This window comes from Catenulispora sp. GAS73 (assembly GCF_041262085.1).
Taxonomy (GTDB): domain Bacteria; phylum Actinomycetota; class Actinomycetes; order Streptomycetales; family Catenulisporaceae; genus Catenulispora.
In genome coordinates this window covers 1-56,207 of sequence record NZ_JBGCCM010000036.1, presented here as the reverse complement: position 1 = coordinate 56,207, position 56,207 = coordinate 1, and the positions used below count along the sequence as shown (strand labels likewise).

Annotated in this window: 51 protein-coding genes and 1 tRNA gene (1 of these 52 running past the window's edge); 23 read left to right on the top strand and 29 right to left on the bottom strand. The window is 70.2% G+C overall.

All coding sequences use genetic code 11. The features are described 5' to 3' along the window. The 4 genes from ABH935_RS39820 to ABH935_RS39805 all read right to left on the bottom strand — a co-directional run. Positions 1-862, bottom strand: partial view of a bifunctional FO biosynthesis protein CofGH gene (locus tag ABH935_RS39820; RefSeq protein ID WP_370383155.1) — the 5' portion only. The gene continues 1,712 nt to the left of window position 1, outside the view; only the first 862 of its 2,574 coding nucleotides appear in the window; it begins with the start codon at positions 860-862; its stop codon lies beyond the left edge, outside the window. A gap of 29 nt (positions 863-891) precedes the next feature. Next, positions 892-1,728, bottom strand: coding sequence for an LLM class F420-dependent oxidoreductase (locus ABH935_RS39815; RefSeq protein WP_370383154.1), 837 nt, complete (start codon positions 1,726-1,728; stop codon positions 892-894). A gap of 64 nt (positions 1,729-1,792) precedes the next feature. Continuing rightward, complete coding sequence (locus ABH935_RS39810; RefSeq protein ID WP_370383153.1) at positions 1,793-2,920, bottom strand: LLM class flavin-dependent oxidoreductase; 1,128 nt, start codon at positions 2,918-2,920, stop codon at positions 1,793-1,795. Between the two features lie 37 nt (positions 2,921-2,957). Then, a complete protein-coding gene (locus tag ABH935_RS39805) occupies positions 2,958-3,710 on the bottom strand; it encodes a glucose 1-dehydrogenase (protein WP_370383152.1) in 753 nt (250 codons plus the stop codon). A 93-nt stretch (positions 3,711-3,803) separates the two neighbouring features. On the opposite strand from ABH935_RS39805, the gene ABH935_RS39800 reads away from it, so the two are divergent. Next, positions 3,804-4,691, top strand: coding sequence for a TIGR03619 family F420-dependent LLM class oxidoreductase (locus tag ABH935_RS39800; protein ID WP_370383151.1), 888 nt, complete (start codon positions 3,804-3,806; stop codon positions 4,689-4,691). 149 nt (positions 4,692-4,840) lie between these two features. Here ABH935_RS39800 and ABH935_RS39795 read toward each other — a convergent pair whose 3' ends face one another. The 3 genes from ABH935_RS39795 to ABH935_RS39785 form a co-directional block, all read right to left on the bottom strand. Next, positions 4,841-6,991: an LCP family protein gene (locus ABH935_RS39795; RefSeq protein WP_370383150.1), complete on the bottom strand. Its 2,151-nt coding sequence runs from the start codon at positions 6,989-6,991 to the stop codon at positions 4,841-4,843. Next, positions 6,984-7,595, bottom strand: coding sequence for a hypothetical protein (locus ABH935_RS39790; RefSeq protein ID WP_370383149.1), 612 nt, complete (start codon positions 7,593-7,595; stop codon positions 6,984-6,986). The genes ABH935_RS39795 and ABH935_RS39790 overlap by 8 nt, the downstream gene beginning before the upstream one ends. Before the next feature lie 77 nt (positions 7,596-7,672). Continuing rightward, positions 7,673-8,455, bottom strand: a complete 783-nt coding sequence (locus tag ABH935_RS39785) for an SDR family oxidoreductase (RefSeq protein WP_370383148.1) — start codon at positions 8,453-8,455, stop codon at positions 7,673-7,675. Positions 8,456-8,634: 179 nt separating this feature from the next. Between ABH935_RS39785 and ABH935_RS39780 the strand changes: the two genes are divergently transcribed. Next, on the top strand, positions 8,635-9,021 hold the full coding sequence (locus ABH935_RS39780; RefSeq protein ID WP_370383147.1) for a GntR family transcriptional regulator: 387 nt from the start codon (positions 8,635-8,637) through the stop codon (positions 9,019-9,021). A 78-nt stretch (positions 9,022-9,099) separates the two neighbouring features. Beyond that, positions 9,100-10,242 (top strand): DUF1648 domain-containing protein, encoded by a 1,143-nt coding sequence (locus tag ABH935_RS39775; RefSeq protein WP_370383146.1) that lies wholly within the window; start codon positions 9,100-9,102, stop codon positions 10,240-10,242. A gap of 17 nt (positions 10,243-10,259) precedes the next feature. Here the strand turns inward: ABH935_RS39775 and ABH935_RS39770 are convergent, their stop codons facing one another. Both ABH935_RS39770 and ABH935_RS39765 read right to left on the bottom strand, forming a co-directional pair. Beyond that, a complete protein-coding gene (locus tag ABH935_RS39770) occupies positions 10,260-11,090 on the bottom strand; it encodes a sensor domain-containing protein (protein WP_370383145.1) in 831 nt (276 codons plus the stop codon). Positions 11,091-11,247: 157 nt separating this feature from the next. Next, positions 11,248-11,376, bottom strand: a complete 129-nt coding sequence (locus tag ABH935_RS39765; RefSeq protein WP_370383144.1) for a hypothetical protein — start codon at positions 11,374-11,376, stop codon at positions 11,248-11,250. A gap of 80 nt (positions 11,377-11,456) precedes the next feature. Between ABH935_RS39765 and ABH935_RS39760 the strand changes: the two genes are divergently transcribed. Continuing rightward, on the top strand, positions 11,457-11,978 hold the full coding sequence (locus tag ABH935_RS39760) for a SigE family RNA polymerase sigma factor (protein WP_370383143.1): 522 nt from the start codon (positions 11,457-11,459) through the stop codon (positions 11,976-11,978). 84 nt (positions 11,979-12,062) lie between these two features. Here the strand turns inward: ABH935_RS39760 and ABH935_RS39755 are convergent, their stop codons facing one another. Beyond that, positions 12,063-12,392 carry a hypothetical protein gene (locus ABH935_RS39755; protein ID WP_370383142.1) on the bottom strand — a complete coding sequence of 110 codons (330 nt, stop codon included), beginning with the start codon at positions 12,390-12,392 and terminating at the stop codon, positions 12,063-12,065. Between the two features lie 34 nt (positions 12,393-12,426). Between ABH935_RS39755 and ABH935_RS39750 the strand changes: the two genes are divergently transcribed. Both ABH935_RS39750 and ABH935_RS39745 read left to right on the top strand, forming a co-directional pair. Next, positions 12,427-12,843, top strand: a complete 417-nt coding sequence (locus tag ABH935_RS39750; RefSeq protein ID WP_370383141.1) for a DUF4232 domain-containing protein — start codon at positions 12,427-12,429, stop codon at positions 12,841-12,843. Between the two features lie 916 nt (positions 12,844-13,759). After that, positions 13,760-14,611, top strand: coding sequence for a hypothetical protein (locus tag ABH935_RS39745; RefSeq protein ID WP_370383140.1), 852 nt, complete (start codon positions 13,760-13,762; stop codon positions 14,609-14,611). A gap of 78 nt (positions 14,612-14,689) precedes the next feature. Here ABH935_RS39745 and ABH935_RS39740 read toward each other — a convergent pair whose 3' ends face one another. Together ABH935_RS39740 and ABH935_RS39735 are read right to left on the bottom strand one after the other, a co-directional pair. After that, positions 14,690-16,048: a hypothetical protein gene (locus ABH935_RS39740; RefSeq protein ID WP_370383139.1), complete on the bottom strand. Its 1,359-nt coding sequence runs from the start codon at positions 16,046-16,048 to the stop codon at positions 14,690-14,692. 71 nt (positions 16,049-16,119) lie between these two features. After that, positions 16,120-17,529: a transcriptional regulator gene (locus tag ABH935_RS39735; RefSeq protein WP_370383138.1), complete on the bottom strand. Its 1,410-nt coding sequence runs from the start codon at positions 17,527-17,529 to the stop codon at positions 16,120-16,122. A 191-nt stretch (positions 17,530-17,720) separates the two neighbouring features. Here ABH935_RS39735 and ABH935_RS39730 point away from each other — a divergent pair, with 191 nt between their 5' ends. Beyond that, complete coding sequence (locus ABH935_RS39730; protein WP_370383137.1) at positions 17,721-18,392, top strand: bifunctional DNA primase/polymerase; 672 nt, start codon at positions 17,721-17,723, stop codon at positions 18,390-18,392. A 123-nt stretch (positions 18,393-18,515) separates the two neighbouring features. Here ABH935_RS39730 and ABH935_RS39725 read toward each other — a convergent pair whose 3' ends face one another. From ABH935_RS39725 to ABH935_RS39715, 3 genes are all read right to left on the bottom strand, one after another. Then, complete coding sequence (locus ABH935_RS39725) at positions 18,516-19,568, bottom strand: hypothetical protein (protein ID WP_370383136.1); 1,053 nt, start codon at positions 19,566-19,568, stop codon at positions 18,516-18,518. 241 nt (positions 19,569-19,809) lie between these two features. Next, on the bottom strand, positions 19,810-20,496 hold the full coding sequence (locus ABH935_RS39720) for a metal-dependent transcriptional regulator (protein ID WP_370383210.1): 687 nt from the start codon (positions 20,494-20,496) through the stop codon (positions 19,810-19,812). 209 nt (positions 20,497-20,705) lie between these two features. Next, entirely contained in the window at positions 20,706-21,695 is a 990-nt protein-coding gene (locus ABH935_RS39715) for a DUF5937 family protein (protein WP_370383135.1), read from the bottom strand. An 83-nt stretch (positions 21,696-21,778) separates the two neighbouring features. Between ABH935_RS39715 and ABH935_RS39710 the strand changes: the two genes are divergently transcribed. Continuing rightward, on the top strand, positions 21,779-23,062 hold the full coding sequence (locus tag ABH935_RS39710) for an MFS transporter (protein WP_370383134.1): 1,284 nt from the start codon (positions 21,779-21,781) through the stop codon (positions 23,060-23,062). A gap of 86 nt (positions 23,063-23,148) precedes the next feature. Here the strand turns inward: ABH935_RS39710 and ABH935_RS39705 are convergent, their stop codons facing one another. Continuing rightward, entirely contained in the window at positions 23,149-24,354 is a 1,206-nt protein-coding gene (locus ABH935_RS39705) for a M48 family metalloprotease (RefSeq protein ID WP_370383133.1), read from the bottom strand. Positions 24,355-24,509: 155 nt separating this feature from the next. Between ABH935_RS39705 and ABH935_RS39700 the strand changes: the two genes are divergently transcribed. Both ABH935_RS39700 and ABH935_RS39695 read left to right on the top strand, forming a co-directional pair. Then, positions 24,510-25,178, top strand: a complete 669-nt coding sequence (locus ABH935_RS39700) for a UdgX family uracil-DNA binding protein (protein WP_194916067.1) — start codon at positions 24,510-24,512, stop codon at positions 25,176-25,178. Between the two features lie 23 nt (positions 25,179-25,201). After that, a complete protein-coding gene (locus tag ABH935_RS39695; protein WP_370383132.1) occupies positions 25,202-25,936 on the top strand; it encodes a hypothetical protein in 735 nt (244 codons plus the stop codon). 78 nt (positions 25,937-26,014) lie between these two features. On the opposite strand, the gene pdxH is transcribed toward ABH935_RS39695, so the two are convergent. Beyond that, positions 26,015-26,671 carry a pyridoxamine 5'-phosphate oxidase gene (gene pdxH, locus ABH935_RS39690; protein WP_370345486.1) on the bottom strand — a complete coding sequence of 219 codons (657 nt, stop codon included), beginning with the start codon at positions 26,669-26,671 and terminating at the stop codon, positions 26,015-26,017. 211 nt (positions 26,672-26,882) lie between these two features. Here pdxH and ABH935_RS39685 point away from each other — a divergent pair, with 211 nt between their 5' ends. Continuing rightward, positions 26,883-28,019 (top strand): citrate synthase 2, encoded by a 1,137-nt coding sequence (locus ABH935_RS39685; RefSeq protein ID WP_370345488.1) that lies wholly within the window; start codon positions 26,883-26,885, stop codon positions 28,017-28,019. 169 nt (positions 28,020-28,188) lie between these two features. On the opposite strand, the gene ABH935_RS39680 is transcribed toward ABH935_RS39685, so the two are convergent. Further along, the gene (locus ABH935_RS39680; protein WP_370383131.1) at positions 28,189-29,034 is read right to left on the bottom strand and encodes an NAD(P)-dependent oxidoreductase; all 846 of its coding nucleotides are present in this window, start codon (positions 29,032-29,034) and stop codon (positions 28,189-28,191) included. Between the two features lie 155 nt (positions 29,035-29,189). On the opposite strand from ABH935_RS39680, the gene ABH935_RS39675 reads away from it, so the two are divergent. The 3 genes from ABH935_RS39675 to serC all read left to right on the top strand — a co-directional run bounded on the left by ABH935_RS39675 (position 29,190) and on the right by serC (position 31,938). After that, complete coding sequence (locus tag ABH935_RS39675; RefSeq protein WP_370383130.1) at positions 29,190-29,744, top strand: SigE family RNA polymerase sigma factor; 555 nt, start codon at positions 29,190-29,192, stop codon at positions 29,742-29,744. Next, the gene (locus ABH935_RS39670; protein ID WP_370383129.1) at positions 29,741-30,631 is read left to right on the top strand and encodes a hypothetical protein; all 891 of its coding nucleotides are present in this window, start codon (positions 29,741-29,743) and stop codon (positions 30,629-30,631) included. The genes ABH935_RS39675 and ABH935_RS39670 overlap by 4 nt, the downstream gene beginning before the upstream one ends. Positions 30,632-30,816: 185 nt before the next feature. Then, on the top strand, positions 30,817-31,938 hold the full coding sequence (gene serC / locus ABH935_RS39665) for a phosphoserine transaminase (RefSeq protein ID WP_370383128.1): 1,122 nt from the start codon (positions 30,817-30,819) through the stop codon (positions 31,936-31,938). A 135-nt stretch (positions 31,939-32,073) separates the two neighbouring features. Here the strand turns inward: serC and thpR are convergent, their stop codons facing one another. From thpR to dcd, 4 genes are all read right to left on the bottom strand, one after another. Then, complete coding sequence (thpR, locus tag ABH935_RS39660) at positions 32,074-32,739, bottom strand: RNA 2',3'-cyclic phosphodiesterase (protein ID WP_370383127.1); 666 nt, start codon at positions 32,737-32,739, stop codon at positions 32,074-32,076. Between the two features lie 162 nt (positions 32,740-32,901). Beyond that, the gene (locus tag ABH935_RS39655) at positions 32,902-34,164 is read right to left on the bottom strand and encodes an MFS transporter (protein ID WP_370383126.1); all 1,263 of its coding nucleotides are present in this window, start codon (positions 34,162-34,164) and stop codon (positions 32,902-32,904) included. A 148-nt stretch (positions 34,165-34,312) separates the two neighbouring features. Continuing rightward, positions 34,313-35,350, bottom strand: a complete 1,038-nt coding sequence (locus ABH935_RS39650) for a hypothetical protein (protein ID WP_370383125.1) — start codon at positions 35,348-35,350, stop codon at positions 34,313-34,315. 94 nt (positions 35,351-35,444) lie between these two features. After that, positions 35,445-36,068 carry a dCTP deaminase gene (dcd, locus tag ABH935_RS39645; RefSeq protein ID WP_370383124.1) on the bottom strand — a complete coding sequence of 208 codons (624 nt, stop codon included), beginning with the start codon at positions 36,066-36,068 and terminating at the stop codon, positions 35,445-35,447. 155 nt (positions 36,069-36,223) lie between these two features. Here dcd and ABH935_RS39640 point away from each other — a divergent pair. From ABH935_RS39640 to ABH935_RS39625, 4 genes are all read left to right on the top strand, one after another. Continuing rightward, positions 36,224-36,294, top strand: a tRNA-Gly gene (locus tag ABH935_RS39640). Positions 36,295-36,413: 119 nt separating this feature from the next. After that, positions 36,414-36,989: a hypothetical protein gene (locus tag ABH935_RS39635; RefSeq protein WP_370383123.1), complete on the top strand. Its 576-nt coding sequence runs from the start codon at positions 36,414-36,416 to the stop codon at positions 36,987-36,989. A gap of 180 nt (positions 36,990-37,169) precedes the next feature. Next, positions 37,170-37,490 carry a hypothetical protein gene (locus ABH935_RS39630; protein ID WP_370383122.1) on the top strand — a complete coding sequence of 107 codons (321 nt, stop codon included), beginning with the start codon at positions 37,170-37,172 and terminating at the stop codon, positions 37,488-37,490. A gap of 199 nt (positions 37,491-37,689) precedes the next feature. Next, positions 37,690-39,789, top strand: coding sequence for a protease pro-enzyme activation domain-containing protein (locus ABH935_RS39625; RefSeq protein WP_370383121.1), 2,100 nt, complete (start codon positions 37,690-37,692; stop codon positions 39,787-39,789). A gap of 67 nt (positions 39,790-39,856) precedes the next feature. Here ABH935_RS39625 and ABH935_RS39620 read toward each other — a convergent pair whose 3' ends face one another. Next, entirely contained in the window at positions 39,857-41,248 is a 1,392-nt protein-coding gene (locus ABH935_RS39620; protein ID WP_370383120.1) for a PLP-dependent aminotransferase family protein, read from the bottom strand. On the opposite strand from ABH935_RS39620, the gene ABH935_RS39615 reads away from it, so the two are divergent. Both ABH935_RS39615 and ABH935_RS39610 read left to right on the top strand, forming a co-directional pair. After that, complete coding sequence (locus tag ABH935_RS39615) at positions 41,247-42,485, top strand: aminotransferase class V-fold PLP-dependent enzyme (protein ID WP_370383119.1); 1,239 nt, start codon at positions 41,247-41,249, stop codon at positions 42,483-42,485. The genes ABH935_RS39620 and ABH935_RS39615 overlap by 2 nt on opposite strands. After that, complete coding sequence (locus tag ABH935_RS39610) at positions 42,482-43,786, top strand: MFS transporter (protein WP_370383118.1); 1,305 nt, start codon at positions 42,482-42,484, stop codon at positions 43,784-43,786. The genes ABH935_RS39615 and ABH935_RS39610 overlap by 4 nt, the downstream gene beginning before the upstream one ends. Positions 43,787-43,799: 13 nt before the next feature. On the opposite strand, the gene ABH935_RS39605 is transcribed toward ABH935_RS39610, so the two are convergent. The 5 genes from ABH935_RS39605 to ABH935_RS39585 all read right to left on the bottom strand — a co-directional run bounded on the left by ABH935_RS39605 (position 43,800) and on the right by ABH935_RS39585 (position 49,046). Next, the gene (locus ABH935_RS39605; RefSeq protein ID WP_370383117.1) at positions 43,800-44,789 is read right to left on the bottom strand and encodes a Gfo/Idh/MocA family protein; all 990 of its coding nucleotides are present in this window, start codon (positions 44,787-44,789) and stop codon (positions 43,800-43,802) included. A gap of 12 nt (positions 44,790-44,801) precedes the next feature. Further along, positions 44,802-45,782 (bottom strand): Gfo/Idh/MocA family protein, encoded by a 981-nt coding sequence (locus ABH935_RS39600; RefSeq protein ID WP_370383116.1) that lies wholly within the window; start codon positions 45,780-45,782, stop codon positions 44,802-44,804. Positions 45,783-45,873: 91 nt separating this feature from the next. Next, positions 45,874-46,830, bottom strand: coding sequence for a carbohydrate ABC transporter permease (locus ABH935_RS39595; protein ID WP_370383115.1), 957 nt, complete (start codon positions 46,828-46,830; stop codon positions 45,874-45,876). Continuing rightward, positions 46,827-47,741, bottom strand: coding sequence for a carbohydrate ABC transporter permease (locus ABH935_RS39590; protein ID WP_370383114.1), 915 nt, complete (start codon positions 47,739-47,741; stop codon positions 46,827-46,829). The genes ABH935_RS39595 and ABH935_RS39590 overlap by 4 nt, the downstream gene beginning before the upstream one ends. A gap of 9 nt (positions 47,742-47,750) precedes the next feature. Continuing rightward, positions 47,751-49,046 carry an extracellular solute-binding protein gene (locus ABH935_RS39585; RefSeq protein ID WP_370383113.1) on the bottom strand — a complete coding sequence of 432 codons (1,296 nt, stop codon included), beginning with the start codon at positions 49,044-49,046 and terminating at the stop codon, positions 47,751-47,753. Between the two features lie 233 nt (positions 49,047-49,279). On the opposite strand from ABH935_RS39585, the gene ABH935_RS39580 reads away from it, so the two are divergent. After that, positions 49,280-50,464, top strand: coding sequence for an ROK family protein (locus tag ABH935_RS39580; protein WP_370383112.1), 1,185 nt, complete (start codon positions 49,280-49,282; stop codon positions 50,462-50,464). Between the two features lie 7 nt (positions 50,465-50,471). On the opposite strand, the gene ABH935_RS39575 is transcribed toward ABH935_RS39580, so the two are convergent. Then, positions 50,472-52,139 (bottom strand): hypothetical protein, encoded by a 1,668-nt coding sequence (locus ABH935_RS39575; RefSeq protein ID WP_370383111.1) that lies wholly within the window; start codon positions 52,137-52,139, stop codon positions 50,472-50,474. Positions 52,140-52,568: 429 nt separating this feature from the next. On the opposite strand from ABH935_RS39575, the gene ABH935_RS39570 reads away from it, so the two are divergent. Both ABH935_RS39570 and ABH935_RS39565 read left to right on the top strand, forming a co-directional pair. Continuing rightward, the gene (locus ABH935_RS39570) at positions 52,569-53,765 is read left to right on the top strand and encodes a Tat pathway signal protein (protein WP_370383110.1); all 1,197 of its coding nucleotides are present in this window, start codon (positions 52,569-52,571) and stop codon (positions 53,763-53,765) included. A gap of 18 nt (positions 53,766-53,783) precedes the next feature. Beyond that, positions 53,784-56,093, top strand: a complete 2,310-nt coding sequence (locus ABH935_RS39565) for a phospholipase (protein ID WP_370383109.1) — start codon at positions 53,784-53,786, stop codon at positions 56,091-56,093. The last annotated feature ends 114 nt before the right edge of the window (positions 56,094-56,207 follow it).

The following is a 56,207-nucleotide window of genomic DNA, read 5'->3' as shown; positions in this document are numbered from 1 at the left end:
CTTCCAGATCCGCGTCGGGGGTGTTCATCATCGCCGTGGCCGGCTTGGCCCGGAAGTTCTGGATGATGATCTCCTGGATCCCGCGATACGTCCGCGCCACCTTCCGCATCGCGAAGATCGAATCAGCGCGCTCCTCCAGCGTCTCGCCGATCCCGATGAGAATCCCGGTGGTGAAGGGAACCGAAGAGCGGCCCGCGTCCTCCAATACCCGGAGCCGCACCGCGGGTTCCTTGTCCGGGGACCCGTAGTGCGGCCCGCCAGGCTCCGACCACAGCCGCGTGGCCGTGGTCTCCAGCATCATCCCCATCGACGGCGCCACCGGCTTGAGCCGCTGGAAGTCGGACCAGGACAGCACGCCCGGGTTCAAGTGGGGGAGCAGGCCGGTCTCCTCCAGCACCCGGATCGACATGGCGCGCACATAGTCCAGCGTCGAGTCGTAGCCGTGCGCGTCCAGCCATTCCTTCGCCTGCGGCCACCGGTCCTCCGGCCGGTCCCCCAGCGTGAACAGCGCTTCCTTGCAGCCCAGCGCCGCACCCTTCGCGGCGATGTCGAGCACCTCGTCGGGCGAGAGGTACAGCGAGTCCAGGCGGCCGGGAACCGTGACAAAAGTGCAGTAATGGCATCGGTCCCGGCACAGCCGGGTCAGGGGGATGAACACCTTGCGCGAATAGGTGACCACGCCGGGCCTGCCGGCCGCTTCCAAGCCCTGATCTCGCAGGCGGGAGGCGACGGCGCACAGCGCGTCCAGGTCGGTGCCGCGAGCGGCGAGCAGGACCGCCGCCTCCTCGACGCTGAGCGCGACTCCCTCACCCGCCCGGTGCAGGGCACGGCGCATCGCATTGGCAGTCGGCTGCATCGTCATTCCAGTTCCTACGCGGCAATGAACCGGATCTATTCCCGTTCGACATAGCGAGCGTAGTCGTCGAGCACCGGCAAGATCCGGTCCGCGGGCGCCGATGGGACGTTGAACACAATCTCCTCGATGCCCAGGGCCTGGTAGTGCTCCATCTTGCCCGGGGTCGGCTCGGTCCCGAAAGGCACGACCCGCACCGTGTCCGGGTCCCGTCCGGCTTCCTCCGCCGCCGCCCGCAGCACCGGCATCGCCTGCGTCAGCCCGCGTCCGCCGATCGGCATCCAGCCGTCGGCGTAGTCGATCACCGCGCTGAACAGCTTCGGTCCGGCCGCCCCGCCGATCAGGACCGGGACGGACCCGGCCGCCGGCTTCGGCCAGGACCACGAGGGGTCGAAGCTGACGTGCTCACCGTGGTACGAAGCGACCTCCTTGCCCCAGAGCTCCTTCATCGCCAGCACGGTCTCCCGCACCTGCTCCCGCCGGGTCCCGAAGTCGACGCCGTGGTCGGCCATCTCCTCCTTGTTCCAGCCGAAGCCCACACCGAGGTCCAGGTTGCCGCCGGTGACCAGGTCCAGGGTCGCGACGGTCTTGGCCAGCAGCAGCGGATCGTGCTGGGCGGCCAGGCAGATGCCGGTGCCCACGCGCAGGCCGGGCGCGGCGGCCGCGACAGTGGCGAGCGCGACGAAGGGATCGAGCGTCCGCGAGTAGTAGTCCGGCAGCGGCTCCCCGAGCGGCGCCGGGGTGGCCCGGCTGACCGGGATGTGAGTGTGCTCGGGCGCGTAGTACGACTGGAAGCCGCGCTCGGCGAGCGCGCGCCCGAGCTCGGCCGGACCGATGGTCTGGTCGGTCAGGAAGACCGTGACGCCGATGCGCAAGACAGCTCCTTCTGCAGAGGTGGTTCTCGGGGGGTGGGTTTCGGGTCGGTGGCTGTTCACATGCTTACTTGCCCAACGCCGCGGCGGCACTGCGGAACCGTGTGGTCCGGTGCACCGGATCCTTGTCTATCTTGGGGATCACGTGCCGGCCGATCAGCTCGATCGTCTCCAGCGTGTCGGCGAGCGAGAGCTGGATCGGCAGGCCGAACACCAGCTGGTCGATCCCCGTGGCCTCGTAGCGCTTGATCTGCGCCAGCACCTCGTCGGGGTCGCCGCAGATCAGGTACCCGTTGTGCGAGCGCCAGACGACCTCCTCCAGCGTCGGCTCGGGCAGCACCGCCGGCCAGGCCGGGATCCAGTCGGGCCGCGGGAAGGTGTCGTGGTAGCGGAACACCAGCGACTGCAGGCGTCCCAGCCCCATCGTCGTGGCCGCGCGCCGGGCCCGGTCGCCGTCGGCCAGGCACACCGCCGAGGACGTCACCATGACGTTGTCGTTGACGTACGCGCCGATCGGCTCGGCCGACAGGACCGCCTTCTTGTACGCCGCGACCGCGCTCTCGGCGTCGGCCGCGGAGCCCACCGAGAAGCCCAGCACGCCGAGCCCCATCCGCGCGGCCATCTCGTACGACGGCGGGTTCCCGGCCGCGTACCACATCGCCGGATGCGGCTTCTTCCACGGCTTGGGCAGCACGTTCCGCTCCGGCATCGAGAACCACTTGCCGTCGTGCGAATACGAGTCCTGTATCCACATCTTCGGGATCTCGCGCACCACCTCGGCCCAGATCTCCTTGGTGACCGTGGTGTCCGGCAAGCCCAGGCCCAGGATCTCGCGCGAGCCGGCGCCGCGTCCGGTGCCGAACTCGAACCGGCCGCCGGACAGGTGGTCCAGCGTCGCCACCTTCTCCGCGACCTTCACCGGGTGGTTGGCTTGCGGCAACGGATTGAAGATGCCTGAGCCGAGGTGGATCCGCTCGGTCGCGGCGGCCAGGTAGCCCAGGAAGACGTCGTTGCTCGCCAGGTGTGAGTACTCGTCAAGGAAGTGGTGCTCGGAGGCCCACACGTACTTGAAGCCCGCCTTGTCCGCGGCTTTGGCGATCGCGATGTCGTTCATCAGCGAGGTGTGCTCGAAGTCGGGGTCGGCGGCCAGCTGCGCGAGCGGCACGTGGCCCTGGATGAAGATGCCGAACTCCATGGCGCCTCCTGGTCGGTCGTCTAGCCGAATCAGTCGTCTAGCCGAAATGGATGCCGGCCAGCGCTCCGCCGTCGAGGACGAAGTCGGCGCCGGTGCAGTAGGACGAGTCGTCGGAGGTGAGGAACAGCGCGGCCTTGGCGATCTCGTTCGCGGTCCCGACGCGCTTGAGCGGGATGCCGGAGTAGCCGGCGTTCGGGTCGGAGTCCTCCGGCATCAGCTCGGTGACCATCGGGGTGTGCACGCCGCCGGGGCAGATGCAGTTCACCCGGACCGTCGGCGCGGCCTCCAGGGCCGCCACGCGCGTCAGGCCCCTGACGGCGAACTTGGTCGAGACGTAGGAGCCCAGGTACGCCATGCCCGCCAGCCCGTCGATGCTCGCGGTGTTCACCACGGTGCCGCCGCCGGCCGCGCGGATCCGGGGCAGGCACACGTGCAGCCCCAGGAAGACGCCGACCTGGTTCACCGTCACGACCTGCATGTACTCCTCGACGCTGGTCTTCTCGATCTTGTTGAAGCGCAGGATGCCGGCGTTGTTGATCAGACCGTCGAGCTTGCCGAACTCGGCCTCGGCGTAGTCCGCGGCGGCGGTCCACTGCGCCTCGTCGGTGACGTCGAGCCGCACGAAGCGCGCCGCGTCGCCGATCTCCTTGGCCACCTGGTCGCCCAGGTCCTCCAGCACATCTGCGATCACCACCCGCGCACCCTCGGAGGCGAACAGCCGCGCCTCCTCGGCGCCCTGGCCCCGCGCCGCGCCGGTGATCAACACCACCCGCCCGTCCAATTTGCCCATCTGCCGACCGTCCCCTGTCCTCGGATCGCGCTTGACATCTGACTAGGTGTCAGATTGATTCCTTCCAGGCGAAAAGTGAAGGGGAGGCGGCCCATGAAGTTCTGGCTCTCACCGGCGTTCTGCGACACCGCGCACCTCACCGGCCTGGCACGGGCCGCCGAGGAGTACGGGTTCGAAGGGATCGCCATCCCGGACCACCTGTTCCATCCGGTCGAGTTGTCCTCCCCCTACCCGTATACGCCGGACGGATCCCGGTATTGGTCGAAGGACACTCATTGGCCTGAGCCGTGGGTGGCGATCGCGGCGATGGCCGCGGTGACGACGCGGCTGCGGTTCACGACCAACATCTACGTGGCCCCGGCCCGCGACCTGCTGACCGTCGCGAACCAACTGGCCACGGCCGCGTACCTCTCGCAGGGCTCCGCCGACGGCCACCACCGCGTCGCGCTGGGCGTCGGGCCGGGCTGGAGCAAGGACGAGTTCACCGCGACCGGCCAGGCCTTCGCCAGGCGCGGAGCCCGGCTGGACGAGATGCTCGTCGCGCTGCGCCGGCTGTGGACCGGCGACGTGGTCGAGGTGGCGGGGCCGAACTACACGCTCCCGCCGTGCTCGATCACCCCGACGCCGAACGACCCGATCCCGGTCTACATCGGCGGCGTCTCCGACATCGCGATCCGGCGCGCGGCGCGGAACGACGGCTGGATCGGGATCTACCACACGGTCGACGAGACGCGGGCGATCATGGACCGGATCCGGGCGGCCCGCGAGGAGGCCGGGACGCTCGACCGGCCGTTCCGCGCCATGCTCGCGGTCCTGGCCGAGCCCACGCCGGAGCTGTGCGAGCAGGTGGAGGAGTGGGGCGTCACGGACCTGCTGGGTGCTCCGTGGATGAAGAACATCAAGGCGATGACGGCGCCGGGGCCCTCGCTGGACGAGATGGTAGAGGCGGTGGCGGAGTTCGCCGGGCGCTATGTGAAGTAGCGCGTATAGGTCTTGCCGCGTATACGTCTGTGCCGCGTATAGGTCGGCAGTCGCGTATCTGTCTGTAGCCCCGGCAAACGCCGCGGGCGCCAGAAGCCTCAGCCTCTGGCGCCCGCGGCGTCCTCACGTGCTCGTCACGTGCCCGTCAATCAGTACACGCAGGGAATGCCGTTCTGCGAGGTGACCGCGCCACCGGAGCTCAGACCGGAGGAGTCCGCGGAGTTGTCGCTGGCCACGCTGGTCGGGGCGCCCGAGGGCTGGTTCGACGGCTGGCTCGACGGCGCCGAGGTCGTGGTCGCCGGCGGCGCCTTGTAGTCGTAGCCGACGGTGACCGTGATCGTGCCCTTGGCCAGGGAGTCGCTGGCGATCGGCGCGGTCTTGGTGCCGAGCTTGGTCTGGATCTGCTTGGCCAGGGCCTCCTCGCCGGCGCCGTAGCGGATGATCGTGTGCTGCACGCCGTTGCCGCCGTTGCCGGTCTTGCTGGTCGGGATGCCGGCGTCGAACAGCTGCCCGGAGACCTTCAGCGCCAGGCCGGTGGTCTGGGTGCCGTTCAGCACGGTGATGGTCGCCGGGGGCGTCGCCGTCGTGGAGGGCGCCGCCGGGGGCGGGGTCGAGCTGGAGGCCGTGGTCGGCGGCGGGGCCACCGCGGCGTCGTTGCCGAACGTCGCGGCCATGGTGCTCTTGATCGCGGCCGGGTCGACGGTCAGCGCGCTCTCGCCGGCGATCGTCACGGTGCCGGTGGTCGGCAGCGTGATGAACTCGGTGTTGCCGCCGGTCAGGTTCGAGGCCTGGGACGCGAAGTCCAGCACGCTCCAGCCGTTGTCGATGACGATGTCGTTCTTCACGACGTTGAACAGGCCCTGCATGGCCCCGACGTCGCCGAGCACGCCCTTCTTCTTCAACGCCTGCGTCACCGAGGACAGGAACGCCTGCTGGCGGTGCGTGCGGTCCAGGTCGCCGTTGGGCAGGTGGAAGCGCTGGCGCACGAACTGCAGGGCGGTGGCCGCGTTGATGGTGGACACGCCGGCCGGCAGGTTGAGGCCGGTGCCCGCGCCGTCCTGGATCGGGTCGTAGGCCGGAGCCTTCAGGCAGACCTGGATGGTGCCGATCGCGTTCACGATGTCGTAGAAGCCGACCAGGTTGACCTCGGCGAGGTGGTCGACGTGCTGGCCGGTGAGCTTCTGCACGGCCCGGATCGTGGCCTCGCGGCCCACCTCGCGGCTCTCGGCCTCCTCGGTGGCCTTGTCCACCTTCTTGCCGGAGGCGTTGATCTTCTGGTCGGCGAAGGCCTTGGCGTCGCCGTAGGCCTCCTTGATCTTGCCCATGCCCATGTCCGGCACCTGGACCGTGCCCACGCCGGGGATGTCCGCGCTGCCGCCGGGGCGCTCGACGTCGCTGTCGCGCGGGATCGAGTACGCGGTGACCTTGCCGCCGTTGGCCGGGATGTGCATGAGGATCAGCACGTTGGTGTTGTAGCCGCCGATCGAGGAGGAACCGGCGTGCAGCTCGTCCTCGACCAGGGAGGTCGGCAGGTTGTTGCCGTTCATGTCCTTGCGCGAGTCCAGGCCGATCAGCAGCAGGTTGACGTCGGCGCCGAGGTGCGGGGCGACGTAACCGTCCTGGCCGGGCTTGATCTGGTTGATCGAGTCCGAGGTGTGCAGGCCGTCGGTGAGCTGCTTGTTCTCGAACCAGACGAAGCCGGTCGCCAGCACGACCACCGCGCTCATCGTGGCGGCGGTGATCCGGCCGGCGAGCACGCCGCGCTTGCGGGGAGGCTTGGCGGGACCCGTCGCGCCGCGGCCGCCTCCGCGCCGGCCGCCGCCTCCGCCCCGGCCGGACTCGATGTAGTCCTCGTCGTAGTCGTCCGGACCGTGGAAATCGTCACGGCCCTGCTGGGCCATGACATTGGTCTGCTCCGCGGCGTACCAGTCGCCGGGGGCGCCGTGGTGCGTCGGGTCATCGGGGCGTGCGGGCGGCGGCTGCTGCGGCAACCAGGCCCGGTTGTCGCGCTGCGGCGGGGCTTCGGGGCGGCGCTGCGGCGGGGGCTCCGGGCGGCGCTGGGCCGCGCGCCAGGGTTGCTCGGGCTCTTCACGGCGACCGCCGCCCCGGCCGTAGTCGGGGTCGTTTCCGTAGCCGGGGTCGTTTCCGTAACCGGGGTTGCCGCCGCGGCCGTAGCCGCCATCGTTACCACGCCCGCCATAACCGTCACCGCCGCCGGCGCCACGTCGGCCGCCGCCGCCCCCGCGACGGTCACCGCCGCCGCGGTAGTCCCCGCCTTCGTCCGGATACCACTCAGACACGACGCGTGCCTCCCCCGCTCTGCCGTCCGCGCACCACCGCGGCGGCTATGACCAAACCCATGACGACGAGCGCGGCGAGGATCACCGGGAAGACGTTCGTCGTCGCGTGGACCAGACCGACCGCCTTCGCCTTGGTGTCCGGGTAGGGCGGGTTGTGCCAGGCCAGCTCGGCGACCGCGGCGACCAGCCAGGCCACCGGCGGCAGCGCGCAGACCACCCACCAGCGGCCGTTCACGGTGGCCGAGGCGACGGCCACACCGGCCGAGACGACGGTGAGCACCAAGAACACCGGGCCGTGGTAGCCGCCGATGAACTTGCCGAGTATCGCGGCCAGCATCGGCCCGCCGAGCACCGCCGCGGCCGGCAGCCAGTTCGGTGCCCCCGCCAGCAGCCTGTCGCCCGGGCCGGGCCCCGGCCGCGGGGCGGAACGGCGACCGGCGGCGGGACCACCGCGGCCGGACGGACCCGAGGCGCGACCGCGCACCGGAGCCGGCGGCGGCACGGGCCGCCCCGACCGAGGCGGCATCGAAGACCCGCGCTCCGGACGGCCACCGCCGCCGGGGCCCGGACGCCGCGCCGGCGACGTGCGAGCTGTTGAGGACATGTCGGCGATCCTCACTCAGCCGTTCAACCGACCCATCCCGCTTTCGTCACAACCCTGCTACAACGCGGGAAGGCCCGTCACCGCATGTAATCGCCGGCGTTGACGGCAAGCGATTGACCGGTCACCCCGCCGGCATATGGCGACACCATGTACACGGCCGCGTTCGCCACGTCGCCGTCACTGGCCATTTCCGGCAACGCCATGCGATCGGTCAGTGACGCGACGATCTGTTCCTCGGCGATTTTTTGTGACGCGGCGGTCCACGCGACGTACCCCTGGACCATCGGCCCCCACATCCACGACGGCACCACCGCGTTGACCCTGATGCGCCGCGGCCCGAGTTCCTTGGCCATGCCGTAGGTGGCGGACAGCAGAGCCCCCTTGGAAGCGGCATAAGCGGCCTGCATCACTTCGGTCGCCGGCACCCACATCGACTGCGACAGGATGTGGACGATGCCGGTGGTCCCGGTTTCGCGCGCCAGATGCGGGATCGCCGCCTTGCTGAGCTGCAGGGTGCCGACGACGTTCACCTCGTAGACGGCGCGCCAGTCGGCGAAGTCGGCGTCGCTGACGCCCCCGAAGACCTGGTCCATGGCCGCGACGTTGACCAGACCGTCGAGGGCGCCGAAGCGCTCGACGGCGAGATCGACCAGCCGCAGGCAGTCGCTCTCGGAGGTGATGTCGGTCGGCGCGAAGGCGACGCGCGCGGCGTCGAACTCGGCGGCCGCCTTGGCCAGCTTCGCCTCCGTCCGCGCCCCCAGCACCACGTTCGCGCCCTGGTCGTAGGCCGCCTGCGCGACCTCCCGGCCGAGTCCGTCGCCGACCCCTGACACGATCACCGTCTTGCCTCGGAGCAACATGGGGAGCCTTTCGTGGGTGGTGGCGAGAGATTCTGATGGTGCGTCAGATTAGGCGGGACGGGGTGAGATCGCCAGAGTCGTCACGCGGTCCCGCCACGACATGACAGCATCCTGCGACGATGCTTGACACCACGATTGTTCTAGCTGTTCTATAGCAATAGTTCGAAGGAGGCGGAAGCTTGCTCCTGACCGTGGAGCCCGACGGCGACGTGCCGATCTACCAGCAGCTGCGCGACCAGATCGTGGTGGCGGTGGCGGCCGGGGTGCTGGTGGCGGGGGATTCGCTGCCGACGACGCGGCAGCTGGCCGCCGATCTCGGGATCAACATGCACACCGTGAACAAGGCCTACGACCTGTTGCGGCGCGAGGGGTTGATCCGGCTGGGGCGGCGGACCGGCGCGGTGGTGGCGCGGGGGCCGGGGGACGGGCCCGCCTCGGCGGAGGAGGTCGGGGACTGGGAGCGGCGGACCCGGACGTTGCTCGCCGAGGGGTTCGCGAAGGGGATGGCGCCGGCGGAGGTGCTGGAGCGGTGCCGGGCGCTGTTGGACGAGTTCGCCGGGCCCTAAGCCGAAGAAGCCTGAAGCCCACTACGCACCACGCGCCACGCACCACCACGCATCACCGAGACGACACGGGAGGCTCCGATGCACACCTCTGCTCTGCCCGCAGTGGTACCGGTCCTACTGATCGGGTTCCTGTCCCTGCTCACCCCGGCGCTGACGCCGCGGACCGTGCAGTTCGGGGTCCGGGTGCCGGCGGAGCGTGCCGGGGATCCGGTGGTGGCGGCCGCGCGGCGGACGTACCGGGGCGGGATCGGTGCGGTGACCGTCGTCGCGGCGCTGGTCGGGTTGTTCGTGGGGTCGGTGGGCGCGGCGACGGCCGGGGCGTTGCTGGTCGAGCTCGTCGGGTCGGTGGCGGTGTATCTCGTCGCGCGGTCGCAGGTCGCCGCGGCCAAGCAGGACGGACGCTGGTTCGAGGGGCGCACGCAGATCACGGTCGCCGACACGGCGCTGCGCACCCGGCCCGAGCCGTTCCCGTGGCTGTGGGCGCTGCCGGCGGTGGCGGTCACCGTGGGCACGGCGGTCGTCGGCGCGATCCGTTATCCGCACCTGCCGGATCGGCTCGTCTCGCACTACGACGCCGGCGGGCATCCGACGTCGTACACCGCCAAGACTTTTGTGTCGGCGTTCGGGCTGGTCGGGGTGCAGATGGGGATCACCGTGCTGATCGTGACGCTGACCTGGGTCACCGCGCGCGGGAAGGCCGCCCTGGACGCGCAGGATCCGCACGCGGCCGAGCGGCACCGGCGGTTCGTCGCGGCGATGGCGCGCTGCCTGCTCGTGCTGGCCGCCGCGGCGGATCTTTCGATGTTCTTCGCCGCGTTGGCGATGTGGAACGTGACGGGGAGTACGGGCTTCTTTCCGGTGCTGCTCATCGCGCCGATCGCGGTGGCGACGGTGGTGCTGGTCGTGGTGGCGGTGCGGGTCGGGCAGGGCGGGTCGCGGTTGCGGATCGCGGGGGAGGCTGCGGGTGCGGGTGCGGGTGCGGGTGCGGGTGCCGGTGACGGCCGGGGCGACGGGAGCCGCGCCGGGGCCGTCAACCGTGACGACGACCGATACTGGAAGCTCGGCCTGCTCTACTACAACCACGAGGACCCGGCGGTGTTCGTTCCGAAGCGTTTCGGCATCGGCTGGACGATCAACTTCGCTCGCCCGAGCGGCGCCGGCTTGATCGTCGGACTCTTGCTGATCCCGATCGCGCTCCCGCTGATCCTCGGCTCACACTGAGGGCTCGCGGTGCGGGCTTACAATCCCTGCGCCGCCTTCAAGCGCCCGACCTGGATATCGGTCAGGTGCGCGAGCGTCGCCCCCATCTGCTCCAGCGACGTCTTGTCGTTCGTCACCGGCCCGACGAGAACCACCACCGAGACCGCCGACCCGACGTGCACCAGCAGCGCGGCCATGAGCACGGTCTTGCCGCCGACGGTGAGGTAGTTGATGTAGCCGGCCTGGCCCTGCTTCATCAGCTGCGGGACCGGGGCCGGCGCCATGGTCCCGGAACTGCCGGAGAAGGTCATGCTCAGGTTCTTGCACCCCTGCAGCCCCGCGGTCAGGTCGGTGATCAGCGCCTGCGCCTTGTCGGAGGACGGCAGCGCCAGCACCGAGTCCTGGATCACGTGGCCGGCCGAGGTCTTGTGGAGCTGGCGGTTCACCTCGGCGGTGGTGCCGTACTTCGTGGTCAGGCCGTCCTCGGCGTCCACGAACGTCTGGCAGGCCGCGCCCCCGGTCTTCACGACGTCCTGCGCGCTGGTGGTCGTGGCGTCGTCCTGCGAGGCGTCGTAGGTGTAGCCGGGGTCATCCTTGTCGGTGAGCAGGAGCTTGCTGATCTGAGCGGCACTCAGCGTGGTCCCCGAAGCCCCACCCGACGCCGCCGATGAAGTGGACGGCGCGATCGACGTGTTCGGCACACCCCCGCCGGACGCCGGCGCCTTCGACCCGACCGACGTACCTGCCACCCCCGGCGCACTCGTCCCTGCCGCCGAACCACCGATCTGCCCCGAACTACTGCAAGCGGCCGTCACCAGGACGGCCGCCGTGAGGACGGCTATGGAGCCACCCTTGAACCCGTTGCGCATCTTCTTCCCCGTTCCCCGTGTTGACACGAAGCACGGAGCTCAGGCATCCGGAGCGCCGTGCGTGGCTCGAAGATAGCAAGTCATGTCCGCAACAGGGACAGATCGTCCTTCCTGCGCATGAGCCGGGAGCGGCCCACGCTCGCCAGAACCGCATCCATCAGCCGTGCCCCAAGCCGAAGCCCTCGCGCATCCGGGGCAGGAGCACGTGCATGGTGTAGAGGACGGTGGGGACGACGGACACCAGCGAGACGTAGGCCCGTGAGGCGGCTGGCGAGATTGGTCGCAACCCACCCGTGTGGTCGAGCGTGACTAGTAACCGGAAGCAGATCGGCAGCGGTCTATCGACTAATCAGACCCGGGGGGCAGATGCAAGACTCACAGAACTTCGACAGCTTCTATCTGGGCAGCGTCCGACGTATCACGAGCTACGTCCACGCGATGACGGGGAACCTGGGCGAAGCCGAGGACATCGCTCAGGAAGCGTTCGCCAAAGCCTGGCAGCACTGGGGCAAGGTTTCCGGCTATGCGGACCCGGAGGCGTGGGTGCGGACTGTCGCGTTCCGAATCCAGGTCAGCGCATGGCGCAAGGCGAAGAACAGATTCAGGGCACAGCGCCAGCACGGTCAGCCGGCAGACCAGCCCGAGCTGAATCCGGACTACGTGGCGATCGTCAACGCCCTGCGAAAGATTCCCGAGACGCAGCGGCGAGCCATCACCTTGCACTACATCCTCGATCTCACCGTCGAGGAGATCGCCGAGGAGACCGGCGTCGCGATCGGGACGGTCAAAGCACGACTGCATCGGGGGCGAAAGACGCTCTCCAGCCATCTGACCGACAGCGGTCGAGCCGTTCGCGGTTTCGGAGAGGAGATGCACAACCATGGATGAGTTCACCAACACCGTGCGGACCGGCGCACGAGAGCTGGCCGAGCAGATCATGCCCACCTCCGCGGCGGTGGTGCGGGCCAGAGGTCAGCATCTGCGGAACAGGCGCACCGCGGGGTCGATCGCACTCGCGGCCGCCGGTGTCGCCATAGTCGGCACCACCGCTTTCATCACCCTGGGCGGCCCGAACAACCAAGCCGGCGAAAAGATCGTGCCAGGAGCCACAGGCACCTCGGCGCCCACCTTCTCGCCCTCATCGATCGCACCACCAACAAGCACGGGCACTTCGTCCACTTCGTCGGCCGGGGCGCCGAGCGGAGCACCGAACGTATCGCCGACCCGCATCCCGACAAAGCCCTCAAGCACTTCATCGTCGCAGTCGATACCGACCGCCTGCGATGGATCGAACATCGCCATCACCAGCAGCCCTTGGACAGGCCGAAGCGGGCACATGATCGGCATCTTCCTGTTCCACAACACCAGCCAGACAGCATGCCGCATCTCTGGGTACCCACAGGTGAGCGGACTGAATGAACAGGGCAAGACGACCACGGTCGCCGCCCACACGCTCACCGGCTGGGCCGGCAACCTCACCTCCGTGCCAACGGTCGACATCCCACCCGGCGGCTACGCGTCAGCCGGCGTCGAATGGCGGAACGGAACGGACAACGGAAGCCAGTGCGCCCTCGTGGCAACGTTCGATGTCACCCCGCCCTCCGGCGGCGTGCCGAAGCAGTTCCCGGCCGGTACGCCGAGCCTGACCGATGGTCCCGCGTGCGCCAATTTCGAGATCCACCCGATCACAGCAGGCTTCGATCCGAGCTACTTCTATCCCCCGTACAACCCGCCGGTCACAAGCAGCAACTAGAGGCGCTCCTGACCTATGTGTGGGTGCTGGTGGCGGGTGCGGTTTGTTGGTGAGTTGACGGTCAAGGGCGTTTTTTGACGGCTTCGCGCGGGTTTAAGAAGGATCCGCTGGGTGGCACCTCCGGCGGGGGCACTCCAGACTCTGAGGGATCCCCAACCCCCCGCGTCTCGTGCGCGCCACGTCACGACCGCACGTGTGCGCACGCGGGTGGACCGTGTCCACACCACAGGCCGGGGTTGTCCCGGGTTCCCCGTCGCGTCGGCGGGCGCAGCCAAGCTGACCGGGCCGGTGGTGTCAAGTCGCACGAAACCGCACCACAGCAGCGTGCGATCCGACTTGATACCACCGGACCGGTCTGCTTCCGTCAGGCGACGACGCGACGGGGAACCCGGGACAAGGCGACCACAAGCAACGACCGCCAGCACACAGCGCGACCCCCCCTCCCCGGAGCGAGCGCCGCTCGCCGCGCAGGCGCCGCCGGAGGCCCTGCCTTTGGCTTTTGACTTTCGGTGCCCACCACACCCGGCCGCCAGCCGCCCGCCTGACGTGTGCGCAGTGACTCGGACCTGTGCGCGGTCGTGCACACGGACACCGCCAGCCGCCAACCCAACCAGCGGGGCACCACCGAACTGCGCCACCCAGCGGATCCTTCTTAAACCAGCGCGAAGCCGTAAAAAGCTCCTAAAACCCACAAACAGACCGCACCCACCACACCCCAGCCACCCACACCCACACCCACACATCAACCAGGGGCGCCCAATTAGACCGCCGAGCATCCCCATCTAAAAGATCGCAGCCCGCCTGCCAGCATCGCCGCCTCCGTGTGCCCCGACCTGCGGTTTTTCGATGACTATGGCGTCACACATCAAATCTGACGTATCGTCAGATCTCGCGGAAGCCCACACCTGGAGGCGCCATGGCAGAGCAGCAGGAGCACCCGAAACGAGAGCCGAGTCCCTACACGAAACTGGCGTCGGAGGGCCCGTACGGACCGGGCATCGGGTCCGCGTTGATCACCATGGTGGAGCCCCACCCTGGCCACGAGCTTAGCTACCATAGATGGTACGAGGACGACCACTACATCTCCGGTGCGATGTCCATGCCCTGGATGTTCGCCGGGCGGCGGTGGGTCGCCACGCGTCCGTTGCAGCTGCTGCGGTATCCGGCGGACTCCGCTGTCGCGAGTCCTGTGACGGCCGGGGCCTACATCACCGTGTACTGGATCAACGAGGGCCGGTATCGGGATCATCTGGACTGGACCGTCGCGATCAACCGGCGGCTGCTGCCGGATGGCCGGGTCTTCCAGGAGCGGACGCATGTCTTCACGTCGTTCCAGAACTACCTCGGTGTCGTCTACCGTGATGGGGACTCCGGTCCGCGTGACATCCATGCCCTGAACTACCCCTACGCCGGGCTCGTCGTCGAGGTCTTCGACGCCGCGGCGGATCAGGATCCGGCGGCGCTGGCCGCGTGGCTCAGGGAGAAGCACCTGCCCGGGAAGTTGGAGGGGTCGCCGGTGGCGATGGCGACGGTCTTCGAGCCGATGCCGTTGCCTGGGACGACGCCGACCTATGTGAAGCCGGTCGAGGGGGTCGGCAAGCGCATCACAGTGCTCTACTTCACCGAGGCGGATCCCGCCGAGGATTGGGACCGGTTCGCCGGGGACGGGGCCGCTGTCGAAGCCTCGGGGTTGGGCCGGCTTGAGTTCGCCGGGCCATTCATCCCGACGGTGCCCGGGACCGACGAGTACGTCGACCAGCTTCGCTGACGACGGCGGCGCGCGCCCCCGCGAACGGCGACGGCCACCGGAGGACCGGTGGCCGTCGCTGTCGGCGTCAGCGCTCTGTCACAGGTCGCTGATCTTGATCGTCTGCTCGCCGAGCTTCGAGGCGAAAGCGTTCCACTCGGAGACCACCTCGCCCTTGACCGAGCCCGCCTTGTCGCCGGCGCTGTTGCCCTTGTTGAAGTTGTCGTTCGAGCCGGGCTTGCCGGTGCAGCTCAGGTTGTCGTTGGCCCACGCCGCGTAGTCGTTCTCCGACTCCGCGGACAGCTGCCAGGCGTTGACCAGGTTCGCCTGCAGCTGCGTGCCGCCGGGCAGCTTGTCGACCGCCAGCGGCTTCATGCCGTCGGCCTGCGCCTGCCGCTTGGCGGCCACGTCGGAGAAGTCCGCCTTGTACGACGCCACGTTCTTGCACTGCTGCACGCCGGAGATCGCCGCGTTGGCCTTCGTGCGCAGTTCGTGGCTCTGCGCGATGATCGCGAATATCGCGTCGGCCTGGCCCTTGGCGGCCGGGTCGACGCCGGGTGGCGCGGAGACGCTGGTGCTCGACGCCGGGGTGTCGGGGGTCGTGGACTTGCCGGCGTTGTTCGGCTTGGCCTTGCCGCCTCCGCCGGAGAAGGCCACGGCGGCGACCACGATCAGCACCGCGAACACGCCGAGCGCGACCAGCAGCGTGCGGTTGGACTGGCGGCGGTCCGGGCCGGCGGCCAGCAGCAGGTCCGGCTCGCCGGGGCCGCGGCCGCCGTGGTTCATGCCGCCGCCGTACATCTGCGGCTGCACCCGCGGTATGGCCTGGGTGTGCGACTCGGGGTCGACCGGGGCACCCTGCGCCTGCGCGGAGTAGCCGCCGGGGTCGTAGGCCCGGCTGGGCATCTGCTGGCCGTAGCCGACCTGGTCCTGCGTCGGGGGCTGGTACACCGGCGCCTGACGCCCGGTGGCGTCGGCCGGTGGCAGCGCCTGCGTCGGCTGCGGCCCCGTGCCGGGGCCCGAAGCGCCCGGCGCGCCTGGCCCGCCTGGCCCGCCCGGGCCGCTCGTCGCAGGGTTCTGTGGATACGACGGTCCCGAATACCCAGCGGCTCCCGGTACCGACACACCTATCGTGCCCTGGTTGGGCATCAGCGAGTGCCGGTTGTCGGCCGGCGCGTCGCGGAACAGGTGGTCGAACTCGTTCGGGATCCCGCCCTGTGCGTGCTGCACGGGAGCCGGCTGGCCCGGCAGGCGCCAGGAGAAGCCGGAGGATTCGGGGATCGGTCCGCCCGGGTAGCCGTCTTCTTCCGGCGGGGCGGGGGAGACTGCCTGGTAGGGCGTCTCGACAGGGGCGAATTGCGCGGTATGCGGCATTCCCGCCTGGGCGGTCGCGGCATCCTCCGACGGCGCACGCCCACCCTCGGCTGTCGGCTCGCTTTCTTGCAGCGTCTCGTCCATAGGCGGGACCGAGCCTACCCGATCGGACTTTCGATGCTTGACCACAACGGCGGACCCGACGGCACCGACGTTCAGGCGTTGATGGGCTCGCCGGGCCGCCGCAGGGCTATCAAGCTGCGGAACTCCCGGGTCGCCGCGACCGCGGCGTACGGATCGAGCCTGCGGTCGAAATCGTGCAAAGCCTCGACCGCGCGCGCCGACCGGGCCCGGCCGGACAGCTTCACGGCCTCCGTCGCCGCGGCGCACCCGGCCTCCACCTCGCCGCCCTGGACCCGGGCCGAGGCCAGGGTGAACAGGTTCAGCACCCGGCGCCGGGTCTTGTCCGGGCCGAAGCCGGCCAGCGCCGCCGCGGCTTGTTCGGCCGCCTGTCGCGGCTGTTCCAGGTCGCGGTGGCAGGAAGCGGCCGCGTCGGCTATGTAGTGGTGGTCGAAGTAGGAGGACCAGACCGGGGCGTCGCCGTCGCCGCGGTCCAGTTCGTCGCTGGCCCGGCCCAGCGCCTGCTCGGCCGCGCGCCGGTCGCGCATCGCGGCGTGGCCGCGGGCCTCGGCGCAGAAGTACTCGGCGCGCACGTGCGATGACGCGATCCCCCGCGCCCCCTCGTCGGCCGACCGCGCCAACTGCACCGTCTCGCGCGGCGCCCCGAGCGAGTTCGCCAGATGGCTCATCGCCGACAGGATGTGCCCGCCGTGCGCCCGGTCGCCGGCCGCCTGCGAGAGTCGCAGGGCCTGGATGTAGTAGCGCTGTGCCAGACCGAGGCGGCCGGTGTCGCAGGCGAGGTAGCCGGCCAGTTCGGTGAGCGCCGCGGCGGCGCCGAACAGCTGGCGGCCGACGCGCTCGGGGTAGGTGCCGCGGAGCAGCTCGGCGACGACGCCGTCGAGGTAGCGCACCGCCAGCACCCGGACGTGGCCGCCGCCGAAGCGGTGGTCCAGCGTGCGGAACGCGTCGGTCGCGGCGCGTACGGCGGCGACGTCGGACAGGCCGACGCGCAACGGCGCGTGGCCGTTCTTGGCCGCGGCCATCCCGCGGGCCACCACCGGGTCCTCGGCCATGATGAGCCAGTCCCGGCTCGGCCCGACCATCGCGGTGACCGCGAACGAGGCCGCGCGCAGCTGCTCGCGGCCGGCGGCGTCGGCCCGCCACAGCCCGGCCGCGACCGCGATCGCCTCCGGGGTGTCGGCGGCCAGGCCGAGCGCGAGCGAGGAACTGCCGTCCCGCTCGTCGACCATGCCGATCTCCTCGACGGTGACCGGCCGCCCGAGCTTGCGGCCCAGGGCCTCGGCGATCAACGCCGGCGTGGTGGCCCGCGGCTGCTGTCCGCGCAGCCAGCGTGCCACCGAAGTCTTGTCATAGCGCAGGTCCAGGCCGAGCTCCGCACCCGCCAGATTGACCCGCCGGGCCAGTCCCGCGTTCGAACAGCCGGCCTCAGCGATCAGCTCCGCGAGTCTCCGATTCGGCTCGCGCGGCCCCCGGTGCCCCTCCATACCCTCGGTGATACCCGCCGGACAATCGGACGAACATAGATCTTCATGATGAATACAGATCTAGAAGACGAATACCCGTGTGGCACAACGAATGCAGATCAACTCGGCGAAATATCAGACCTCTTGCACATTCGGGCAATCAGGTGACATCAGACCCGTAACCAGACTCCTGTCACTCGCGTTATGGGCACATGACTGTGCTGTCACTCCCCGAGAGCGACCTCGCCGAGGCCGGTCCCGCCCCGGTGGGCGCCGATCCGCTGGGCCTGAAGGCCGCCGCACTGACCTACATCGAGGAACGGCACTGGGACATCCTCCCGGGCGCGTCGGTACTCCGCGTGGACGGCGCCTGGCGCTGCTCGTGCGGGAACAACGCGTGCACCGCCCTGGGCTCGCACCCCGCGCACCGCGACTGGAACAAGCAGATCACCGCGCAGCCCTCGCGCGTCCACGGCTGGTGGGAGGAGAACCCGGACTCGGCGATCCTGCTGCCCACCGGCCGCACCTTCGACGTCATCGACGTCCCGGAGCAGGCCGGCTGCCTGGCCCTGGCGCGGCTGGAGCGCAACGGGGCGGCGCTGGGGCCGGTCGCGGCGACGCCGACCCGGCGGCTGTACTTCTTCGTGCTCCCGGGCACGAAGAAGAAGATCCCTGAGATGCTCATGCGGGCCGGCTGGGGCCGCGCGCAGCTGGACCTGGTCTGCCACGGCGAGAAGGACTTCGTGGTGGCGCCGCCCTCGCGCATGGGGACCGGCGGACAGGTGCAGTGGGCCCGGCCGCCCGGGGAGTCGAACCGGTGGCTGCCCGAGGCGGCGGAACTGATCCCGACGCTGGCCTACGCCTGCGGGCGCGAGCGGTACTAGGCGGTACTAGACAGGACCACGGGAACACCGGCCAGAGGTAGGAACAGAAGCGGAAAACCAGTCCAGGCACCAGAAACGGCGGTCACCGATCGGTGACCGCCGTTCGCGTGTGAGCCCGGGGGGCTACTCCTTGGGCCGCAGTCCGGCCGCCTTCTTCCGTAGGAACACCAGCAGTCCGGCGCCGCCGAACACCAGCACCACCGCGACGATGGCGATCGGCATGAGCGACCCGCTCGCGCCGGTGTGCGCCAGCGCCCCGGCCTGATTGTCGGCCAGCGCCGCGGGGGCGGCGGTCGTCGCGGCCGCCGCAGCGGCCTTGGGCTTCGAGGTGGTGGTAGTGGTAGTCGTGCCGCCGGCCGCCGAGTTCGACGACGAGGCCTGACCCGACGGCGCGCCGCTGCCGGCCGCTACCGCGCCCGGCGTCGTGCAGGAGGCCGAGGCGAGGGTGATACCGCCGCTGACCTTCGCCAGGTTCAGCGCGTTCAGCGTGACCTGTGCCTCGACGGCGGCCGAGGCCCCGGCGTTGTCGATGGTGGTGGTCGGCGCCAGCCGCACGTCGATGTCCGCCACGCCGGGAACGTCCAGCTTGACCTCACCGGTCAGCGGGACCGGGAAGTCCTGCCCCAGCAACTGGATCGTGGTCGGCATCTTCGCCGAGGCCGTCGGCTTCTGCCCCGGCACACAGGTCGCCTGCGCGGAGATCAGGTCCACCTTGAGGATGCCGTTGTCGGCGCTGGCCCCGGGCAGATTCAGCAGCGGCAGGAACAGTCGGAGGTTCGCGACCGTCGCGTAGGCCTGGGTATAACCGCCGGGGCCGTTGATGACCCGGGCAGTCCCCGACACCGCGTCGGCCTTGATGAGATCCGCGTCCGGGCCGGGAAGATGCAGAGTACTGATCAAATTGTCGCGCAGCCGCACCACGGAGTTGGTGAAGTTCGCCGAGTCGCCGCTCGCGTTCGGCGCGTCGGCCTCGCCCAGCGACAGATCGGCCAGCGGCAGGTCCAGACCGTTCGGTCCGGTGAGGTGCAACGCGCCGAGCAGACCGTTGAGCAGCTGCACATCGAGGTGGACCTGACCGGCGACCGCCTTGGCGGTACCCGTCTGAGACGACCCCGAAGAGGTCGTGGGGGACGATGCGTCGGAAGCAGCGGCGGGCAGGGCTCCGAACGCGGTCACGGCCAGAGCGGCCGCTGACGCGAACAACAGGGAGGCGCGGCGCCGACGCCCACGTGGGGAAGGCATCATGCCGCCTAAGTCGGCATCCGGAGCGGATATCGAAGACATTGTGGCGAACCCCCAAGACTCTTGGACAGCCTCGCCATTCTTGCTCACCCTGGGCGGTCTGACTATCACAAAGCGTGGATTCACCCACACAGATTATCTGAGCCCGAATTTCCCCGGTAGACCCGAACGACGGTCAGGCGGCACGCACAGTCACGAACACATGCCCGGCCAGATCCAGGTCCAGTTCGGCGGTCTCGCCCACGGAACCGAGCAGCACGCCGCCCGGCGACACGGTCGCGCGCACCGTCTGTCCCGGCTGCACGCCGGCCCGGCGCAGGCGCAGCATCAGCTCCGGGTCGTTCTGCAGCGGCTCGCCGAGCCGTCGCACGACCAGGTTCTGCGCCGTCGCCGAGCGCGCGCCGCGCTCCACCACGTCGCGCAGGTTGGCCACGTCGCCGTCGAGGAACGCCTCCTGCTCGCCGACGGTGTCGTCGAGCTCGGCCAGGCCCGGGATCGGGTTACCGTACGGCGACTCGGTCGGGTGGTCCAGGATCTCCAGCAGCCGCTTCTCCACGGCCTCGCTCATCACGTGCTCCCAGCGGCAGGCCTCGACGTGGACGTCCTCCCACGCCAGCCCGATCACGTCGGTCAGCAGCCGCTCGGCCAGCCGGTGCTTGCGCATCACGCGGGTCGCCTGCTCGCGGCCCGAGCCAGTGAGCTCCAAGTGCCGGTCGCCCTCGACGGTCAGCAGTCCGTCGCGCTCCATGCGGGCCACGGTCTGGCTGACGGTCGGGCCGCTCTGCCCCAGCCGCTCGGCGATCCGCGCGCGCAGCGGGACGATGCCCTCCTCCACGAGCTCGTAGATGGTCCGCAGGTACATCTCGGTGGTGTCGATGAGGTCGCTGCTCACGTTCTCCAGTCCCTTCCCGCGGGCCCACGGCCGCCGTCACATGGTGCCAAGCCGCCGGTCCAGGAGGCCGGTCCGCGCAGCGGTGCTCCATTGTTGCGCATTCCACCGACACGCAGGGGCACCTGGCGCGGTTTCAAGACACTCAGCCACGCCCACGCCACTGGCGCGGGGCTGGCACTTCAGCCGAGCAACGCCTCCGCGCGCTCGGTTCGCAGGTGCAGCAGGACCCGGCCGTCCCGTCGCGTGGCGACCAGTCCGGCCCCGCGCAGCACTCCGAGGTGCTGCGAGACCGCCCCGGCCGTCACCCCGAGCCGTCCGGCCAACTCTCCGGTGGTTCCCGGTTCGGCCAGCTGGACCAGCAGTTCGGCCCGGGTGCGGCCGAGCAGCGCCGACAACGCGTCCGGGGCCGGCCGGCGCGTCTCCCACACCGTCGCCACGGCCCGCGCCGGATAGTGCAGCAGACCGGAGGTGACCGGTTTGGTGTTCACGCAGACGTCGGGCCAGCCGAGCACGCTCGGTGACAGCACCAGCGCCCTGCCGTCGAGGACTACTTCCTTACCGGTGAACGGCCACACGGCCTCGCTGATTCCCGGGCCGTGCAGGCGCAGTTCGCCGTCCGACCAGCGGACGTCGTGGTGCAGGTCGTCGAAGACCGCGGCCGCGCCGCCGTCGGCCAGCACGCGGGCCCGATAGGCGATGTCGGCCTCCAGCACCCCGAGCATCCGCGGCCAGTGCGGGGCCACGAGGACGTCGAACACGCGCCGCAGGACGTCGGCGAGCCGGGCCAGGCCGGCCGGCGGATCGTCGTAGAACTCCTGCTGGAAGCGGTCGCTCGGCGCCCCGTTGTTGTCGAAGTAGCGCCGGACGCGCCCGGGGTCGGCGGCGCGGATGGTGTCGAGTTCCTCGTCCAGCGCGGGCATGTGGACGTCCGGCGGCGGGACCAGGACGCCGGGGCGGACCGCACGCGCGGTGAATCCCGCGAGGATCTCCCACCCGGGGACCTCGGCCAGCAGCGGCCGTGCCCAGCGGACCCACGGCAGGTGCACGGCGTGCTTGCCGGGCTCCTGGAGGACGTCCACCGCTTGAAGCGCCTCATAAACCGGGGAGATGGCGAAACGGACGCGCGCCATCTCGGTCCCGGCGATCGGTATGCGGACCGGTCTGGCCATCGGTGCCCCCGAGATTGATCCCGCACTAATTTAGCAAGCACTAAATCGTAGCTCCGCGGCAGCCGATCTTCGAATCTTGCTCCATGACCGCTCTTTCTTTCCGTTCCGACTCCCCCGCCCCGGTCCGCCGCCCGAAGGCGCGTCCCAGCAAGCTCGGCCGCGACTGGCATCTGCTGTTCACCGCCGGCGCGATCTCGGTCCTCGGCGACGGCGCGTTCGTCGCCGCGCTGCCGCTGCTCGCCGCCGGGTACACCCGAGATCCACGGCTGATGTCCGGGCTCACGGTGGCCGGAACGTTGCCCTGGCTGGTGTTCTCGTTGCAGGCCGGGGCGATCGCGGACCGTTCGGAGAGCCGGCGGCTGTCGATTCAGGCGCAGGGCTGGCAGCTGCTGTGTGTACTGGCGGTCGGGCTGTTGGCCATGGACCGCGGCGCCGGGTGGGGCCTGGCGGCGTTGTACGTCCTGGCTTTCGGCCTGGGCATGGCGGCGGCTCTGGCGAAGAGCGCTTCGCAGCCGTTGATGACCTCCGTGGTCCCGCGCGAGCGCCTGATCTCGGCCAACGGGCAGTTGTACACGGCGCAGTCGGTGGCCAAGGACTTCGCCGGACCGGCGCTCGGCGCGGCGTTGTTCGCGCTGACCCCGACGCTGCCGTTCTGGGCCGACGCCGTGACGTTCGCGGTGTCGATGCTGTTGATCGCGCGCCTGCCGCGGACCGGGCGACGCCAGCCGCCCGGCGGACGCACCACCGCAGCGGCAGAAGTGGGAGTAGCTACAGCCGAACGCCGGTCGCTGCGCGCCGACATGAAGGAAGGCCTGACCTGGCTGGCCCACCACCGCCTGCTGCGTACCACGACCATGCTGTCGGCGGCGGCGAACTTCGGTTCCACGATGGGCGCCGCGACGCTGGTGCTCTACGTCGGGACGCACCACTACGGCGTGCTGCTGAGCATCGCGGCCGTCGGCGGCATCGTCGGCGGACTGATCAGCCGGGCCGCGGTGGCCCGGCTCGGCGGCCGGGTGGTGGCGCGGCTGTGCTCCTCGGTGACGCCGGTGGCGGGCATCGGGATAGGGCTGTCGGGGGCGAACATGTTCGTAGTCGCCGCGCTGCTGGGGGTCGGGAGCATGAGCGCTTCGCTGTGGAACGTGGCGGTGGTCTCACAGCGGCAGCGGCTGGTGCCGCCGCACCTGCTGGGCCGGGTGTCGAGCGCCGGGATCATGGTGGTGTGGGGGATGCAGCCGCTCGGCGCGCTGGTCGGCGGGCTGATCGCGGGGTGGTTCGGGCTGGCGGCGCCGTGGGTGGTCGGCGGCGGGCTGCGGGTCGTCGCCTCGGTGCTGGCGATCAGGCCGCTGCGGGAGTGGCAGGACTGATCGTCGGATCAGGGGGACTGGCTGAAGGGCTGAAGGGGCTGACCTGGCCGGTGCGCCGACTGAAGGGAATCGGAGGGGGATCCCCTTCAGCGGCGCATGAGCATCGCGCGGCCCACCCCCGCGACGTGGGGAGCGAGTTCGAGGTCGACGCTCAGCCACTCGTCCTCGGAGACCGTCACCGCCGCGGTGCGGGGCGGTCTCCCCTTGAGCAGCCGCGCCCGGAGGTAGTCCGCGGGGTGCGAGGAGTCGATCTGCGTGCCGCGGAACTCCGAGACGCGCGCGGCGCGGATGTACTCGTGCTCCGGGATGGTCGGGATGTAGTCCTGGAGCCCGATCCACATCTCCATGGCGTCTTCGAGGCTGGCCGCCTTGCGGATGGTCGTGTGCGCGGACCGCGCGCGGGTCACGTACGCCTCGACCGACATTCGCGCGTCGAGCTTGCGCAACAAGGCGAGTGCCGCCTTGGTCGAGGCGGTCTGTGCGGCGATGTCGTCGGCGAGGAACTCGGCCCGCAGCGACACATGGATCTGCAGCCAGCCGTAGAACCTCTGGAGCCCGGTCATGAGCAGGTAGAAAGGGAGCAGGATCACGGGCAGGAGAAGCTGCGCGAGTCCGGCCTCACCGCGGGGCACGGGGCGCCCGTGGGTGCTCGGGTAGAACAGCACCCGCCACTCCTGCAGGCTGCGGTACGCGCTCGCGACCAGCACACCCTGCGTGGTGTCGCCGTTGACCTGGTGGCCGAGTTCGTGGCCGAGCAGCGCCAGCCGCTCGTCGCCGTCCAGGATCTGCCACAGCGGGACGCCGAGGGTCAGGACCGGCTCGTGACGGATGCCGCGCCGTGCGGTGCCGGCGTTGAACCCGGCGTCGAAGGTGACGTACTTCGGGACCGCGGCTCCGGTCGCCTCGCCGACGCGGTCCAGGATCGCGAACAGCTTCGGCGCCTTGGCGCGCTTGATCCAGTCGGCGCCGGGGCGCTTGCCGAACCGCGGCCGCACCACCCACACGATGCCGAACCCGAGCAGCGCCAGGATGTCCAGCGGCCACAGCCCGCTGAGCAGCGCGGCTACGGCACCGACGAGGATGACCAGAGTGAGTGCGTGGATGGCCAGACCGAAGGACACCGCGGCCAGCCGTGCGGCGCCGCCGGGCCGGAGATCGCCGGATTGGACCAGACGTTCCTGGAGCGCTTCACCTCTGCGCCGAGCTGTCTTGCGCTTGCGCTGTACACGCTTTGTCTGGGCCGCCGACTTCTGTTGTTCATCCTTAGCGATCAGGTCGTGGTCGTTCGCCATGCACCACGGTGCGAACCTGGCGTCGAACTCGCCTGACCATCCACACCGCGGACAGGTGTATTCGACCGTTCGCGGCGTTTCTGTCAGTGCCACGGCGCAATAATGGACGTCTGTTCAACCGGGCAACACCCATCGGAAATCAAGGAACGATAACGATGTCGCTGCCGATCCCGCGCGGGGTCTCGATCGACGCGCTGCGCACCGCCGCCCTGGCCTGCCAAGGGTGCGAACTCCACCAGGCCCAGCCCGGTTCGCTGAGCGGACCGACGCAGACGGTCTTCTCCAAGGGGAACCCCGCCGCGCGCGTGGTGTTCGTGGGCGAACAACCGGGGGACATGGAGGACCGCGCGGGGCTGCCGTTCGTCGGGCCCGCCGGGCAACTGTTCGACCGCGCCATGGCCGAGGCGGGCATCGACCCGCGGCAGGCGTATGTGACCAACAGCGTGAAGCACTTCCGGTTCATGCAGGACCGCCCCAACGGCCGGCGGATCCACAAGACCCCGGACACCACGCACATCGAGGCCTGCAAGCCCTGGCTGCGCGCGGAGCTGACGATAGTGGACCCCGAGGTGATCGTGGTCCTGGGCGCCACCGCGGGCCGGGCCCTGATCGGCCCCCAGTTCCGGGTGACGCGGGACCGCGGCAAAGTGCTGATGTGGCCGCCGTCGGGGGACGCGGGGTTCGGCTCCGATCCCTCGCGGCGCCGGGCGGTGTCGTTGGTGGCGACGTCGCATCCGTCGGCGGTGCTGCGCGCGGACAATCAGGAGACTGCGTACAAGGAACTGGTGTCGGACTTGCTGCTGGTCGCGCGGTTGCTGGCCTAGCCGGATCTGAGAGTGTGGATCCCATGCTGACGATCTCGCGCCGCTTCAACGGCCCCCCGCACTCCGGCAACGGCGGCTACGTCTCCGGGATGCTCGCGCAGCTGTTCCTGGAGGAGTTCGGGGACACGCCCGGCGCGAAGGTCGAGGTCACACTCCGCAAGCCGCCGCCGCTGGAGAAGCCGCTGACGATCCGGCAGCCGGCGGAGAGCGAGAGCCTGCGGCTGCTGGACGGCAGCACGGTGATCGCGGAGGCGGAGCTCGTGGAGGCCGCCGGGGAACTCGTCGAGCCGGTGTCCTACGACGAGGCGCTCACCGCGGCCAAGGGCTACGCCGGGCTGAGCGGGCATCCGTTCCTGACCTGCTTCGTCTGCGGCCCGGATCATCCGACCGGGCTGCACGTCTTCCCCGGCCCGGTCCCGGGCCGCAAGGGTGTCGTGGCGGCTCCGTGGACGCCCGCGGAGGACGCGGTGGGGCCGGAGTTCGTGTGGGCCGCGCTGGACTGTCCGGGGGGCTGGTCGGCCGGCGATCTCGCCGGGCGTCCGATGGTGCTGGGCCGGATGAGCGTGGAGATGCTGGACGAGGCGCCGATCGCCGCCGGGGAGCGCTATGTGGTGCTCGGGAGGCACCTGCGCACCGAGGGGCGCAAGACGTTCACCGTCTCGGCGCTCTACGGCCCTTCGGGGGAGCCGGTGGCGAGCGCCGAGGCGGTGTGGATCGCGGTCGACCCGGCGAAGGTGAAGCCGGTCGGCACGGACTGAACGGTCCGGTCCGGGCGCTCGGCGGCTCGGACCGAGCCGCTGGCGGTGTCGGGGTCAGTGTCGCTGTTGGCGGCGCCGTCACGGACTGAGGCGCTCGATGGTCCAGCCGTCGGGGCTGTGCTCGTCGCGCTTGTAGCGGAGCCGGTCGTGCAGGCGGTCGGGGCGGCCCTGCCAGAACTCGACGGTCTGCGGCCGGACCAGGAACCCGCCCCAGAAGTCCGGCAACGGCACCTCGGTGCCCTCCGGCCACTGTTCGGCCAGCTCGGCGGCCCGCTTGTCGAGCCAGTCGCGGCCCGGGATCACCGTGGACTGCTCGCTGGCCCAGGCGCCGATCTGCGAGCCGTGCGGGCGGGTGGCGAAGTATTCCTCATCGGATTCGCGGTCCAGCTTGGTCGCGGCGCCGATGACGATCACCTGCCGGTGCAGCGTGTACCAGGGGAACAACAGGGAGCAACGGGGGTTCGCCGTCAGCTCCCTGCCCTTGCGGGAGCCGAGGTTGGTGTAGAAGATGAATCCGGTTTCGTCGAACCCCTTCAACAGCACTGACCTGCTGGAGGGCTGGCCGTCGAGGTCAGTGGTAGAGACCACCATGGCGTTCGGTTCGGGCAGGGAAGCCCGGACGGCGTCCTCCAGCCACCCGGAGAAGAGGAGGTGGGGTGCGGGTGCCGCGTCCTGTTCACGCAGCGTTCCGATGCCGTACTCCCGGCGGAGCGCTGCGAGCGCTTCAGAGTCCACGGGCCCACGGTAACGCGTGTGACATTCCAGACACAGCACTGCCCCCGGTGCAGAGCACCCTGTGTGGCGAGTCACTATAGGAGAGACGCACTAATCACGACACCACCGTGTCGTCACGTTGCCGCCGGGTAAGGCGACACCGTGGCAAGCCAGCTGGCCGCATCGAGCCACAGCACGTTGAGCGGCACACAAGGAAACAGAGGGAGTACACATGTCCGACTTCGTACCGGGCCTTGAGGGCGTCATCGCCTTCGAGTCCGAAATCGCCGAACCGGATAAGGAAGGCGGCGCTCTCCGGTACCGCGGAGTCGACATCGAAGACCTCGTCGGACGCGTGACGTTCGGCAACGTGTGGGGCCTTCTGGTGGACGGCAAGTTCAACCCGGGTCTGCCGCCGGCGGAGCCGTACCCGGTGCCGGTGCACTCCGGCGACGTGCGCGTCGACGTGCAGTCCGCGCTCGCCATGCTGGCTCCCGTGTGGGGCCTGCAGCCGCTGCTGGACACCTCGGACGAGAAAGCCCGCGAGGACCTCGCCCGGGCCGCCGTCATGGCGCTGTCCTTCGTGGCCCAGTCCGCCCGCTCGATCGAGCACCCGGGCCAGGCCATGGTGCCGCAGAGCGAGGTCGACAAGGCCGAGACGATCGTCGAGCGCTTCATGATCCGCTGGCGCGGTGAGCCGGACCCCAAGCACGTCCAGGCCATCGACGCGTACTGGACCTCGGCGGCCGAGCACGGCATGAACGCCTCGACCTTCACCGCCCGCGTCATCGCCTCCACCGGCGCCGACGCCGCGGCCGCGCTGTCCGGCGCGGTCGGCGCGATGTCCGGCCCGCTGCACGGCGGCGCCCCGGCGCGCGTGCTGCACATGGTCGAGGCGGTCGAGGAGATCGGCGACGCGCGCAAGTACGTCAAGAGCGTCCTGGACAAGGGCGAGCGCCTGATGGGCTTCGGCCACCGCGTGTACCGCGCCCAGGACCCGCGCGCCCGCGTCCTGCGCCGCACCGCCAAGGAGCTGAACGCGCCCCGCTACGAGGTCGCCAAGGCTCTGGAGGAGGCCGCGCTGGCCGAGCTGCACGAGCGCCGCCCGGACCGCGTGCTGGAGACCAACGTCGAGTTCTGGGCCGCCGTGGTCCTGGACTTCGCGCAGGTCCCGGCGAACATGTTCACCTCGCTGTTCACCTGCGCCCGCACCGCCGGGTGGAGCGCGCACATCCTGGAGCAGAAGAAGACCGGCCGCCTGATCCGGCCGTCCTCCCGCTACATCGGCCCCGGCCCGCGCAAGCCGGAGACCGTCGAGGGTTTCGAGACGATGGTGCCGCCGAGCGGCTTCCACACGTACAAGGACTGAGCGGCTCTGGTCGGCGCTGGTCCGGCCCCCGCCTCACCTGTGGTCCAGCCCCGGTCGGTTCTGATGCGACCGGCGGCTGGGTGATACTCGGTCGAACGATATGAGGGCTCCCCCGTTCGGGGGAGCCTTTTTCGGCTGTCCGGGCGACCCCGCCGGACCGACCCGCCGGTCAGAGCTCGTTCACCGAGCTCCAGTCGTCGTCGCCGCGCCCGGCCTCGACGGCCGCGCCGAACACCTCCCGCACGCTGTCCAGGATCGGATGCGGCACGTCGCCGGCCAGCCGCGCCGCGTAGGACAGGTCCTTGTGGGCCCAGCGCGTCGCGAAGTTGATCGGGTCCGGCGGCTGAAGGTGGCTGGCCCAGGCCAACTGGGTCGGGGCGCCGCCGGGCCGGTCCTGGAACGCCGCCCCGACGGTCTCGACGTCCAGGCCGGCCGCGGCGGCCACCCGCAGCGCCTCACCGAAGGCCGCCATGTGCGTCGCCTGCAGAGCGTTGAGGACCAGCTTGAAGCGGGTGCCGGAGCCGATCGGACCGAAGTGCCGCACCTCGCGGGACACCGCCCGCAGGACCGGTTCCAGCGCGGCCAGCCCGTCCTTGTCGCCGCCGACGAGCAGCACCAGCGCGCCGCTGCGGGCCCCGGCGGCACCGCCGGTCAGCGGCATGTCGTAGAAGGGCAGACCGCGCTCGGCGACGGCGCCGGACAGCTCCGCGACCCACTCCACCGACAGCGTGGCCGAGGTGATCAGGACCGCGCCGTCCTCGGCCCCGGCCAGGATGCCGTCGGGGCCGAGCCAGACGCGGCGCGAGGTGTCGTCGTCGGCGGTCACCTCGAAGACGATCTCGGCGCGGGCGGCGGCCGCGGCGGGCGTGTCGGCGACCTCGGCACCGGCCTCCCGCAGATCGGCGATCTTCTCCGGCGTGCGGTTCCAGAGGATGACGCGGTGTCCGTGCTTCAGCAGGTTCTCGGCCATTCCGCGGCCCATGATGCCCACGCCCACGATCGCGACGCTCGCCATGGCGGTGTTCCCCTCTCATACGTCTACTGTGCTGCCGGACCCAACGCGATCCGCGGTGGAAACATGCCGCTGTCGCATGCCTCCTCCGAAGCCTGCAACCGATCCGTGGCGGCGTGACTCATGTGTCCCGACCGACGGTCATGGGAGGGAAACGTATGGGGGACCAAGCTCGCGTCGACGAGTTCAGCGAGTACGCGGCGGCGCGCCAGAACCACTTGCTGCGCACCGCGTATCTCCTGTGCGGCGACTGGCACGGCGCGCAAGACCTGACGCAGACCGCGCTGCTCAACCTGTGCAGAGCGTGGAACCGCGCCAGACGAGCGGACTCCGTCGACGCCTATGCGCAGAAAACCCTCATCAACGCTTTCGTCCGCGGCCAGCGCAGGCTGCGGCGCGAACGCGAAGTGCGCACGGCGGCGCTGTCCGGCACCGAACGCCTGACCGGCGCCGCCGACGACCCCGACCGGCCGGAGACGCGGCTGGCCCTGCTGTCCGCGCTCGACCAACTCCCGGCGCGCGCCCGGGCGGTGGTGGTGCTGCGGTACTGGGAGGACCTGAGCGTGGAGGCGACGGCCGCCGTGCTCGGCTGCTCGACCGGCAACGTGAAGAGCCAGTCCTCGCGAGCCCTGGCCAGGCTCCGAGCCCTGCTCGGCGACGAATTCTCCGCCCACGGACCGCGCTCCGGCGCGGAAGGGAAGACTCTGCGATGAGTGCTGACGATCACTACGACGGCCTCGGCGACGCCGAAGGCCACCACGGCGAGGTCCACGGCCTGCTCGCCACCGCCTTCGCCGACGACATGCCGGCGGTGAACCTGGTGCCGACCGCGGTCGACGGCTATCGCCGGCACCGGCGACGCACCCGGGTGCTGGGGAGCGCCGGCGGGGCGCTGGCCCTGGCCGGCGTCATCGCGGCCGGGACGACGCTGGTCCCCGGCGCCGGAAGCACCACCAGCGGCGCACCGAGCGCGGTGAGCGATGGTGGCGCCGCGGCAGACGGCAACGCAGTTCCAGCGGCCATCGCCTCGGCCTGCACCGGCAACTTCTACCTCTTCGGCCAGTACAACGGTTCCGGTGTCTACACCTCGGATCAGCAGGGGCTGGCAGCGCACTGCCGCCAGGACCTCACCGGGCTCCAGGCACTGACCGGAGACCGGACACTCACCTCCCTGGTCGAGAGCCAGCCGCAGGCAATCACCCACCACGACACCCCCGCGGGCTCGACCCCGCCGCCGCCCGGCGACTACATCCAGCCGGGTTACTACGACGGCCGGATCAACGGGGTGGCCTATCGGATCTCCATCTTCGTCTCGGACAAGACCTTCCTGTTCGGTAACAGCTGCACGGCCCTGTCGTGCCCGCCGAACCGCACGCTCGCCGACGGCGTGCCCGCGACCGAGGTGTCCACCGGCGCGTACAACGCCCTGGTGATCCACTACGACATCGATCACAGCGTCGTCTTCAGCGCGTCTCTGACCGAGCACACCACCGCCCGGAACGTTCCGTTCGATTTCGAGAAGCTCATCGCGAGCCCCGGCTTCGCCCGGCTGATCAGCACCGACGTCCGCACCCTGAACCGGCTCACGCACCCGGCCTGAGCCCGGGCCGCGCGGCACCCGCCGGTCCTGCCGCCCCTGACAAAGCGGCAGGACCGGCGTGTCTCGTTTCACGGAATGCAGCCCGGATCGCGGACACATCCCGGTTACGATGTGAGCAGGCCTTGGCCAACGACGCCCCGGGCCACCCGACTTCTCCCCTGTAACGACAACGCTCGGAGAACCGCGTGGCTGACATCACCATCCCCCAGAACCTGCTCCCCGGCGACGGCCGGTTCGGCTGCGGACCGTCCAAGGTGCGGCCGGAGGCCGTGGCGAAGCTCGCCACCGAGGGCGCGAAGATCCTCGGCACCTCCCACCGCCAGGCCCCGGTGAAGAACCTGGTCGGCCGGGTGCGCGAGGGCGTGCGCGAGCTGTTCGGGCTGCCCGAGGGCTACGAGGTGGTGCTCGGCAACGGCGGCTCGACCGCGTTCTGGGACATCGCCGCGTTCGGCCTGGTGCGGGAGAAGTCGCAGCACCTGAGCTTCGGCGAGTTCTCCTCGAAGTTCGCCGGGTCGGTGAAGGCCGCGCCGTGGCTGGCCGAGCCCTCGATCGTGAAGTCCGAGCCCGGGACGCACCCGGTGGCCGTCGCCGAGGCCGGGGTCGACGTCTACGCGCTGACCCACAACGAGACCTCGACCGGCGTCGCCATGCCGATCAGCCGGCCGACCGGAGCCGACGAGGGCGCGCTGGTGCTGGTCGACGCCACCTCCGGGGCCGGCGGCCTGCCGGTGGACATCACCGAGACCGACGTCTACTACTTCGCCCCGCAGAAGTGCTTCGCCTCCGACGGCGGCCTGTGGATCGGCGTCTTCTCCCCCGCGGCCCTGGCGCGCGCGGCCGAGATCGCCGGCACCGACCGCTACATCCCGCCGTTCTTCAGCCTGCCGACCGCGATCGACAACTCCTCGAAGAACCAGACCTACAACACGCCGTCGGTGGCGACGCTGTTCCTGATGGCCGAGCAGCTGGACTGGCTGAACGGCAACGGCGGCCTGGCGTGGGCGACCGCGCGGACCGCCGACAGCTCCTCGCGGCTGTACGAGTGGGCTGAGCGCACCGAGTACACGACGCCGTTCGTGGCCGACCCGGCGCAGCGCTCGCAGGTCGTCGGCACCATCGACCTGGCCGAGGGGATCAGCGCGGACAAGATCTCGGCGGCGCTGCGGGAGAACGGGATCGTCGACACCGACGCCTATCGCAAGCTCGGCCGGAACCAGCTGCGGATCGCGATGTTCCCGGCGGTCGAGCCGGAGGACGTCGACAAGCTGACGGCGAGCATCGAGTACGTCGTGGAGCGTCTCGGCTAGTCGCGGCGGGTCAGCGGCAGCGTGGTCAGCGCAGCGCGGCCGCGATCACCACGACGGCGAGAATCGCCACCAATACGAAAGTGACGACCCTGGAGCGGGTACGTGTGTTCACCGCTCCAGGGTAATGCGGCCGGCTCAGCGTCCCGTCAGCGGCCAGTGCGCGACTCGTTCGTAGCGCTTGTAGGGGTGGGCGCCGTTGGAACCGTTCGCACCGATCGCACCGGGCGCCCCGTTGGCCGCGGCCCCGGCCCCGGCGTCCCCGCCCTCGGCGACCGTGAACAGCTCCACCTCCCCGGCCAGCCAGCCCGGCGACCGGAACGGCCGCAGCCGCTCCACGATCGGCGTCAGGTCCAGCGGCCCGTTCTGGTCGTCGTGGGTCACGCCGCGCGGGACGCCGTTCACCCGGGCCAACGTCAGGTGCGGACGGTAGGGACGGTCCTCCACCCGGATGTGGCAGCGGCGCGCGGCGGCTCCGGAGGCCTCGGCCAGCCTGCCCAGCCGGTCGCACTGGCCCTGCACGCCGAACCACAACGCGCGGGGCCCGAACCGCCCAGCGCCGGCCAGCGACAGCTCCATCGGCGTGGTCCGCGCGGCCACCCGCCCGAGCCGGTCGACCAGGTCGGCGGCCTTCTCATCGGACACCTCGCCGTAGAAGGCGACCGTGATGTGCCACGTCTCCGGCCTGGTCCAGCGCAGCAGAGCGTTGACTCCGGGGGTGTTGCCCCGCTTCAGCGCGTCGACCGCAGCCCGCACCTCCAGCAGGACCGCACGGGGTGGCGTGATCGCCACGAACAAGCGCATGCGTCTCCTTGAGGTTCCCCCAGCGCGCTTGCACCGCACACGGACGCCCGCACCGCTCAGCGCGCTTCACACCTTGTGAGAGCACCCACAATACGGCGTGTGACCGGCGAGTTGTCGATAAGCGGACCGGCGGATTTTCTTCGCCGCGTCGGGCGGACGGCCTCAGGCCGCCAGGCGCTCGGCGAGCCGCGTCGGGGTGTGCGCGGCCAGCCGCTCGCGCACCGACATGTCCTTCACCCGGGCCAGCGCGTAGGCCGCGGCGATCGCCGCGACGATCGATATCACCCCGCCGCCGCCGACCGCGTAGCGCGCCCCGAAGTGCTGCCCGACCCAGCCGACCAGCGGCGAGCCGACCGGCGTGCCGCCGAGGAAGACCACCATGTACACGCTCATCACGCGCCCGCGCATCTCCGGCTCGACGCCGGTCTGCATGGTGGCGTTGGCCGCCGTGGTGACCATGATGATCATGACGCCGACCGGCAGCAGCAGCGCACCGTAGAGCACCGGGTCCGGCATCAGCGACACCACGGTGGCGGCCACCCCGAAGCCCAGGGCGCTGAGCAGCACCAAGGCCACCCCGACCCGGCGCTTGCGGGCCGTGACCAGCGCACCGAGCAACGCGCCGAGCGCGAGCAGGATGTTCAGCAGCCCGAACACGCCCTTGCCGAGGTGGAAGGTCTGCACCGCCATCAGGGTGCTGGTGATCTGGAAGTTCAGGCCGAAGGTGGCCAGGAAGAACATGCAGGCCAGCACGGCCACCAGGTCCGGCCGGGTGCGCAGGTAGGCGAACGCCTCGCGGTACTGGCCCTTGGCGCGCACGATCGGAACCGGCGCGTGCAGCTCGTCGCGGCGGATCAGGGCCAGCGCGGTGATGATCGCGATCGCGGTGATGGCGTTGGTGATGAACACCCAGCCGACGTCCATGACCGCCAGCGCCAGGCTGGCCAGCGCCGGGCCGAGCATCCGGGCCAGGTTGAAGGTGGCGGCGTTCAGCGACACCGCGTTCGGCAGCGCCTCGGGCCCGACCAGCTCGATCACGAAGGACTGGCGCGCGGGGTTGTCGAAGGCGTTGACCGTACCGCCGATCAGGGCGATGAGGTACACCTGCCACAGCTGGACGGCGTTGGTGACGATCAGCAGGCCCAGGACCAGGGCGCACAGCCCGGTGAGCGCGGCGGTGAGCATCAGCAGGCGGTTCTTGCGGTAGCGGTCGGCGAGCGCGCCGCCCCACAGGCTGAATATCAGGGAGGGGCCGAACTGCAGCGCGGTGACGATGCCGAGTGCGGTGCCGGAGCCGGTGAGCGAGACGACCAGCCAGTCCTGGGCGATGCGCTGCATCCAGATGCCGGTGTTGGAGACCACCATGCCGCTGGCGAAGAGACGGTAGTTACGGATCGACAGCGAGGAGAAGGTGGCTGACTTCACGGCTGGGCAGGCCCCCCAAAGGACTTTCGGCGCCCCCGGGGCCCGACCGCCTCGGGATGCGAAAGTTAGCTTACCTTAGTACTTGGTTTTTGGTAACCCCCTATACCCGGTAGGTGGGCATTACCGGCAGCCGGGTGTCAGCTCGGTGTCATCTGTTGGTGAACGTCCGGGTTTCCTCGGGGAAACCGTCCGCGTCGAGGTGCACACCGCCTGTGACCTCGGCGATCAGGGCGGCGGCGGCCCGCGCGGAAGGCGGGCCGCCGGTGCCGTGCGGGCGCGGGTCGACGGGCCGTGCGAGGTGAGCCGAAACATCGCAGAACTCATAGATACTGCGCGGCCAGGCGTGGTCGGCGCGGCCCGCGAGGGCCGGCGGGAGCCGGGTGCCGGGGGCGTCCGCGCCGGCCGGGCGCACCCGCACTTCGAGCAGCCCGCGGTGCCGCAGGATGTAGCCGCCGTGGTCCGGGACCACCTCGCGGGTCAGGTCGGGGGCGATGGGGCGCAGGATCTCGCGCAGCACGATCCACGGGAGCATCTCGTGGCTGAAGACGGCGTGGTCGGCGTCGCCGGGGAGCGGGGGGTCCTCGTGCGGGGCGTGGATCGGGCCGCCGGGCAGGCGTGCGACGCCGCGCAAGCGCTTGGCCAGGCCGCGGACCAGGTGCCAGGCGTCAGCCTCGGGGCCGGTCGGGAGGCCCTGCGGGTAGCGGACGCGCAGGAGGTCGGCGTGCCGGCTGTCCAGGATCTTGGTGCGGGTGCGGCGGGTCTCGGCGACGTAGGCCAGGCCGAGGGAGGCCGCCGGGCCGGTGGCCGGCAGGCCCGCGTCGGCGCGGAGCATGGGGGTGAGGCGGAGGGGGCCGTGCCAGCGGATGGCTTCGGTGAGGAGGGTGGGGGCGGCGGGAGCGGCATGAGCCGAGGCGCGGTCGGCGTCGCCGGCGGGGGTCGGCCGGGGGACGGCGTCGGCGGCTGTCGGGTTCAGGGGCGGGGTCGCGGTGCGCTCCGCCGGCTGCGCTTGTGCCACGTCCGACGGGCCGGCCGGCCGCCAGCCCGGATTCCACGTCGCGACCAGCCCCGCGACCGTGGCCGGGGCCTGGAGCGCGGACAGCAGCAGCACCGGGTTGTCCCGGAGCAGGCGGTCAGTCCGCGCGGCGGGCTGGTCCGCGGAACGGGCGAAGGGCCAACGAACTGACAATGCGACCACATCGTCACTGTGTCAGCAGGCGGGTCGGGCTATACGTATCCGGGCTCAGATTCACCCGGTTGGCGCCGGCCGATCCCAGCCGGCGTCAGTCGGCGAAGTCCTCGGACCGCTCCTGGTCGAGCTTGTCGGCCTTGGCGATGTCGGTCCGATGGAAGTTCAGGTAACTCCGCGACGGCGTCGGCCCGCGCTGGTTCTGGTACCGCGACTGGTTGACGGCGGACCCGTACGGATTCTCGGCGGCCGAGGACAGCTTGAAGAAGCACAGCTGCCCGATCTTCATACCGGGCCACAGCTTGATCGGCAGCGTGGCGACATTTGAGAGCTCCAACGTCACATGCCCGGAGAACCCGGGGTCGATGAACCCGGCCGTGGAGTGCGTCAGCAACCCCAACCGCCCGAGACTCGACTTCCCCTCCAACCGCGCGGCGAGATCCTCCGGCAGCGTCACGACCTCGTACGTCGAGGCCAACACGAACTCGCCGGGATGCAGAATGAACGGCTCGTCCCCATCCGGCTCCACCATCCGCGTCAGCTCAGGCTGCTCCTGCGCCGGATCGATGTACGGATACCGGTGGTTCTCGAACACCCGGAAGAACCGGTCCAGCCGCACATCCACACTGGAGGGCTGCACCATCGCAGGTTCGAAGGGGTCCAGGACTACCCGGCCCGCCCCGATTTCAGCCCGAATGTCCTTATCTGAGAGCAACACGCACCCCACGCTACCGTGTCGAAGGCGCACCCCTCGCCGGGCCCCACACCCCGCGCCCCCGCGACGCAACCTCCGTGACGCGGTCCCGAGCGATCAGGTACAGTTGGCGCTCATACGGCGGCTCGCCGGGCGGATTCCCGCCGGTGGGCGCCCGTGCGGGCGTAGTTTAATGGTAGAACATGAGCTTCCCAAGCTCAGAGCGCGAGTTCGATTCTCGTCGCCCGCTCACTCGAAGAGAGCCCAGGTACCGGATTCCCGGCGCCCGGGCTCTCAGTGTTTTTACGCTCCCGGCGCCGGACCTGGTACGACGTTGATGTCCGCGGTGGCCGGACCTACGCTCGGCGCATGGTTTCATCGGGGGAAGTCACGATCCGTGCGGATCGGGGAACTCGTATCTTCATCTTCACCGTCCTGGGGCTCTTCCTGGCGGTCTGCGCGGCCTTGGCCGTCAGTTCGCTCGTGACCGCGCATACGGTCGCGCCCAGGGATGGGATGTCCGTCGCGTGGTTCGATGTGAGGGCGGTGACGACTGCGGTCGTCGCCATGACGCTCGGGACGTTGCTCACCTTGCTGTGCCTGCCCACGTACCTGGGTACGACGTGCATCCGGGACGACGGGCTGCTGATTGCCAAGCCGTGTCGGCGGGCGCGTCTTTTGCCCTGGTCGGAGGTCGACTATCTCTGGGTCGACGCCGTCGCGTACGGAAGGGGCGTTCCGACCAAGGGGCTGCGCGCGGTGTCGAGTGGGCACGGCCAGTTCCTGCCGGGGATCGTGAGCACCAGTCGCCCCGACTTTCAGCTGCAGGTGCAGGCGGTCGAGGCAGCCTGGCGCCTCGGCAACCCCCAGGCCGTGCTCGTCAGGAAGGGGGACCCCACCAAGAACAAGGCCCGCAGTCGGCTTCGTCGCAGGCGTCGGCGCTGAGCGCCTGCCGCCGGGCAGCCGTGGGCCGCCGCCTCAACACCGGGACCGAATCAGGCCCTGTCGTTCGAACTTTTGTGCGAGTATGGAGCCGTGACGGAACCGCGGCGCTACTTCGGGCTTGACTACCCACGGATCGTTCTCACCCTTCTCAGGATCCTTGTTCACGAGGGACCGGTTTCGATGGCCGCGATGCACCGCGAGCTCGGGCTTGACGTCCATCAGGACGCTCCTGGGTCGGATGTTCGGCACACGCTGCTGTCCGCGGTGCAGTTGCTCGCAGCGCTCGCGCAGGACAATGCCTCGGCGACCGGGCGGACGTTGGAGGAGGTCGTCGACGAGCTGTCGATCAAGCTTGAGTTGGCCAATACCGGGCCGTTGGATCGGGGGAGTCTTGGGCGGCGGGAGTGCGCCGATGCCGCCGACGCAGCCCAGGCCCCAGATGGCGACTCGGCCGGCTCGGCAGGCTCCGGCGAGGGCTCCGACCGCGAGTGCGACCGCTGATTGTCCCACTTGGTACATAAGCCCGCTTCACGCATTTCACCATCACTTTGTTTGCCATTCCGTGATCTACGCCCCCTGTCGCAACCCCCCGTTCATCGCCAGAATCAGCGACGCAGCCGGATGATCCGCCGCTGCGCACACCGCGGGCGCCGCCACCGTTGGCACCCGCGGGGTGCCGCTTCGACGAAGGAAGCTCACCGTGGCAAACCCCACAAACGCGACCTCTCGCCTCAAGGAACCGCTCAAGGGATCTCCCGAGGGGTCCCGCAAGGAATCGCGCAAGGGCGGGCGGGTCGCCGCCGCCGTCTCGATGGCCGGCACGTTGGCGGCCGGTTCGATGTTCCTCATCGGGGCCGGGGCCGCGCATGCCGCCACCTCGAATGTGCTGCCCGGGTCGAAGCCGACGTGGGCTTCGGCGAGTGCCGATCGCGGGTCGGCGCCGGCTGCGGCGCCGTTGGCCGTGCGGGTGTACCTGGCCGGGCGGGATCCGCAGGGACTCGCCGCTTACGCGCGGTCGGTCGCCGATCCCAAGAGTGCGGCATACCGGCACTTCCTGACGCCGGAGCAGATCCAGGCGCGGTTCGGCGCCAGTGCGGAGCAGATCGCGGCGGTCAAGGCGTGGCTGGGCGGGGCCGGACTCACGGTCACCGGGCAGACCGAGGACTACATAGCCGTGCAGGGCAGCACCGCGGCTGTCGCGGCCGCCCTGAACACCTCGTTCCACGAGTACGCCACGTCCGACGGCACGCTGCGCGCGCCCTCGCGCGACGTCAGCGTCCCGGCCGCCGTGCGCTCCGCGATCATCGGCATCGTCGGGCTGTCGCAGGACCGGACCGCGAACAAGCCGAACAACTCCGCCGGCAGCGACGCGAACGACAAGAAGACCGCCTCGGTCTCCCCCGGCGGTGTCCCCTACCTGGGCACCACGCCCTGCTCGGACTACCAGGGCCAGAAGCTCGCGACCGGCCTGCCGTCGCTCAACGGCCAGTCCGTCCCGTGGGCGGTCTGCGGCTACACGCCGACCCAGGTGCGCGGCGCCTACGGCGTCACCAGCACCGGCCTGACCGGCAAGGGCGTCACCGTCGCGGTCCTGGACGCCTACGGCCTGCCGAGCATGAAGGCCGACGCCGACGAGTACGCGACGCGGCACGGCGACAAGCCGTTCCGGCCGGGTCAGTACTCGGAGATCGTCACGCCGGGTCAGTGGACCGACCAAGCCGCGTGCGGCGAGCCCGCCGGCTGGGCCGGCGAGGAGGCGCTGGACGTCGAGTCGGTGCACGGCATGGCGCCCGACGCGAAGGTGCTCTACATCGGTGCGAACTCCTGCTTCGACACCGCCGGCGGGGGCGTCGCGGCTAACGGCGGCCTGTTGGACTCGCTGCAGCTCGTCGTCGATCACCACCTGGCGGACATGGTGTCCAACTCGTGGGGCGAGCTGATGCACTTCCTGGACCCGTCGGGCAACCCGGTGGACCTGGACCCGACGCTGATCAACGTCTACGAGCAGACCTTCCAGAAGGGCGCCGCCGAGGGCATCGGCTTCTACTTCTCGGCCGGCGACTGCAGCGACGACAACCCGGCCAGCGGCTGCGGCTCGGGCGCCGGCTCCTCGCGCTCGCAGGCCGAGTACCCGACGTCCTCGCCGTGGGTGACCTCGGTCGGCGGGACCAGCATCGCGATCGGCGCGGACAAGCGGATCCAGTTCCAGACCTCGTGGCAGACCTCGACGTCGGCGCTGGCGACCGGCGGCACGGCCTGGACTCCGGCGTCGTACCTCTACGGCGGTGGCGGCGGCACCAGCGACGTGTTCGCGCAGCCGTGGTACCAGAGCTGGCTGGTCCCGGCCTCGCTGTCCAGCACGCTGCTGAACGGCACCGCGACCTCGCCCAAGCGCGTGGTCCCTGACGTCGCGGCCTACGGCGACCCGAGCACCGGCTTCCTGCAGGGCTACACCCAGCAGCTGCCGGACGGCTCTACCGCCTACGCCGAGTCCCGCATCGGCGGCACCAGCCTGGCGGCCCCGACGTTCGTCGGCGTCCAGGCCGACGCACAGCAGGCGCAGGGCGGCCCGATCGGCTTCGCGAACCCGGAGATCTACCTGCGCGCGACCTTCGGCCTGTTCACCGACGTGACCGACCACCCGCGCACGAACTCGCCGCTGGCCGTGGTCCGCGGCAGCACGACGGCCCCCGCGCTGCGGCAGTTCGGCCAGGGCGTCGACCTGCACGCGACGAAGGGCTACGACAACGCGACCGGCGTCGGAACCCCGAACGCCTGGTACCTGGAGTCGTTCCGGTAGGCGCCGAGATCCATCGACGCTGATCGCTGCCGGGGTCCCTTCGGGGACTCCGGCAGTTCGGGCCCCGTCAGGCCGAAGAGGTAAGTCGCGCGATCCCCTCGCTGAGCTCGGCATGATCCGCCGCGGCGGCGAACCCGACGCGGATGTACGCCGCGGGAGCCTCGGCTGCGAAGTTGCCACGACCGGGGCTCACCGCGACCCCCCGGCTGCGCGCGCCACGGACCACCGCCAGGTCGTCCTCGCCGGGCGCGAGCCGGATCCACAGGTGCAGTCCGCCTGCGGGAATCCGGGTCAGCGTCCAGTCGGGGCGCGCGAGCTCCACAGCCGCGGCAGCCGACGCGCAGCGCTCCCGCAGCGCCGTGCTCAGAGTTCTGAGATGCCGATCCCACGACGGCGAGCCCAGGATCTCCAGCGCGGCCTCCTGCATCGGCCGCGCGACGAAGAAGTCGTCGACGCGCCGCAGCGCACGCAGCCGCTCCAGCACCGGGCCGCGGGCCACCAGCGCCCCGATGCGCAGGCTCGGCGCGGCGGGCTTCGTCAGCGACGTGACGTACACGACCGTCCCGTCGCGGTCGTCCCAGACCAGCGGCGGCGGCACCGGTCCGCCGTGGCCGAGGTGGCGGGCGAAGTCGTCCTCGACGAGGAACGAGCCGGCGGCCCGGGCGATGTCGACGACCTGCCGCCGACGCTCCGCCGCCAGTACCGTCCCCGTGGGGTTGTGGAACGTCGGCTGGCAGTACAGCAGCCGCGCACCGGTCATCGCGAACGCGTCGGCCAACAGATCCGGCCGAAGCCCGTCGTCGTCGAGCGGAACCGGGACCGGCCGCAGACCGGCGGCGCGGGCCGCCTCGACGGCCACCGGATAGGTCGGCGACTCCATCAGGATCGGGCTGCCCGGAGCCGCGAGCGCGCGGAACGCCATCGACAGCGCGCCTTGCCCTCCGGAAGTGATCAGCACGTCCTCCGCCGTCACGCCACCTCCGACTGAGCGCGCGAACATCGCGCGCAACGCCTCCAACCCGGCGACCGGCGCGCGGTCCCAGGCGTCGATCCGCCGTGCTGCGCGGGCCAGGGCCGAGCCCAGTACACCGGTCGGCTGAAGCGAGCGGTGCAGGTATCCGCCGTCGAGCAGGATCGTGCCCTCCGGCGCCGGGCCCAGGGCGGCGGTGATCTGGTCCGTGCCGACGGATCGGTCGGCAAGCGCTACCGTCTGCCAGGCGGTGTCGGCGATAGCACTTTCCCGGCGAGCCCGGGACGCGACGAACGTGCCGCTTCCGGTCCTGGTGACGACCACGCCCTCGGCCGCCAGCCGCGCGATGGCACGCGCCACCGTCACCGGGCTCACCTGGTGTTCGGCGACGAGTTCCCGGCTGCTCGGCAGCCGATCGCCGGGAGCCAGCCGGTCCGCGAGTCGGCGGAGGCGGTCCGCCAACGCGACCGTGGTGCTATCGTCATTCATGAATGATGATGATAGCGCTACAGATCTCCTTGCCGAAGCGCTACTCGACGTGGCCGCCCTCCGGGCCGAGACCCCCGGCTGTGCCGAAGTAGTCCACTTCAACAACGCCGGCTGCGGCCTGATCCCGGCGCCGGTGCTGCGCCCCGTGCTGGAGCACCTGGAGCTCGAAGCCCGCATCGGCGGCTACGAGGCGGCCGCGCGACGATCCGAGGCCGTGGCGGACTTCTACGCGGCGATCGGCTCGGTCGTCGGCTGCGCGCCGGAGAATATTGCGTTCGCCAGCAGCGCCACGCACGCCTTCGCCACCGGCCTTTCCGCGATCCCCTTCGAGCCCGGCGACGTCATCCTGACCACGCGCAACGACTTCGTCTCCCACCAGATCGCCTTCCTGTCGCTGCGCAAGCGGCTCGGCGTCCAGATCGTGCACGCCCCCGACGCGCCCGAAGGCGGCGTCGACGTGACGGCGATGGCCGAGCTCATGAAGCGGCACCGGCCCCGGCTCGTCGCGGCCACGCACATCCCCACCAACTCGGGCCTGATCCAGCCGGTCGCCGAGATCGGCCGGCACTGCCGCGCCCTGGACCTGCTGTACCTGGTGGACGCGTGCCAGTCGGTGGGCCAGATCCCGGTCGACGTCGAGGCGATCGGCTGCGACCTGCTCACCGCGACCTGCCGCAAGTACCTCCGAGGGCCGCGGGGATCCGGCTTTCTGTACGTGTCCGACCGGGTTCTGGACGCCGGATACGAGCCGTTGTTCATCGACATGCACGGCTCACGCTGGGTGGCGCCGGACCGCTATCAGCCTGCTGAGACGGCGGCGCGGTTCGAGGACTGGGAGTTCCCGTACTCGACCGTCCTGGGCTGCGCGGCGGCCGCGCGGTACGCGGAGGGCGTCGGCATGCAGGCCGGCGGCACGCGGGCTCTGGCGCTGGCGGCGGACCTGCGTACGCGGCTGAGCGCGATCCCCGGCATTCGCGTCCTGGAGCGGGGCACGGCGCTCGGCGCCCTTGTCACGTTCACCATCGAGGGCTGGGAGCCGCAACCGTTCAAAGCGGCGCTGGACGCCCGCGGCATCAACTCCGCGCTCAGCTTCCGCGAGTTCGCAGTGTTCGACTTCGGGGACAAGAACGTCGACTGGTGCCTGCGCTTGTCGCCGCACTACTTCAACACCGAGGAGGAAGTCGCCGCCGTCGCCTCGGCGGTCGCGGAACTCGCCACGCCAAGGGGCATCCGGTGACCACTCAGCACGCAGCCCCAGCGACCCCCGCGGACCCGGCCGATTCCCCCGACGCCCCCGACTCTCCCGCACGCAGCCTGTGGCACCACCCCGACTTCCTCAAGTTCTGGTTCGGCGAAACGGTGTCGCTGCTCGGCACGCAGGTCTCGACCCTGGCACTGCCACTGACCGCGATCTCGACCTTCCACGCCTCGAACGCCGAGGTCGGCCTCCTGCGCTTCCTCCAGCTCGTGCCCTACATCGGCCTGGCGCTCGTCTTCGGCGCGTGGGCGGACCGCGTCCGGCGGCGGCACGTCATGATCGCGACGAACCTGGTCCGGATGGTCCTGGTCGGCCTGGTCCCGATCCTCGCCGCCGCACACGCTCTGTCCATGCCGCTGCTCCTCGTGATCGCGTGCGCGGTCGGCGTCGCGTCGGTGCTGTTCGACGTCAGCTGGATGCCCTACGCCCCGACGCTCGTGGACGGCGACGAGCGCCGCTACGTCGAAGTCAGCGCGAAGATGGGGATGAGCTCGTCGGCTTCGGACGTCGCGGGGCCGGGGCTGGCCGGCCTGCTAGTGTCGGTGCTGAGCGCGCCGACCGCCCTGATCGTGGACGCCTGCAGCTACGCGGTCTCCGTCGCCTCGCTCGCGGCGATCCGCAAGCGCGAGCCGCGTCCGGTCCCCACGCGGCGACGGAACCTGCCGCGCGAGATCCGCGAAGGCCTGGCGTGGGTCTTCGGCACGCGTGTCCTGCGTTGGCTGGCGTTCGTCGGCTTCTGCTGCAACTTCTCGATGATCACGGTCTGGACGATGTTTCTGCTCTACGGCACGCAGGAGCTGCATCTGGCCGCCTCGACGCTGGGAGCGATCTTCGCGACGGCCTCCGTCGGCGGCCTGATCGGCGCGGCGGTCTCCCGCAGGGTGCTCGCGCGGTTCCGGATGGGCCGGGTCTACTTCTGGGCCCAGACCGCACTGCTGGCCGGCCCGGCGCTGATCGCCGTGGCGAGCGGCCCGAAGCCAGCGGTAGTGGCGCTAGTGACAGTGTCCTTCTTCACCACATACCTCGGCCTCGGGATCGCGAACGTGGTGATCGTCAGCCTGCGCCAGGCCGCGACCCCGCCCCCGCTGCTGAGCCGGATGACGGCCTGTTTCCGCATGCTGCTGTTCGGCGGGGGCGCCCTCGGCGGCCTGACGGCCGGCCTGCTGTCCGGCGCGGTGGGCGACCGCAACGCCCTGATCACGGCCGCCGCGCTCTCGGCCGCGGTGATCGTGGCGTTGGCGGTCTCCCCGGTGAGCCGGTTGCGCGACCTGCCGGGCTAGGAGGACAGGGTCCTTACAAGGCGACGATCCCGCCGCCGTCGGCGGACCGGTACGCCGCCATGATCAGGTCCAGCACCACCGATCCCTCGGCCTCGGTGTGGATCGGCCGCTCACCGGTGGCGAGACAGTGCACGAAATGCTCGATCTCAGCAGTGAACGTGTCGACTGCCGGAAAGCGGCGGTCCCGCGAGCCGCCGTCGACCGTCTCCAGGCTCAGCCACTCGGCACCGCCGCGCAGCGAGCCGTTGGAGCCGAAGACCGAGAACCGCTCGGTGTCCGACGGCGGCTGGTAGGCCCAGCTGGTCGCGATGTTGCCGACCACGCCGTTGTCGAAGCGAACCAGCACCTGCGCGGAGTCCTCGGCGTCCAGGAAGCCCAGGCGGTGGTTCGCGAGCATCGCCGTGACCTGCGTCGGCCGACCGCCGGCGAGGTGCACGAGCAGGTAGGAGGGGTGGTAGCCGGTGTCGATGAGCTCGCCGCCGCCGCTGGTCGCGGAGCTGGCGCGCCAGCCCGCCGATTCGGCGGTCATGGAGGTGCGGAAGGCGTCGTTGGTGCGGACCTCGTAGATGTCGCCGAGTTCGCCGGCGTCGATGATCTGCTTGGCGGTGACCACGGACGGCAGGAACAGCTGGTTGTGCGCGCACATCAGGGTGACGCCGGCGTCCGCCACCGCCTCGCGGACCCGTGCCGCCTCCTCGGGAGTCGTGCACAGCGGCTTCTCGCACAGGATGTGCTTGCCCGCCCGCGCCGCCGCGATGGCGGCGGCGGCGTGCAGGTGGTGCGGCAGGCAGATATCGACCGCGTCCACGTCCGCGGCCAGCATCGCGTGGTAGTCCTCGTAGGGGGTCGCGTCGAGTTTGTCGGACAGCGCCTCGGCGGCGGCCGGGGCGATGTCGCTCACCCCGGTGACCCGAACGGCTTCGGGCATCTGCGCGTAGGACTCGCCGTGCAGGCCGGCGATGCCCCCGGCGCCGATGATCCCGACCTTCAACTGCTTCGCCATGATGTGTCCCTGTCACTCGTGCGGGCGCGAGACGGCAGTGCCCGTCGCGGCGCTCGCATTGGCCATGGTCACCAGCTCGGTGAGGTTGCGCGCCGCGCTCAGGTTGGCTTCGTCGAGCGTTCCGGCGGCGGTGTGCCCGACCCACAGCTCGAACGGCGTCGGGCCGTCCTGCTCAGCGGCCTCCAGATCGGCTGGCCGGCCGTCCTCCCACAGCTGGAAACTGTCGCCGGAGTAGCCGTAGAACAGGCTCGCGCCGTTCCAGTGGAGTTCGATGGTGAAAGGGCTGTAGCCGGGGGTCACGAAGCCGGTCTCCGCGACGCCGATCGCGCCGTTGCCATAGCCGAAGGTGACGACCGAGTTGTCGTCGACCCCGCGGCCGGTCATCTGGCCGTAGACAGCCGAGACCGACACCGGGAGCCGGCCGAAGAAGTGGTCCAGCAGATAGACCGGATGGCACCCGAGGTCGGTGAAGGCCCCGCCGACGGCCTCCTCGGGATCGTAGAAGCGCTTGGGCAGCCAGTCCTTGATGGATCCGTCGTGCGCCAGCCGGACCCGCGCGTACGTGAGGTCGCCGTACTGACCCGAGCGCAGCAAGCGGTCGACAGTCAGCGTGTAGTGCTCGTGGAGGCGCGGTAGGGCGACCGTCAGAGCGACCCCGGCCTCGCGCGCGGCGCCGACGATCGCGTCCACCTCGCCGAGGTCCACGCCGAGCAGCTTCTCGGCGAAGACGTGCTTCCCGGCGGCCACGGCGCGCAGCATGACGTCCGCGTGCTCGACCGTCGCCGTGGTCACGACGACCGCGTCGACGTCACCGGCCAGAACCGCGTCCAGGTCGGGGAAAAACGGGACTCCCCACCGCTCGGCGGCCTCGGCCCCCCGCTGCGCGTCGGGGTCCCACACCGCGACCAGCTCGGTACCGGGATGATCGCGGATCATCTCGGCATACCCCGTGGCATGCACATGCCAGAAACCCAGGATCGCCACTTTGAGCATTGCGGATTCCACCTCTCAGGACTGGATGACAGGACTGGCTGAACGGTGACTGGCTGAACGCTGACTGGATAGACGGGGAAGGGAGGTCTGGCTACTTGAGTGCGCCCTGCGTCATGGCCTGGACGATCCGTCGCCCGGCCCACAGATAGAGCAGGATCATGGGCATCACCAGGATGACGATCCCGGCGAACAGTCCGCCCCAGTTCGAGGTGTACTGCATCGACTCGTACAGCCCCAGCAGGGTCGCCGGCAGCGTCCGCTGCTGCGGATCGCCGACCACGACGAGCACGAACAACGTCTCGTTCCACAACGCCACGGTGTTCAGCACGAGCGCCGTCACCAGCCCGTGCCGGGCCAGCGGAACCATGATCTGTACGAAGGTCCGGGTGGGCCCGGCGCCGTCGACGGCGGCCGCCTCCTCGATCTCGGTGGGCAGCGACCGGAAGTACATGGTGAGCAGATAGACGGTGAAGGGCAGGGACAGGACGATGTAGATCAGCACCAGCGAGATCCGATCGTCCCACCATCCGGTGACCCACTCCGTCATGAAGGTCGACAGGTCGTTGGACATCAGGAAGAACGGCACCACCAGAGCCTGCGCGGGAATCCCCATGCCGACGGCGAAGTATGTGACGACGCGCGAGGCGCTGCGCCGGTCCGACCGGGCCAGCACGTAGGAAGCCGGAGTGGCGAGGACCATCGTGAGCACAGCGGCGGCGGCCACCACGACGACCGAACTGAAGGCCGCCCGCCCGAACCCGGACACGGACCAGGCCACGCTGTAGTTCCGCCACTGCGGCGACTTCGGCAGGCCGAACGGGTCCGCGAAGATCTCCCGGGTGGTCTTGAGCGAGGAGACCACGACCCACAGGGTCAGGACCACGAGCATCCCGACCCACAGCCACAACCCGGCGCGGACCGCCCCGCCCAGCAGCGTGTCCAGACGGTCGATCGGCCGGCGGCCCCGGGCCGGTCGCGCCCCGGCCGACACCGGAGCAGGGCCTGAAGGAGCACCCGAGGTGGCGAGCTTGTCAGCGACCGGACTCACAGTTCCACCACCTCCGACCGCAGCAGCCGCCGCAGCGTCACCACGAGCACGGCGGTCAGCAGGAACATCACGACGCCGACGGCCGCCGCCGACCCGAGCTGCGGCGTCCCGGAGATCCCGCCGGTGACCGCCAGATACTGCTCGACGGCCGCACTGCGGGCCTGGACCGGCGGCGTCCCGGCGGTGCCGGTGAAGGCGATCACGATCTCGAACGTCTTCACCGAGCCGATCACCCACAGCACGGCGCCGGTGGAGAAGGCGTCACGGCTGAGCGGGAAGGTGAGGTACCGGAACTGCTCGACGCGGTTCGCCCCGGCCAGCCGCGCCGACTCGTAGAGCTCCTCCGGGATCGCGTCGACCCGGGACATCATGATCGCCACATAGAAGCCGGTCGCGGTCCACACCACCGCCGCGATGATGCACTTGAAGATGAGATCCGGTCCGAGCCACCCCCGGGTCAGTGTGTGGAGCCCGACGTCCGACAGCAGCCGGTTGAGCGCGCCGTCGGGGTTGAGCAGGAAGCCGACCGCCGTGCCGATCGCGATCGGCGACAGGATGCTCGGCACGAACAGCACCGACCGGACGAACGCCCGCCCCCGCATCTCGCGCACCACGATCATGGTGAGGAAGGTCAGCGCGAAGACGAACACGCCGCCGAGCACGACCAGGATCAGGGTGTTGCGGAACGCGGTGAGGAACACCGGGTTGGTCAGCATGGCGCGGTAGTTGGCCAGGCCGGTGAAGCGGGCCGGCGTCCCCAGGCCCTCCCATCGGGTGAAGCTGTACCAGATGGTCACGGCCGACGGCGCGATGAACAGGACTGTGTAGATCAACAGAGCGGGAAGCAGGTAGGGAACGTAGATCCGGTCCCGTTCCCCGCGGACTCCGCCGACAGTGCGCGTGCGCGTCATGGGTCGGCTTCAGTGATAGGAGGCGGTCTGCGACTTGCCCATGCTGACGAACTGCTGGGCGCTGATCTTGCCGGAGAGGAGCTGGTCGTCCAGTGGCAGGAAGACGTCGTTCCACCAGCCGGAGTACAGGCTCGACGCCCCGTCGTCGGTCGGCTGGGAGGCCGTGGCGCCGACGATGGCCTGCTGCGCGGCGAGCAGCATCGTCGGCGCCGGCACGTCGGACCGCGAGGGGATGTTCAGCGCCTTGGTGGAGATCTGGCTCATGTACTTCTTCTGCGCCATGAAGGCCAGGAACGACTCGGCGGTGCTCACATTCGGCGACTTGGGGTTGAGGCTCCAGCCGAGCGTGCCGACCTCCACGGAGCTCTTCCCGCCGGGCACCGACGGGAACAGGAACATCTGGGCCTGGAACCCAGAGGCCTGATACTTCGAGGTCTCGCTGTTCAGCCAGGTGCCGTTGATGTTCATGTCCTCGGTGCGCGAGGCCCACTGGTTCTGCGCGGCCGGGTACTTCGTCGCCATGTAGTCGGGTTCGAACAGGCCCGCCTTCACCAACCGCTCGACGTCCCGGGCGGCGGCGAGCACCGCCGGGTCGTCCCAACCGGCCGGGCTCCTGCCCAGCGCGGCCATGGTGCCCGGGCCGCCGTGCCGCATCAGGAGCCAGTAGATCCAGTAGGCGTTGTAGCCGTTGACCGTGCCGTCCTGGGCGAAGGGCGCGTGCCCGGCGGCCTTCAGTTTCTCGGCCGTGGCCAGCAGATCGTCGAAGGTCGCCGGCGGGTTGGCGGCCCATTCCGGGTGGGTGGCCGCGTCGAACCAGATCCCGCTGGAGATGACCGTGTAAGGGATCAGCGCCAGGCCTGTGCTGTCCGAGGAAGCCTTCAGGGCCTGGGACGGCATGACGTCGCCGACCTTGTCGCCCTCGTTGGGGACGGGCAGGGTCAGAACCCCGGACAGATCGGCGACCAGGTTGTGGGAACGGAAGTCGCCGATGTGGTCGGAGGCGTCGTCGTAGACGTCCGGCGCCTTGCCGACCGCCCCGGCGTTCTTCACCTGGTTCGGGTAGTCCCGTCCCAGCCACTTCACATCGACGGTGACGCCCGTGGCCTTCTCGTAGTCGGCGATGGCCTGGGAGAATATCCGCGCCTGCGGCTCGCTGGATATCCACGAGGACCAATAGGTGATCGTGGGGTGGGTCGCCTTCTCGGCCCCGGTCTCCTTGGTTCCACACGCGGTGACGCCGAGCGCCGCGACCGCCGCGATGGCGACACCGGTCAGGGGTGTACGTCGGCGGATCCGTCCGTGCATTACTGCTCACCTCAGTTCGAAAGGACGTCCTGGATTGCGCATCCGATCTTGGAGTGTGGCTGTCCGCGGACGCCAGCACGCCCCCCGGCGTGCGGGCGGTTCGAGGGGTCTTCGAGGCGGTGGTTCGGCGATATACGGGCTTTAAATAACTAACTTTAAGTTAATATTCTGCCGACAGGGCGTCAAGGGCGGGACGAGGCGACTCTTCCCCCGATTTGCGAAGGAGGCGGCCCGTGACCGTGAACAGCGGCGACCGATCACTGCTGCGGCGGATCAATCTGCTGGCGACACTGCGCAGCGCGCGCGAAGCGCCGAAGACCATCGCCGCGTTCGCCACCTCCACCGGGCTGTCCCGGACGGCCGCCGAGGCGGTGGTGCTGGATCTGGTGGACCTCGGCTGGCTGGTCGAGGCCGGGCAGGGCGGGCATCCGGGCGCGGGGCGGCCGGCGCGGCACTACCGGCTGCGGGCCGAGGCCGGCGTCCTGCTCGGTGTGGACGCCGGGCCGCACAACATCGTCGTGACGGTCGCGGACCTGCGGGGCGAGCCGCTGGGATCGGCGCATCACGCCGTGCCCCAGGCGGCGTCGCCCCGCTCGCAGGTCGACGCGGTGCCGGCCGTGATATCCCAGGCCCTTGAGCGGTCCGGCCGGTCGCTGGCGGACGTGTGGGTCACGGCGGTCGGCGTGCCCGGCATCGTGCGTCGGGGGCGCGTCGCGCAGGTGGTGGGCTCGGCGGACAGTCCGGAAACGGATCTGGCGGGGCGTCTCAGAGCTCTGTTGGGCTGCCCGGTCCTGCTGGAGAACGACTGCAATCTGGCCGCCGTCGCCGAGCACTGGCGCGGTGTCGCACAGGATGTGGACGACATGGTGTTCGTGCACTCCGGGAACCGGACGAGCGCCGGGCTCGTCCTGGCCGGCCGGCTGTACCGCGGGCACACCGGCGGCGCCGGCGAGATCGGGGCTCTGGCGCAGGTCGGGTGGGAGGAAGCGCCGACCCGGCTGGAAGCGCTGCTGGCCGGGGGCCGCGCCCGGTCCCGCAAGGAGGTGTTCGCGCTCGCGAGCCGGGGCGACGCGGAGGCGCTGGCCGCGGTCGACGCGTTCAGCCAGGGCCTGGCCTTCGGGATCGCGGCGCTGGCGCTGGCGGTCGATCCGCAGCTGGTGGTGATCGGGGGCGGCAACGTCCGCGCTGGGGACACGCTCCTGACCCCGTTACGACGGTATATAGACGAGTTCACGTACTCGCGCGTCCCGACGGTCGGCGTCTCCTCGCTCGGCAACCAGTCGGTCAGCCTCGGAGCCGTCCGGCTCGCACTGGACGCCGTCGACGAGTTCCTGGAGGCGGCGGTGACCGCCGCCGCCGGGTTCCCGCCGCCGACGGTGGCGGCGTTCGCCGGCATCGGCGCGCGGGACGACCGTTGAGGTTCGCCTACCTCCGAGCCCGAGCCGAGATCCGCTCGTCCCGGTAGGACTTGGCGTACTTGCGGACGGTCAGCTCCTTGAAACCGAGGGAGTCGGCGAGTTCACGGACGGCGTCGTTGCGGGTCGGGCCGTGGTCGCTCAGCAGCGGGTGGTCGTGGTTCGAGCCCTGGTCGGTCAGGTGGTCGGCGGCGTCGTAGAAGGCTTGCTTGGCGCTCTGGCGGCCGGAGCCGTTCGCGGTGCTGACCGGAGGTACGGGAGGATCCGCGGGCTCATCCGGTTCAGCCTCCTCGACGGGCTCGACCCGCTCGACCCGCTCTACCCGTTCGACCGGCTCGGGCAGTTCCTGCTTCACGACCGCGGCAGGGGCCGGTCGCTGGGCCGGGATCGCGGCCGGCGGCCGGGAGCGCAGTTCATTGAGATCCCGTTCCAGATCGGCTATTCGGCGCCGGGCCGCGGCTTTCTCGTTGTTCCACAACTGCTCGGCACTAGTCCGCTCGCGCCGCTCGATCTCCATATTGGCCGCCAGCTCACGGCGGGACCGTTCGGACTTCTCAAGTTCGATGTCTGTCTCGACCGTCCGCGCCCGGACCGTCTCCAGCTCATCGCGCAGCTTGGACACCTGCTGGGCGAAGTCGGCCCGCTCCTTCTCGGCCGCCGAGATCGCGGCCGCCTGGTCGGCCTTCAGAGTCCGGGTGAGCTCTTCGAGCTTCGCGGCCGCCTCCTGCGCCGCCGCCTTCGCCGCCTCCCGTTCCTCGGTCAGCAGTCCGGTGAGTCGGCCGACCTCGGCCGCGTGCTCGTCCGCCTGGTCCTTGGCCTGCCGGAGCTCGGTCTGCGCCTCGTCGATGCCGAGCCGGGCCTGGGCGTCGGCGACGGCCTGGGCGCCGAGGGCGCTCATCAGGGCGCTGGGATCGGCGTGCAGACGTGCGTGCCGCTGGAGTTTGGCCTTCGCCTTGGCCTCGCGGGCCGCGATCCGTTGGACGGCCCCGTCCCGGGCGTTGTGCTCCTTGAGGATCCTCAGCTTGTCCGAGACCCGGAGGTAGCGCTCGAAGTGCCGGTTGGCGTCCAGGTCGGACAGCGTCGAGCCGTCCGCCGAGGCCAGGCCCAGCCGGATACCGAGCTCGCGGGGAGTGAAGCGCCACCGGATCTTCTCCAGCGGCTTGCCCTCCTCCTCAGCCTTCCGCTTACGGGCCTTGAGCCACAGGTCCAGCAGGTCCAACGTCCACAGCACCGCTATGACCGCCGCGACCAGGAGGCGGAACAGGCCCTCCCGGAATCCCGAGGAGTCGCTGGCCGACATGCCGCCGGAGGAGATCGCGAGGATCCACAGCATCACGGCGTAGATGAGCCAGTTGCCGGCTTCCTCGGCCTTCTCCAGCGCCTTGAGGCCGAACGCCAGGATCAGGATCTCCAGGAACGGGAACATGACGATCTTGTAGGCCAGCGACATGTGCATGACGTCGCCGAAGAAGTGCCACATGCCGGAGGCCTGGACCATGGTCGCCATCAGGGTGCCGAGGGCGACCAGCCCGCGGACCTTGACCGACCGGTCCTTGCCGTGGAGCTTCCAGACCAGCAGGCCCACCAGGGCGAGCACGATCGCGACCGCCACGCCGCCGAGAACCATCGACGGCACCGGATGTTTGTCCGCCCAGGACTGCACGTGCTTCCAACTCATGCCGCCCCCCTGGTCCCGGATTCCGTTTTTCACGCGGCAAGCGTAGGGGGCGTCCCTCATCCGCGGTAGCCGGGACCAGAATCAAGGGACGAACAGAACCCGTATTCATCGCGGCGCCCTGCTCGCCGTGCGGCCAACCCATCCAACTCACTCAGAGCCGGCCGCGATATACGAAGAAACCCCGCATCTGAAGCGTCTGTGTGAATTGCGGGTTTCCATCCCTTGTTTCCGGCTGCGGTCGGCGAGTCCGTGCAGAACAGAAGCATCCGCGAGTATCAGCGTTCGTAGTCGGCGACTGAACCCCTGTATGTCAGGATTCGGATGCTTCTGACTGGATCATGCTCAGATGCCTGTGATGCCTTTCTTTACCGAGATAGGCTCGCTTCGCGGCGAATGAAAAGCCAGCTCAGAGAAGGGGAGGGCGATCGAATGACCGTGTTTACCGTGTCTTTCTGCGGGACGGCGTGCACCCGGGACGAGGGTGAGACCTCACGCAGCGACAGCGATATGCGGATCTACGGCTCGGAAACGGGCTACATCCCGGTCCGCATCCACAAGGAGATCTCCGGCGATCTGCACGCCACCCGGCCCAGCGTGACGGTGCGCGGGGTGGGGCAGAACGACTGGAGCCAGCCCGGGAACACCAGCGAGCCGCTGGTACTGAGCGGTCCGCTCAAGGTTCCCAGCGATCTGCTCAGCGAAGCGCAGAAGTACTCCGGCGGTGACCGGCGCTCGACCACCTCACAGCTCACCGGCTGGGAGGCAGCGGCCCTGGCCTTGCACGGCGCGAACCTCGCGGCCGGCAGCGGCGCGGAGGCGTACAACTTCATCGGGCACAGCCGCGGTGCCGTGGAGGCCATCATGGCCGCCTGGTTCATCCAGGCGTACGGCCCGCCGGCGGTGAAGAACATCCCGATCCGCATCATCGCCATCGACCCCGTTCCGGGGCCGGGCCAGTGGTACGGGATCCTCACCCAGCTCCCGCCGAACGTGATCTCCTACGTCGGCGTCACCGCGTGGGACCACCTGGACACCGGCTTCAACGGCCTGGTGCCCCGGCCCAACGCGAAGATGGCCGGGAGCACCCAGACCCTGTCGCTGGGCGGCGGCTGGATGAGTCTGGCGGACAACTATCAGCTCACTGATCCACTGGCCGCGCCCAAGAGCGGCGCGACCCAGCCCAGCGACTACACGCTGTTCGCGTGCCGCGGCCGGCACGGGACGGTCGCGGGCAACGCGACCGCCGACGGGCAGTACGACCCGGCCAACGTCAGCGCGAGCGTCGCGCGGGTCGGGCAGCTGGTCTACAAGCTGGCCCGGGGCTACCTCACGCAGTGGGGCACGGTCTTCGCCGCCAAGTCCGCGGTCGGCCAGAGCGCGCTCCAGCTGCGGCAGGAGATCCACCTCGACCACGCGCAGCTCGACACCATGGCCGGCGGGCCGCTGCGGGACAGCGTGAAGCCCCTGCGTCCGTACGTGCGCCGGGTGTCCTCGATCTCCGGAAGCATCCCGTGGAACACGTACTACCTCGAAGACGTGGTGGGCGATCCGCCGTACCGGCAGCCGTATCCGGTGACGGCGGCCGCCAGCAAGGACGGCGGCTGGGTCCGATGGAACTTCCTGTAGACGAGAGCGAGTGAAGCCATGACTGAGATCGACAGTGTGCAACAGAAGGTCCAGGGCTACTTCAGCGCTCGTTCTGGACGCAGCTACATCCGGCTCCTGGACACCCCGCGGGTCTGGGGGATGCCGTTCGGCCCGGCCATCATGGATCAGGCCTGGGCGCGGCAGGCCGACTTCGAGCGGGCGCTGGAGGAGTGCGTCCAGAAATCGTTCTACCGCTGCGACCTGTCGTCGCTGAACTGCCCGGACCCGGACTGGGCCGGCATCATCATCGGCGCGATGGACACCGCGCTGAGCGCGAAGTCGGGCCGGGCCGCCCCGACGCAGTTCCGGTTCCTGTTCGGCCAGACACCGATGGTGCCGGTCGGTGAGCCGACGAACTACACGCTCTTCAAGCAGGCCCTCATCCGCCTGGTGCGGGACCGGGGCTCGGCCTGGGAGAAGCTGCCCGACATCTGGCTGGGCCGGTTCTACCGGCTGCGGGAGGGCTTCCTGGACGCGCTGCAGATGAAGGTCTTCGGCAACGACAGCATGTTCTCCAGCGACGACACCAAGATGACCTGGAACCACTCCAAGATCGTGGTCGTCGACGGGACCACCGCGCTGGCCGGCGGCCACAACCTGAACATGGACCTGTTCCGGAGTTATCCGCCGGTCCACGACCTCTCGGTCGTCGTCCACGGCCCCGGCGCGGCCGGCGCCCAAAGCTACCTGGACCAGCTGTGGGCGGTCGGCAACGACCTGCTGAGCTCCGAGCAGCTGGACGCGGTGAAGCTGACCTGGAACAACCGCGACCCCGCCACCTCGCGGCCGGCCAACCCGCTCACCGCGCCGGCAGCCGTCCAGTACGTCAGCGCCCACCAGGCGGCGATCGTCAAACTGCACGACGGTGATCCCAAGCCCGCCCCGCCGATCGTGCCGCCGCCCGGCCCGGCGCCCGGCGACATCCGCGGCCAGGACCTGGCGACGGTTCCGGAGCTCACCGTGAGCCCCTTCCCGATCCGGGTCATGTACCCCGAGTACGACGCGCTCACCGAGTACAAGCCGGCCACCGGGATGCTGGCGGTGGGCAAGTACTGGCGCAGCGGCACGGACTTCCAGAACGGGTCCGAGCTGATGAAGCAGCAGCTGATATCGGGGGCGAAGCGCTCGATCAAGATGTCGCAGATGGACCTCATCAGTGCCTGGAAGAAGAACTGGTCGGACCACGTGGTCTGCCAGTGGCTGATCCAGGCGCTGATGGCCACCAAGGGGCTGACGGTCCAGGTCGTCGTCTCTCCGCTGGACGCCGGCGCCGGCGCGGAGGGCGACCAGTACTCGTTCGGGTCCGGAGCCGTCCGCACCTTCGACCTGATCAAGTACTACATGACGCACGACGTCGCGACCGACGCCGCGCTCCCCGACCCGGGCGGCGCACGCGCCGAGGCGCTGAGCCGGCTGTCCGTGGCACCGCTCTATTACACGGACGCTGTGCCGGTCGGAAGCACGGTCGAGGGCGACACCTACAAGTGGCCGGGGCTCCCCAAGGACGGGTACACGGCCACCCTCAAGCAGCCGCCGCTGAGCGAGCAGCCGCCGAAGGCGGGCGTGATCGGCAGCGCCGCGACGTCTGTCCTGAACGCGAGCGGCTACATCTACAACAAGGTCCCGTCCGCACCCGGCAACCACGCCAAGCTGACGATCATCGACGACGAGGCGTACGTCGTCGGTTCGGACAACCTGTACCCGGGCTCGCTGTCGGAGTTCAACTACCTCATCGAGGGTCCGGAGGCCGTGGGCGAGCTGCTCAAGTCCTACTGGCAGCCGCTGTGGAAGTACGCCGGGCCGCACGCCCGGACGGAGAACAACGACCCGGCGGCCCCGGCGGTGCGGCTCGGACCGGCCGGCGCCCAGGGGATGCCGTTCGACGACACGGCCTCGACCCAGCGCATCGCGAGCCTCGACGTCTACCACGGCGAGATCGTCGACGGCCTCCACGCCACGCACGGCGACGGGACCGTCGACCCGGTCCGCGGCGGCAACGGGGTGCCGGTGGGCAGCGCGCCGAAGACCACGATCACCTTCAGCGAGACGGACCCGCTGGTCGGGATCTCCGGCGAGTGGGGGACGTGGTACGGCGGCCGGTACATCAGCAAGATCCAGTTCCACCAGCGCAGCGGCGCCGTCAGCCCGGTCTTCGGCAGCGGGACGTCGGTCTCGGGCGCCCAGACCTTCGACCTGCGTGCTCCCAGCCCGCAGAGCCAGGAGGTGACGGGCTTCTTCGGGTCGTCCGCGGCGGCGAACAACAACACCGCCCAGTGCCTGGGGTCCATCGGGATCGTCATCCGATAGCCCGGTGAACGTCGAAGCGGGGGGGGGGCCCCCCGGAACGGGGGGGTGTGGGGGGGGGCCCCCCCCGACAGCACGCGCGCAGACCGGAAGGGGGAGCGGCTGGGGCGCGACCGG

What these genes read in the sequence shown, in the direction of transcription:
- ABH935_RS39810 (WP_370383153.1), bottom strand. Translation starts at nt 2,920, where the DNA reads ATGGAGTTCGGCATCTTCATCCAGGGCCACGTGCCGCTCGCGCAGCTG.
- ABH935_RS39790 (WP_370383149.1), bottom strand. Translation starts at nt 7,595, where the DNA reads ATGTCCTCAACAGCTCGCACGTCGCCGGCGCGGCGTCCGGGCCCCGGC.
- ABH935_RS39755 (WP_370383142.1), bottom strand. Translation starts at nt 12,392, where the DNA reads ATGGCGATGTTCGATCCATCGCAGGCGGTCGGTATCGACTGCGACGAT.
- ABH935_RS39745 (WP_370383140.1), top strand. Translation starts at nt 13,760, where the DNA reads ATGGCAGAGCAGCAGGAGCACCCGAAACGAGAGCCGAGTCCCTACACG.
- thpR (WP_370383127.1), bottom strand. Translation starts at nt 32,739, where the DNA reads ATGCGCTTGTTCGTGGCGATCACGCCACCCCGTGCGGTCCTGCTGGAG.
- ABH935_RS39750 (WP_370383141.1), top strand. Translation starts at nt 12,427, where the DNA reads ATGATCGGCATCTTCCTGTTCCACAACACCAGCCAGACAGCATGCCGC.
- ABH935_RS39585 (WP_370383113.1), bottom strand. Translation starts at nt 49,046, where the DNA reads ATGCACGGACGGATCCGCCGACGTACACCCCTGACCGGTGTCGCCATC.
- ABH935_RS39805 (WP_370383152.1), bottom strand. Translation starts at nt 3,710, where the DNA reads ATGGGCAAATTGGACGGGCGGGTGGTGTTGATCACCGGCGCGGCGCGG.
- ABH935_RS39565 (WP_370383109.1), top strand. Translation starts at nt 53,784, where the DNA reads ATGACTGAGATCGACAGTGTGCAACAGAAGGTCCAGGGCTACTTCAGC.
- ABH935_RS39605 (WP_370383117.1), bottom strand. Translation starts at nt 44,789, where the DNA reads ATGGCGAAGCAGTTGAAGGTCGGGATCATCGGCGCCGGGGGCATCGCC.
- ABH935_RS39740 (WP_370383139.1), bottom strand. Translation starts at nt 16,048, where the DNA reads ATGGACGAGACGCTGCAAGAAAGCGAGCCGACAGCCGAGGGTGGGCGT.
- ABH935_RS39575 (WP_370383111.1), bottom strand. Translation starts at nt 52,139, where the DNA reads ATGAGTTGGAAGCACGTGCAGTCCTGGGCGGACAAACATCCGGTGCCG.
- ABH935_RS39635 (WP_370383123.1), top strand. Translation starts at nt 36,414, where the DNA reads ATGGTTTCATCGGGGGAAGTCACGATCCGTGCGGATCGGGGAACTCGT.
- ABH935_RS39785 (WP_370383148.1), bottom strand. Translation starts at nt 8,455, where the DNA reads ATGTTGCTCCGAGGCAAGACGGTGATCGTGTCAGGGGTCGGCGACGGA.
- ABH935_RS39715 (WP_370383135.1), bottom strand. Translation starts at nt 21,695, where the DNA reads ATGGCCAGACCGGTCCGCATACCGATCGCCGGGACCGAGATGGCGCGC.
- ABH935_RS39720 (WP_370383210.1), bottom strand. Translation starts at nt 20,496, where the DNA reads ATGTACCTGCGGACCATCTACGAGCTCGTGGAGGAGGGCATCGTCCCG.
- ABH935_RS39735 (WP_370383138.1), bottom strand. Translation starts at nt 17,529, where the DNA reads ATGGAGGGGCACCGGGGGCCGCGCGAGCCGAATCGGAGACTCGCGGAG.
- ABH935_RS39600 (WP_370383116.1), bottom strand. Translation starts at nt 45,782, where the DNA reads ATGCTCAAAGTGGCGATCCTGGGTTTCTGGCATGTGCATGCCACGGGG.
- ABH935_RS39705 (WP_370383133.1), bottom strand. Translation starts at nt 24,354, where the DNA reads ATGGCGAACGACCACGACCTGATCGCTAAGGATGAACAACAGAAGTCG.
- ABH935_RS39630 (WP_370383122.1), top strand. Translation starts at nt 37,170, where the DNA reads ATGGCCGCGATGCACCGCGAGCTCGGGCTTGACGTCCATCAGGACGCT.
- ABH935_RS39685 (WP_370345488.1), top strand. Translation starts at nt 26,883, where the DNA reads ATGTCCGACTTCGTACCGGGCCTTGAGGGCGTCATCGCCTTCGAGTCC.
- ABH935_RS39570 (WP_370383110.1), top strand. Translation starts at nt 52,569, where the DNA reads ATGACCGTGTTTACCGTGTCTTTCTGCGGGACGGCGTGCACCCGGGAC.
- ABH935_RS39675 (WP_370383130.1), top strand. Translation starts at nt 29,190, where the DNA reads ATGGGGGACCAAGCTCGCGTCGACGAGTTCAGCGAGTACGCGGCGGCG.
- ABH935_RS39775 (WP_370383146.1), top strand. Translation starts at nt 9,100, where the DNA reads ATGCACACCTCTGCTCTGCCCGCAGTGGTACCGGTCCTACTGATCGGG.
- ABH935_RS39800 (WP_370383151.1), top strand. Translation starts at nt 3,804, where the DNA reads ATGAAGTTCTGGCTCTCACCGGCGTTCTGCGACACCGCGCACCTCACC.
- ABH935_RS39730 (WP_370383137.1), top strand. Translation starts at nt 17,721, where the DNA reads ATGACTGTGCTGTCACTCCCCGAGAGCGACCTCGCCGAGGCCGGTCCC.
- ABH935_RS39670 (WP_370383129.1), top strand. Translation starts at nt 29,741, where the DNA reads ATGAGTGCTGACGATCACTACGACGGCCTCGGCGACGCCGAAGGCCAC.
- ABH935_RS39700 (WP_194916067.1), top strand. Translation starts at nt 24,510, where the DNA reads ATGTCGCTGCCGATCCCGCGCGGGGTCTCGATCGACGCGCTGCGCACC.
- ABH935_RS39760 (WP_370383143.1), top strand. Translation starts at nt 11,457, where the DNA reads ATGCAAGACTCACAGAACTTCGACAGCTTCTATCTGGGCAGCGTCCGA.
- ABH935_RS39695 (WP_370383132.1), top strand. Translation starts at nt 25,202, where the DNA reads ATGCTGACGATCTCGCGCCGCTTCAACGGCCCCCCGCACTCCGGCAAC.
- ABH935_RS39615 (WP_370383119.1), top strand. Translation starts at nt 41,247, where the DNA reads ATGAATGATGATGATAGCGCTACAGATCTCCTTGCCGAAGCGCTACTC.
- ABH935_RS39680 (WP_370383131.1), bottom strand. Translation starts at nt 29,034, where the DNA reads ATGGCGAGCGTCGCGATCGTGGGCGTGGGCATCATGGGCCGCGGAATG.
- ABH935_RS39620 (WP_370383120.1), bottom strand. Translation starts at nt 41,248, where the DNA reads ATGAATGACGATAGCACCACGGTCGCGTTGGCGGACCGCCTCCGCCGA.
- ABH935_RS39590 (WP_370383114.1), bottom strand. Translation starts at nt 47,741, where the DNA reads ATGACGCGCACGCGCACTGTCGGCGGAGTCCGCGGGGAACGGGACCGG.
- ABH935_RS39710 (WP_370383134.1), top strand. Translation starts at nt 21,779, where the DNA reads ATGACCGCTCTTTCTTTCCGTTCCGACTCCCCCGCCCCGGTCCGCCGC.
- ABH935_RS39770 (WP_370383145.1), bottom strand. Translation starts at nt 11,090, where the DNA reads ATGCGCAACGGGTTCAAGGGTGGCTCCATAGCCGTCCTCACGGCGGCC.